The 56,658-nt window shown below is 44.5% G+C and carries 63 protein-coding genes (1 of these 63 only partly in view); 53 read left to right on the forward strand and 10 right to left on the reverse strand.

The genetic code is table 11. The annotated features are described in order from the left end of the window. From QNI24_RS08570 to QNI24_RS08715, 30 genes are all read left to right on the forward strand, one after another. On the forward strand, nt 1–459 hold a 459-nt coding region (locus QNI24_RS08570; protein WP_283708626.1), incomplete at its 5' end, for an EF-Tu C-terminal domain-related protein. Between the two features lie 67 nt (nt 460–526). Then, on the forward strand, nt 527–838 hold the full coding sequence (gene rpsJ / locus QNI24_RS08575; RefSeq protein ID WP_099020310.1) for a 30S ribosomal protein S10: 312 nt from the start codon (nt 527–529) through the stop codon (nt 836–838). Nucleotides 839–848: 10 nt separating this feature from the next. Next, nucleotides 849–1,469 carry a 50S ribosomal protein L3 gene (gene rplC, locus QNI24_RS08580; protein WP_267177561.1) on the forward strand — a complete coding sequence of 207 codons (621 nt, stop codon included), beginning with the start codon at nt 849–851 and terminating at the stop codon, nt 1,467–1,469. Nucleotides 1,470–1,489: 20 nt separating this feature from the next. After that, a complete protein-coding gene (rplD, locus tag QNI24_RS08585) occupies nt 1,490–2,095 on the forward strand; it encodes a 50S ribosomal protein L4 (protein ID WP_267177562.1) in 606 nt (201 codons plus the stop codon). After that, the gene (rplW, locus tag QNI24_RS08590) at nt 2,092–2,391 is read left to right on the forward strand and encodes a 50S ribosomal protein L23 (protein ID WP_267177563.1); all 300 of its coding nucleotides are present in this window, start codon (nt 2,092–2,094) and stop codon (nt 2,389–2,391) included. Before rplD ends, rplW begins: the two co-directional genes overlap by 4 nt. Nucleotides 2,392–2,405: 14 nt before the next feature. Further along, nucleotides 2,406–3,233, forward strand: a complete 828-nt coding sequence (rplB, locus tag QNI24_RS08595; protein ID WP_267177564.1) for a 50S ribosomal protein L2 — start codon at nt 2,406–2,408, stop codon at nt 3,231–3,233. 11 nt (nt 3,234–3,244) lie between these two features. After that, nucleotides 3,245–3,517: a 30S ribosomal protein S19 gene (rpsS, locus tag QNI24_RS08600; RefSeq protein WP_267177565.1), complete on the forward strand. Its 273-nt coding sequence runs from the start codon at nt 3,245–3,247 to the stop codon at nt 3,515–3,517. A 2-nt stretch (nt 3,518–3,519) separates the two neighbouring features. Then, on the forward strand, nt 3,520–3,855 hold the full coding sequence (gene rplV / locus QNI24_RS08605) for a 50S ribosomal protein L22 (RefSeq protein WP_267177566.1): 336 nt from the start codon (nt 3,520–3,522) through the stop codon (nt 3,853–3,855). 10 nt (nt 3,856–3,865) lie between these two features. Further along, nucleotides 3,866–4,555, forward strand: coding sequence for a 30S ribosomal protein S3 (gene rpsC / locus QNI24_RS08610; protein ID WP_267177567.1), 690 nt, complete (start codon nt 3,866–3,868; stop codon nt 4,553–4,555). Continuing rightward, nucleotides 4,555–4,968 carry a 50S ribosomal protein L16 gene (rplP, locus tag QNI24_RS08615; RefSeq protein WP_267177568.1) on the forward strand — a complete coding sequence of 138 codons (414 nt, stop codon included), beginning with the start codon at nt 4,555–4,557 and terminating at the stop codon, nt 4,966–4,968. Before rpsC ends, rplP begins: the two co-directional genes overlap by 1 nt. Next, complete coding sequence (rpmC, locus tag QNI24_RS08620; RefSeq protein WP_267177569.1) at nt 4,968–5,156, forward strand: 50S ribosomal protein L29; 189 nt, start codon at nt 4,968–4,970, stop codon at nt 5,154–5,156. The genes rplP and rpmC overlap by 1 nt, the downstream gene beginning before the upstream one ends. A gap of 4 nt (nt 5,157–5,160) precedes the next feature. Further along, nucleotides 5,161–5,421 carry a 30S ribosomal protein S17 gene (gene rpsQ / locus QNI24_RS08625; protein WP_267177570.1) on the forward strand — a complete coding sequence of 87 codons (261 nt, stop codon included), beginning with the start codon at nt 5,161–5,163 and terminating at the stop codon, nt 5,419–5,421. A gap of 12 nt (nt 5,422–5,433) precedes the next feature. Continuing rightward, the gene (gene rplN / locus QNI24_RS08630; RefSeq protein WP_267177571.1) at nt 5,434–5,802 is read left to right on the forward strand and encodes a 50S ribosomal protein L14; all 369 of its coding nucleotides are present in this window, start codon (nt 5,434–5,436) and stop codon (nt 5,800–5,802) included. Nucleotides 5,803–5,812: 10 nt separating this feature from the next. After that, nucleotides 5,813–6,127 carry a 50S ribosomal protein L24 gene (rplX, locus tag QNI24_RS08635; RefSeq protein ID WP_267177572.1) on the forward strand — a complete coding sequence of 105 codons (315 nt, stop codon included), beginning with the start codon at nt 5,813–5,815 and terminating at the stop codon, nt 6,125–6,127. 7 nt (nt 6,128–6,134) lie between these two features. Next, nucleotides 6,135–6,680 carry a 50S ribosomal protein L5 gene (gene rplE, locus QNI24_RS08640; protein ID WP_458368012.1) on the forward strand — a complete coding sequence of 182 codons (546 nt, stop codon included), beginning with the start codon at nt 6,135–6,137 and terminating at the stop codon, nt 6,678–6,680. Between the two features lie 5 nt (nt 6,681–6,685). After that, nucleotides 6,686–6,991, forward strand: a complete 306-nt coding sequence (gene rpsN, locus QNI24_RS08645; protein WP_267177574.1) for a 30S ribosomal protein S14 — start codon at nt 6,686–6,688, stop codon at nt 6,989–6,991. A 14-nt stretch (nt 6,992–7,005) separates the two neighbouring features. Next, nucleotides 7,006–7,401 carry a 30S ribosomal protein S8 gene (rpsH, locus tag QNI24_RS08650; protein ID WP_267177575.1) on the forward strand — a complete coding sequence of 132 codons (396 nt, stop codon included), beginning with the start codon at nt 7,006–7,008 and terminating at the stop codon, nt 7,399–7,401. A gap of 13 nt (nt 7,402–7,414) precedes the next feature. Beyond that, nucleotides 7,415–7,939, forward strand: coding sequence for a 50S ribosomal protein L6 (gene rplF, locus QNI24_RS08655; RefSeq protein WP_267177576.1), 525 nt, complete (start codon nt 7,415–7,417; stop codon nt 7,937–7,939). 18 nt (nt 7,940–7,957) lie between these two features. After that, on the forward strand, nt 7,958–8,314 hold the full coding sequence (gene rplR / locus QNI24_RS08660) for a 50S ribosomal protein L18 (protein WP_267177577.1): 357 nt from the start codon (nt 7,958–7,960) through the stop codon (nt 8,312–8,314). Between the two features lie 2 nt (nt 8,315–8,316). Next, complete coding sequence (gene rpsE / locus QNI24_RS08665; RefSeq protein ID WP_267177578.1) at nt 8,317–8,841, forward strand: 30S ribosomal protein S5; 525 nt, start codon at nt 8,317–8,319, stop codon at nt 8,839–8,841. Beyond that, complete coding sequence (gene rpmD / locus QNI24_RS08670; RefSeq protein WP_077413071.1) at nt 8,834–9,034, forward strand: 50S ribosomal protein L30; 201 nt, start codon at nt 8,834–8,836, stop codon at nt 9,032–9,034. Before rpsE ends, rpmD begins: the two co-directional genes overlap by 8 nt. A 15-nt stretch (nt 9,035–9,049) precedes the next feature. Beyond that, the gene (gene rplO, locus QNI24_RS08675; protein ID WP_267177579.1) at nt 9,050–9,481 is read left to right on the forward strand and encodes a 50S ribosomal protein L15; all 432 of its coding nucleotides are present in this window, start codon (nt 9,050–9,052) and stop codon (nt 9,479–9,481) included. A gap of 1 nt (nt 9,482) precedes the next feature. Next, nucleotides 9,483–10,841 carry a preprotein translocase subunit SecY gene (gene secY, locus QNI24_RS08680; protein WP_267177580.1) on the forward strand — a complete coding sequence of 453 codons (1,359 nt, stop codon included), beginning with the start codon at nt 9,483–9,485 and terminating at the stop codon, nt 10,839–10,841. 230 nt (nt 10,842–11,071) lie between these two features. Next, on the forward strand, nt 11,072–11,428 hold the full coding sequence (rpsM, locus tag QNI24_RS08685) for a 30S ribosomal protein S13 (protein ID WP_267177581.1): 357 nt from the start codon (nt 11,072–11,074) through the stop codon (nt 11,426–11,428). Nucleotides 11,429–11,473: 45 nt separating this feature from the next. After that, nucleotides 11,474–11,860 (forward strand): 30S ribosomal protein S11, encoded by a 387-nt coding sequence (gene rpsK / locus QNI24_RS08690; protein WP_267177582.1) that lies wholly within the window; start codon nt 11,474–11,476, stop codon nt 11,858–11,860. An 11-nt stretch (nt 11,861–11,871) separates the two neighbouring features. Next, complete coding sequence (gene rpsD / locus QNI24_RS08695; RefSeq protein WP_267177583.1) at nt 11,872–12,501, forward strand: 30S ribosomal protein S4; 630 nt, start codon at nt 11,872–11,874, stop codon at nt 12,499–12,501. Between the two features lie 25 nt (nt 12,502–12,526). After that, entirely contained in the window at nt 12,527–13,522 is a 996-nt protein-coding gene (locus QNI24_RS08700) for a DNA-directed RNA polymerase subunit alpha (protein ID WP_267177584.1), read from the forward strand. Nucleotides 13,523–13,533: 11 nt separating this feature from the next. Further along, nucleotides 13,534–13,932: a 50S ribosomal protein L17 gene (gene rplQ, locus QNI24_RS08705; RefSeq protein ID WP_267177585.1), complete on the forward strand. Its 399-nt coding sequence runs from the start codon at nt 13,534–13,536 to the stop codon at nt 13,930–13,932. A gap of 144 nt (nt 13,933–14,076) precedes the next feature. After that, the gene (locus QNI24_RS08710; protein WP_267177586.1) at nt 14,077–14,772 is read left to right on the forward strand and encodes a disulfide bond formation protein B; all 696 of its coding nucleotides are present in this window, start codon (nt 14,077–14,079) and stop codon (nt 14,770–14,772) included. A 13-nt stretch (nt 14,773–14,785) separates the two neighbouring features. Continuing rightward, nucleotides 14,786–16,147, forward strand: a complete 1,362-nt coding sequence (locus QNI24_RS08715) for a class II 3-deoxy-7-phosphoheptulonate synthase (protein WP_267177587.1) — start codon at nt 14,786–14,788, stop codon at nt 16,145–16,147. A 197-nt stretch (nt 16,148–16,344) separates the two neighbouring features. Here the strand turns inward: QNI24_RS08715 and QNI24_RS08720 are convergent, their stop codons facing one another. Next, nucleotides 16,345–16,656: a DUF1244 domain-containing protein gene (locus tag QNI24_RS08720; RefSeq protein ID WP_267177588.1), complete on the reverse strand. Its 312-nt coding sequence runs from the start codon at nt 16,654–16,656 to the stop codon at nt 16,345–16,347. A 136-nt stretch (nt 16,657–16,792) separates the two neighbouring features. Between QNI24_RS08720 and QNI24_RS08725 the strand changes: the two genes are divergently transcribed. The 7 genes from QNI24_RS08725 (at nt 16,793) to QNI24_RS08755 (ending at nt 25,391) form a co-directional block, all read left to right on the forward strand. After that, nucleotides 16,793–17,467: a glutathione S-transferase gene (locus QNI24_RS08725; RefSeq protein WP_267177589.1), complete on the forward strand. Its 675-nt coding sequence runs from the start codon at nt 16,793–16,795 to the stop codon at nt 17,465–17,467. Between the two features lie 66 nt (nt 17,468–17,533). Then, nucleotides 17,534–19,018, forward strand: a complete 1,485-nt coding sequence (gene trpE / locus QNI24_RS08730; protein ID WP_267177590.1) for an anthranilate synthase component I — start codon at nt 17,534–17,536, stop codon at nt 19,016–19,018. 282 nt (nt 19,019–19,300) lie between these two features. Beyond that, the gene (locus tag QNI24_RS08735; protein ID WP_267177591.1) at nt 19,301–22,171 is read left to right on the forward strand and encodes a TonB-dependent receptor domain-containing protein; all 2,871 of its coding nucleotides are present in this window, start codon (nt 19,301–19,303) and stop codon (nt 22,169–22,171) included. 112 nt (nt 22,172–22,283) lie between these two features. Next, the gene (locus QNI24_RS08740) at nt 22,284–22,865 is read left to right on the forward strand and encodes an anthranilate synthase component II (RefSeq protein WP_267177592.1); all 582 of its coding nucleotides are present in this window, start codon (nt 22,284–22,286) and stop codon (nt 22,863–22,865) included. 2 nt (nt 22,866–22,867) lie between these two features. Continuing rightward, on the forward strand, nt 22,868–23,902 hold the full coding sequence (trpD, locus tag QNI24_RS08745) for an anthranilate phosphoribosyltransferase (RefSeq protein ID WP_267177593.1): 1,035 nt from the start codon (nt 22,868–22,870) through the stop codon (nt 23,900–23,902). Continuing rightward, nucleotides 23,899–24,702: an indole-3-glycerol phosphate synthase TrpC gene (gene trpC / locus QNI24_RS08750; RefSeq protein ID WP_267177594.1), complete on the forward strand. Its 804-nt coding sequence runs from the start codon at nt 23,899–23,901 to the stop codon at nt 24,700–24,702. The genes trpD and trpC overlap by 4 nt, the downstream gene beginning before the upstream one ends. Next, nucleotides 24,699–25,391 carry a 5'-methylthioadenosine/adenosylhomocysteine nucleosidase gene (locus QNI24_RS08755; protein ID WP_267177595.1) on the forward strand — a complete coding sequence of 231 codons (693 nt, stop codon included), beginning with the start codon at nt 24,699–24,701 and terminating at the stop codon, nt 25,389–25,391. Before trpC ends, QNI24_RS08755 begins: the two co-directional genes overlap by 4 nt. On the opposite strand, the gene QNI24_RS08760 is transcribed toward QNI24_RS08755, so the two are convergent. Continuing rightward, nucleotides 25,384–25,779, reverse strand: coding sequence for a hypothetical protein (locus QNI24_RS08760; protein ID WP_267177596.1), 396 nt, complete (start codon nt 25,777–25,779; stop codon nt 25,384–25,386). The genes QNI24_RS08755 and QNI24_RS08760 overlap by 8 nt on opposite strands. 195 nt (nt 25,780–25,974) lie before the next feature. Between QNI24_RS08760 and QNI24_RS08765 the strand changes: the two genes are divergently transcribed. The 5 genes from QNI24_RS08765 to QNI24_RS08785 all read left to right on the forward strand — a co-directional run bounded on the left by QNI24_RS08765 (nt 25,975) and on the right by QNI24_RS08785 (nt 30,441). Next, nucleotides 25,975–27,198: a YihY family inner membrane protein gene (locus tag QNI24_RS08765; protein ID WP_267177597.1), complete on the forward strand. Its 1,224-nt coding sequence runs from the start codon at nt 25,975–25,977 to the stop codon at nt 27,196–27,198. Continuing rightward, nucleotides 27,188–27,763, forward strand: a complete 576-nt coding sequence (locus QNI24_RS08770; RefSeq protein WP_283708630.1) for a TlpA family protein disulfide reductase — start codon at nt 27,188–27,190, stop codon at nt 27,761–27,763. Before QNI24_RS08765 ends, QNI24_RS08770 begins: the two co-directional genes overlap by 11 nt. Before the next feature lie 75 nt (nt 27,764–27,838). Further along, nucleotides 27,839–28,741: a prenyltransferase gene (locus QNI24_RS08775; protein ID WP_267177599.1), complete on the forward strand. Its 903-nt coding sequence runs from the start codon at nt 27,839–27,841 to the stop codon at nt 28,739–28,741. Nucleotides 28,742–28,781: 40 nt separating this feature from the next. Continuing rightward, nucleotides 28,782–29,132 (forward strand): DUF6122 family protein, encoded by a 351-nt coding sequence (locus QNI24_RS08780; protein ID WP_267177600.1) that lies wholly within the window; start codon nt 28,782–28,784, stop codon nt 29,130–29,132. A gap of 73 nt (nt 29,133–29,205) precedes the next feature. Then, nucleotides 29,206–30,441, forward strand: coding sequence for a DUF418 domain-containing protein (locus QNI24_RS08785; protein ID WP_267177601.1), 1,236 nt, complete (start codon nt 29,206–29,208; stop codon nt 30,439–30,441). A gap of 268 nt (nt 30,442–30,709) precedes the next feature. Here the strand turns inward: QNI24_RS08785 and queG are convergent, their stop codons facing one another. Then, complete coding sequence (gene queG / locus QNI24_RS08790; RefSeq protein ID WP_267177602.1) at nt 30,710–31,768, reverse strand: tRNA epoxyqueuosine(34) reductase QueG; 1,059 nt, start codon at nt 31,766–31,768, stop codon at nt 30,710–30,712. A 66-nt stretch (nt 31,769–31,834) separates the two neighbouring features. On the opposite strand from queG, the gene QNI24_RS08795 reads away from it, so the two are divergent. The 3 genes from QNI24_RS08795 (at nt 31,835) to QNI24_RS08805 (ending at nt 35,090) form a co-directional block, all read left to right on the forward strand. Then, nucleotides 31,835–33,298: an NAD(P)H-hydrate dehydratase gene (locus tag QNI24_RS08795; protein WP_267177603.1), complete on the forward strand. Its 1,464-nt coding sequence runs from the start codon at nt 31,835–31,837 to the stop codon at nt 33,296–33,298. Beyond that, nucleotides 33,295–33,723, forward strand: a complete 429-nt coding sequence (gene tsaE / locus QNI24_RS08800) for a tRNA (adenosine(37)-N6)-threonylcarbamoyltransferase complex ATPase subunit type 1 TsaE (protein WP_267177604.1) — start codon at nt 33,295–33,297, stop codon at nt 33,721–33,723. Before QNI24_RS08795 ends, tsaE begins: the two co-directional genes overlap by 4 nt. A gap of 83 nt (nt 33,724–33,806) precedes the next feature. After that, nucleotides 33,807–35,090 carry an N-acetylmuramoyl-L-alanine amidase gene (locus QNI24_RS08805; protein WP_267177605.1) on the forward strand — a complete coding sequence of 428 codons (1,284 nt, stop codon included), beginning with the start codon at nt 33,807–33,809 and terminating at the stop codon, nt 35,088–35,090. A gap of 16 nt (nt 35,091–35,106) precedes the next feature. Here the strand turns inward: QNI24_RS08805 and QNI24_RS08810 are convergent, their stop codons facing one another. Beyond that, nucleotides 35,107–35,583, reverse strand: coding sequence for a YciI family protein (locus QNI24_RS08810; RefSeq protein ID WP_267177606.1), 477 nt, complete (start codon nt 35,581–35,583; stop codon nt 35,107–35,109). A 250-nt stretch (nt 35,584–35,833) separates the two neighbouring features. Between QNI24_RS08810 and QNI24_RS08815 the strand changes: the two genes are divergently transcribed. Then, nucleotides 35,834–38,581, forward strand: a complete 2,748-nt coding sequence (locus QNI24_RS08815) for a M16 family metallopeptidase (protein ID WP_267177607.1) — start codon at nt 35,834–35,836, stop codon at nt 38,579–38,581. 101 nt (nt 38,582–38,682) lie between these two features. Further along, entirely contained in the window at nt 38,683–40,089 is a 1,407-nt protein-coding gene (locus QNI24_RS08820; RefSeq protein WP_267177608.1) for a M28 family peptidase, read from the forward strand. A gap of 56 nt (nt 40,090–40,145) precedes the next feature. Here QNI24_RS08820 and QNI24_RS08825 read toward each other — a convergent pair whose 3' ends face one another. Then, entirely contained in the window at nt 40,146–45,143 is a 4,998-nt protein-coding gene (locus tag QNI24_RS08825; RefSeq protein ID WP_283708632.1) for a beta strand repeat-containing protein, read from the reverse strand. Between the two features lie 241 nt (nt 45,144–45,384). On the opposite strand from QNI24_RS08825, the gene QNI24_RS08830 reads away from it, so the two are divergent. Genes QNI24_RS08830 through QNI24_RS08840 form a run of 3 tightly spaced genes read left to right on the forward strand, consistent with a single transcriptional unit; the run spans nt 45,385 to nt 48,301 of the window. Further along, nucleotides 45,385–46,275 carry a prohibitin family protein gene (locus QNI24_RS08830; protein WP_267176332.1) on the forward strand — a complete coding sequence of 297 codons (891 nt, stop codon included), beginning with the start codon at nt 45,385–45,387 and terminating at the stop codon, nt 46,273–46,275. 56 nt (nt 46,276–46,331) lie between these two features. Continuing rightward, nucleotides 46,332–46,811: a PH domain-containing protein gene (locus QNI24_RS08835; RefSeq protein ID WP_267176333.1), complete on the forward strand. Its 480-nt coding sequence runs from the start codon at nt 46,332–46,334 to the stop codon at nt 46,809–46,811. Nucleotides 46,812–46,813: 2 nt separating this feature from the next. Further along, complete coding sequence (locus QNI24_RS08840) at nt 46,814–48,301, forward strand: PH domain-containing protein (RefSeq protein WP_267176334.1); 1,488 nt, start codon at nt 46,814–46,816, stop codon at nt 48,299–48,301. 99 nt (nt 48,302–48,400) lie between these two features. On the opposite strand, the gene QNI24_RS15415 is transcribed toward QNI24_RS08840, so the two are convergent. After that, on the reverse strand, nt 48,401–50,809 hold the full coding sequence (locus QNI24_RS15415) for a phosphomannomutase/phosphoglucomutase (RefSeq protein WP_323373318.1): 2,409 nt from the start codon (nt 50,807–50,809) through the stop codon (nt 48,401–48,403). Beyond that, nucleotides 50,809–51,264, reverse strand: coding sequence for a dUTP diphosphatase (gene dut / locus QNI24_RS08850; protein WP_267176335.1), 456 nt, complete (start codon nt 51,262–51,264; stop codon nt 50,809–50,811). Before dut ends, QNI24_RS15415 begins: the two co-directional genes overlap by 1 nt. Nucleotides 51,265–51,411: 147 nt before the next feature. Here dut and radC point away from each other — a divergent pair, with 147 nt between their 5' ends. Then, on the forward strand, nt 51,412–52,083 hold the full coding sequence (gene radC / locus QNI24_RS08855; protein ID WP_267176336.1) for a RadC family protein: 672 nt from the start codon (nt 51,412–51,414) through the stop codon (nt 52,081–52,083). A gap of 127 nt (nt 52,084–52,210) precedes the next feature. Then, nucleotides 52,211–52,678, forward strand: a complete 468-nt coding sequence (locus QNI24_RS08860; protein WP_283708634.1) for a hypothetical protein — start codon at nt 52,211–52,213, stop codon at nt 52,676–52,678. 132 nt (nt 52,679–52,810) lie between these two features. Here the strand turns inward: QNI24_RS08860 and dxs are convergent, their stop codons facing one another. Together dxs and gpmA are read right to left on the reverse strand one after the other, a co-directional pair. Continuing rightward, nucleotides 52,811–54,697 carry a 1-deoxy-D-xylulose-5-phosphate synthase gene (gene dxs / locus QNI24_RS08865; protein WP_267176338.1) on the reverse strand — a complete coding sequence of 629 codons (1,887 nt, stop codon included), beginning with the start codon at nt 54,695–54,697 and terminating at the stop codon, nt 52,811–52,813. A gap of 21 nt (nt 54,698–54,718) precedes the next feature. Then, nucleotides 54,719–55,465 carry a 2,3-diphosphoglycerate-dependent phosphoglycerate mutase gene (gpmA, locus tag QNI24_RS08870; RefSeq protein ID WP_267176339.1) on the reverse strand — a complete coding sequence of 249 codons (747 nt, stop codon included), beginning with the start codon at nt 55,463–55,465 and terminating at the stop codon, nt 54,719–54,721. A gap of 141 nt (nt 55,466–55,606) precedes the next feature. On the opposite strand from gpmA, the gene QNI24_RS08875 reads away from it, so the two are divergent. Then, on the forward strand, nt 55,607–55,777 hold the full coding sequence (locus tag QNI24_RS08875; RefSeq protein ID WP_267176340.1) for a hypothetical protein: 171 nt from the start codon (nt 55,607–55,609) through the stop codon (nt 55,775–55,777). Here the strand turns inward: QNI24_RS08875 and QNI24_RS08880 are convergent. Next, nucleotides 55,761–56,658 carry the final stretch of an SLC13 family permease gene (locus QNI24_RS08880; RefSeq protein ID WP_267176341.1) on the reverse strand. Its footprint extends 935 nt past the window's final position, so only the last 898 of its 1,833 coding nucleotides appear in the window; its start codon lies off the right edge, out of view; the stop codon is at nt 55,761–55,763. The genes QNI24_RS08875 and QNI24_RS08880 overlap by 17 nt on opposite strands.

Consider the following 56,658-nt stretch of genomic DNA (forward strand, 5'->3'; position numbering starts at 1 on the left):
ATTGAGATCGTTGGTATTCGTGACACCACCACCACTACTTGTACTGGTGTAGAGATGTTCCGTAAGTTGTTGGATTCAGGTGAAGCCGGCGATAATGTGGGTGTTTTGTTGCGTGGAACGAAAAGAGATGAAGTTGAGCGTGGACAAGTACTAGCAAAACCGGGTACAATCACGCCCCACACAAAATTCGAAGCTGAAGTTTATGTGTTGAGTAAAGATGAAGGTGGTCGTCATACACCATTCTTCAAAGGTTACCGTCCACAGTTTTACTTCAGAACAACAGACGTGACTGGAGCTTGTGAGTTACCTGAAGGTGTAGAAATGGTTATGCCTGGTGACAACATCAAGATGGTTGTTGAGTTGATTGCACCGATTGCGATGGATGAAGGTTTACGCTTCGCTATTCGTGAAGGTGGCCGTACAGTAGGTGCGGGTGTAGTAGCAAAAATTATTGAATAATTAAGTAGTAGTTAAATTTTTTGGGCAGTGGCGAAAAGCCACTGCTTTTAATTAGAGGCAAATTAACATGGCTGGTCAAAAAATCAGAATAAGACTTAAAGCGTTCGATCATAAATTAATTGATCAATCAGCTGGCAGAATCGTCGATACGGCAAAAAGAACTGGCGCACAAGTGCGCGGTCCCATTCCTTTACCAACTAAGAAGGAGCGTTACACTGTATTGATTTCTCCACACGTAAACAAAGACGCAAGGGATCAATATGAGATTCGTACTCATAAACGATTGGTAGATATTGTAGACCCCAACGATAAAACAGTTGATGCATTGATGAAACTGGACTTATCAGCGGGCGTAGATGTTCAAATTCAATTGAACTAAGGAGTTGAAGATGTCATTAGGTATTATTGGAAAAAAAGTAGGCATGACACGCGTTTTCAACGACAAAGGCGAGTCAGTACCAGTCACTGTTATCAACGTTGAGCCGAATGTCGTGGCTCAAGTCAAAACAGCAGCAACCGACGGTTACAATGCCATTCAGGTCACCACTGGAAATCGCAAGGCTTCAAAAGTCAATGCGCCAGCAGCTGGTCACTATAAGAAAGCAGGCGTTGAAGCCGGTTCAATCACTCGTGAATTCAGAACAGATCAAGAATTCAAAGCAGGTGATACTTTAGAAATCAACATGTTTGAAGACGGTCAAAAAGTCCGTGTTACAGGTACTTCTAAAGGTAAAGGTTTTCAAGGCGTTATCAAACGTTATAACTTCCACATGCAAGACGCCACACACGGTAACTCACTGTCACACAGGGCCCCTGGTTCGATTGGACAGTGTCAAACACCGGGTCGCGTTTTCAAAGGTAAGAAAATGTCAGGTCACATGGGTGATGAGCGCGTAACTACCAAAAATTTGGAAGTAGTAAGGGTTGATCAAGAAAATAATTTGATATTGGTCAAAGGTGCAGTACCTGGTGCTAAAACCAGTACAGTCATCGTTAGGCCTTTGGCTTAATCAGATAGCGGAGAAATATTGTGGAATTGACAGTATCAGGAAAAAAACAAAAAGTCGAAGTTTCAGACGCAGTGTTTGATAGAGACTACTCTGAAGCCTTGGTTCACCAAGTTGTGACTTCATACATGGCCACTGGTCGTGCTGGCACAAAAGCGCAGAAGAATCGCTCGGCAGTGAGTGGTGGTGGCGCCAAACCTTGGAAACAGAAAGGAACAGGTCGTGCCAGAGCAGGTACTTCACGCAGCCCGATTTGGGTTGGCGGTGGTAAAACTTTTGCAGCACAGCCAAGAGACTTTACTAAAAAGGTCAACACCAAAATGTATCGTGCTGCGATGCAAACCATTCTGTCTGAGCTGAACCGCACAGACCGTTTAGTAGTGGTTGCTGATTTGGATACCAAAAACGGCAAAACCAAAGAAGCCATTGAGATGTTGAATAAGCATGGTGTAACCAAAGGATGTTTGGTTGCTGCAGAGCCTTCAGAAAATTTAATGCGTTCAACCAGTAACTTACCTTACGTGTTCGTCACCAATGCACACGGCTTAGACCCTGTTTCATTGGTATACGCTGACAAAGTGGTAATGACAGTTGATGCAGTGAAACAAGTAGAGGAGTGGTTGTCATGAGTTTAAACAATCTATACACAACTATTTTGGCCCCGGTGATTTCAGAGAAATCTAACCGCGTTGGTGAATTGGCCAATCAATATGTTTTTAAAGTTGCCAAAACGGCGAACAAAGCAGAAATTAAAACAGCCATTGAAAAGCTTTTCAAAGTAAATGTCGAAAATGTTTCTGTGATGAATGTGAAAGGTAAAACCAAAAGCTTCAGAATGAAACCAGGCAAAAGACCAGATTGGAAAAAAGCATACGTGCGCATCCAGGCTGACCAAATGATTGATTTCGGTACCAAAGCTGAGTAACTAGGAGAATTATCATGGCATTAACAGTACATAAACCAACTTCTCCAGGTCAACGCGGTAAAGTCACAGTTAAAAGAACTGGTCTTTACAAAGGCAGACCTGAGGCCAGCTTGACTGAAAAGAAATCAAAAACTGGCGGTAGAAATAATTACGGTCGCATCACCACTCGTCACAGAGGCGGTGGGCACAAACAGAAATACAGAATCATTGACTTTAAACGCAACAAAGATGATATCGAAGCAACTGTAGATCGTATTGAATACGATCCTAACAGAAGCGCGTACATTGCTTTGTTGAAATATGTCGATGGTGAAAAAAGATATATCATTGCACCAAAAGACTTAGAGCCAGGCATGAAAGTCATGTCAGGTACTTCGGTTGCGATCAAAGTGGGTAACACTTTACCGTTGGATAATATTCCAGTCGGTACTGTTGTTCACAATGTTGAGATGAAACCTGGTAAAGGCGGGCAGATTGCTCGCGCTGCTGGTACATCAGCTCGACTGGTTGCGAAAGAAGGCGTATACGCTACTTTGCGTTTACGTTCTGGTGAAATGAGAAAAATACCAGCCAAATGTCGTGCGACATTAGGCACGGTATCAAAAAGTGAGCATAACCTTGAGAAAATCGGTAAAGCCGGTGCCACTCGTTGGAGAGGCATCAGACCAACGGTTCGAGGTGTTGCCATGAATCCAGTTGACCACCCGCATGGCGGTGGTGAAGGAAGGACCTCTGGTGGTCGTCACCCTGTAACTCCATGGGGTGTGCCTACCAAAGGACATAAAACGCGTAAGAACAAACGTACTGATAAGTTCATTGTTCGTCGCAGAAACAAAAAATAAGGTAGTTATATATGCCAAGATCACTCAAAAAAGGCCCCTTTGTTGACATCTCATTGATGAAAGCAGTTGATAAGGCCGTAAAAGAGAACAGCAAGCGACCAATCAAAACATGGTCAAGAAGATCTATGATTCTTCCTGATATGGTTGGTTTAACGTTGGCTGTTCATAATGGTAAACAACACATCCCAGTATTGATTTCTGAAGAAATGGTTGGTCACAAGTTAGGTGAGTTTTCACCGACCAGAACTTTCAGATCTCACGTTGCTGACAAGAAGGCGAGGTAATTATGGAAATTGTAGCTAAATTAAAAAGAGCCAACATTTCTGCCCAAAAAGTTCGTCTGGTCGCTGATCAAATCAGAGGCATGAATGTTGAGCAAGCTGAACAGTTGTTGACTTTTAGTCCTAAGAAAGCCGCGCACATCGTTAAGAAAGCGTTGATGTCAGCCGTGGCCAATGCCGAGCACAACAATGGCATGGATGTTGATGAGTTATTCGTCAGCACCATCTATGTTGATGAAGGCCCGACTCTGAAAAGAGGACGCGCCAGAGCCAAAGGCAGAGGCACACGTATTTTAAAAAGAACCAGCCACATCACTGTGAAAGTGGCTGAAGCATCGTAAAGGCAGAATTATGGGTCAAAAAGTACATCCAATAGGTATCAGATTAGGCATTTCAAAACAGCATAATTCAAAATGGTACGCAGAAAAAGATCAATTTGCTGATCAATTGGTTAAAGACATTAAAGTCAGAGAATATTTGCACAAGCACTTAAAGCATGCATCTATCAGCAAAATTGAAATTGAAAGACCGGCAAAAAATGCCCGCATCACCATTCACACTGCCAGACCTGGTATTGTGATTGGTAAAAAAGGTGAAGACATTGAAAAGTTGAAGAACACTTTATCTAAGATGATGGGTTTGCCAACACACGTCAGTGTCAATGAAATCAGAAAGCCTGAATTAGACGCGCGTTTGGTGGCCGAAGGTATCGCTTCACAATTGGAGCGAAGAATCATGTTCAGACGTGCCATGAAACGTGCAGTTTCAAGTGCCATGAGATTAGGCGCATTGGGTATTCGTGTGGCTGTTGCCGGACGTTTAAACGGTGCAGAGATTGCTCGCACAGAATGGTATCGCGAAGGACAAGTTCCGTTGCATACATTGCGTGCTGACATTGATTATTCAACTGCGAAAGCCTACACCACATATGGTGTGATTGGCATCAAGGTTTGGATTTATAAAGGTGAAGTATTCGATTTAGAAAACTACACTGCTGAATCTGATAAGAAAACCAGCAAAAAAGGTCGGGGTAAAAAATAATGTTACAGCCGAAAAGAACTAAATACAGAAAACAACAGAAAGGCCGCAACCGCGGGTTAGCACATGGTGGTAACAAAGTGAGTTTCGGTGATTTTGGATTGAAAGCAACCACTCGTGGTTTGTTGACTGCGCGTCAAATTGAAGCAGGTCGTCGAGCTATTACCAGGCACGTAAAACGTGGCGGTAAATTGTGGATTCGCGTGTTCCCTGATAAGCCTATCACAGCCAAGCCAATTGAGGTAAGGATGGGTAAAGGTAAAGGTAACATCGATCATTGGGCAGCTGCCATTAAACCAGGTCGTGTGATCTATGAAATCCAAGGGGTTTCTGAAGAAATGGCCAGAGCAGCTTTTGAAAAGGCAGGTGCAAAATTTCCTGTACAAACAACATTCGTTAAACGCGTGGTGATGTGATGCAAGCTAAAGAATTAAGAAACAAAGACCTTGCTGAGTTGCAGGAAGAGTTAAATAAATTATTACAACAGCAATTTGATTTGCGAATGGCTCGTGGTAATGGTCAATTAACTAAATTACATTTGATGCGTGATGTTCGCAGAAACATTGCTCGTGTCAGAACTGTTATGAACCAAGTGAAAGGATAATGTCATGACTACAGAAACTAAAGTACAAAGAACCAAAAGCGGTGTGGTCACCAGTGACAAAATGAATCAGACTGTGACTGTGATGATTGAAAGAAAAATCAAACATCCGTTGTATGGTAAATACATCAAAAAGTCTACCAAGATTCATGCACATGATCCTGATAACAAGTGTCAACAAGGCGACGTGGTAAAAATCGTCGAATGTCGACCCATTTCTAAGACCAAGTCTTGGAAAGTGGTCGAGATTGTTGAAACCAACAAATAAGAGGTACTGACAATGATACAAATGCAAAGTAGATTAGCAGCAGCCGATAACTCAGGAGCCAAAGAAGTCCAGTGTATTAAAGTACTGGGTGGTTCCAAGCGTCGTTATGCTGGTATCGGAGACATCATTAAAGTCTCTGTCAAACAAGCCATACCTCGTGGCAAGGTTAAAAAAGGCGAAGTATACAACGCTGTTATTGTAAGAACGAGAAAAGGTGTCAGAAGATCTGATGGTTCTTTGATTCGTTTTGATGGTAATGCAGTGGTTATGCTGAATTCAAAACTGGAACCTATCGGAACCCGTATTTTTGGCCCTGTGACTCGTGAATTAAGAGCTGGTAAGTTCATGAAGATTATTTCATTGGCTCCAGAAGTATTATAAGGAAACGACTATGCAAAGAATTAAACAAGGTGACGAAGTAATCGTTATTGCTGGACGCTCAAAAGGTCAACGCGGCAATGTACTGAAAGTAATGCAGGACGGTCGTTTGTTGGTCAACAACGTGAATACAGTTAAGAAACATGTTAAGCCCAACCCTCAGATTGAGGAAAAAGGCGGCATCAAGACACAAGAAGCACCGATTGATGCTTCCAATGTCATGCTGTATAACCCTGCCTCTGGTAAAGGTGAACGAGTTGGTTTTAAAGTAGAAAACGGTCGCAAGATTCGTGTCTTTAAATCCAATGGCGAAGCAGTAGACGCTTGAGAGAATTATTATGGCTAGATTAGAAAAATATTATAAAGACGAAGTGGTTCCAAAGCTGATGGAAACTGGAAAGTTTGCCAACGTTATGGACGTGCCGAAAATCACAAAAATTACCTTAAACATGGGTGTTGGTGAAGCAGTTGGAAACAAGAAAATCCTTCAACATGCTACCTCAGACATGGCGCAAATTGCTGGTCAAAAACCAGTGATTACCAAAGCCAAGAAATCTGTTGCGGGTTTTAAAATCCGTGAAGAATGGCCGATTGGTTGTAAGGTAACTCTCAGACGCAAGAAAATGTATGAGTTTTTAGACCGTTTGGTGAATGTTTCATTACCACGTGTAAGAGATTTCCGCGGTTTGAATCCTAAATCATTTGATGGCCGTGGTAATTACTCCATGGGTGTTAAAGAACAAATCATTTTCCCTGAAATTGAATACGATAAAATCGACGAATTGCGTGGTTTGGATATTTGTATCACAACCACAGCTAAAAGTGACGAGGAAGCTCGCATGTTGTTGGATCAATTCGATTTCCCATTCAAAGGTAGGTAATAGATATGGCTAAAGAATCAATGGTCCAAAGAGACCTGAAAAGAAAAAGAATTGTAGAAAAATACGCCGAAAAGCGTGCTGCTATCAAAAAAATCATTGCCGATCCAAATACTACATTTGAAGAGATGATGGAAGCTCAAGAAGCCTTGCAGAAGTTGCCGAGAAATGCCTCGCCTTCAAGAATGCGCAAACGTTGTCAGATTTCGGGTAGACCTCGAGGTTATTACAATAAGTTTGGTTTGAGTAAAACAAAATTCCGTGAAGCTGCCATGCGTGGTGACATTCCTGGCTTGAAAAAAGCCAGCTGGTAAAGAGAGTAAAGATTATGAGTTTAAGTGATCCAATTTCAGACATGATTTGTAGCATTAAAAATGCACAAGCGGTCAACAAAGAAAGTACTGTCACACCTGCTTCTAAAGTTAAGAAAGGTATTTTGTCAGTATTACAACAGGAAGGTTACATCCGATCTTTTGAAGTGATTGAAAAGGATTCACATCCTTTTATTAAAATCAACATCAAGTATTACAGGAATCAACCTGTGATTGAGATGATCAAAAGAGTCAGTAAACCTGGTTTAAGACAATACCGTGGTAAAGATGATTTACCGCGTGTTGATGCCGGTTTCGGTACAGCCATTGTCTCAACATCTCAAGGCATCATGACCGATAAGTCAGCTCGCGCTGCACAAATCGGTGGCGAATTGCTTTGCGTCGTTAAGTAATCGGGAGAGCAACATGTCAAGAATTGCAAAACAACCCATCGCTTTAGATTCAAAGGTTAAATTTGAAGTTAAAGACAATGTGGTAACAGTAAAAGGCCCTAAAGGTGAGTTATCTATGAACTTACATGAGTCTGTTACTGTAGAACAAAATGACGGTGAATTAAACGTGTCAGCCAGTGATGAAATGATTTACATGGCAGGTACCATGCGTTCATTAATCAATAACATGGTTGAAGGTGTTACCAATGGCTTTAATAAAAAGCTGCAATTGGTCGGCGTTGGTTACCGTGTGGCTATGAAAGGTAAAGACTTGGATTTAAACTTAGGTTTTTCCCATCCTGTCATCTATCCAGCACGTGAAGGCATCACTTTTGAAACCCCTACACAAACTGAGATTGTTGTTAATGGTGTGGACAAACAAGTTGTTGGACAAGTTGCAGCTGAAATCAGAGCAATCAGACCACCTGAGCCTTACAAAGGTAAAGGTGTTAAGTATGCTGATGAAAGGTTGTACAGAAAAGAGGCTAAGAAAGCGTAACGCTTCTTTGAGAATACTATGCATAAGAAAAATACACAAAGAATTAAGAAAGCAACCAGAACCAGAGCAAAATTGCGTGAATTGGGTGTACCTGCTTTGTCAGTACATAAAACCAGTCAGCATTTATATGCACAAATTTTTTCAGGTGACGGTAAATCAACTTTGGCTGCAGTTTCAACCAAAGAAAAAGGTTTGATTGCTGACGGTGCCTCTCGCACCAACATCGACGCTGCAAAAGCCGTTGGTAAAGCAATTGCTGAAAAAGCCAAAAAAGCAGGTATAGAATCTGTTGGGTTTGATAGATCAGGTTATATCTATCATGGAAAAATCAAAGCTTTGGCTGACGCTGCGCGTGAAGCTGGTTTGAAATTCTGATAATGAATAAGAGAAGTAATATGGCAGATAAAGATCAAGGCGATAACTTATTAGAGCGTTTAGTTACAGTTAATCGTGTGGCTAAAGTAGTCAAAGGTGGTAGACAATTCGGTTTTGCAGCACTGACTGTGGTTGGTGACGGTAAAGGCAAAATTGGATTCGGATACGGCAAAGCAAAAGAAGTTCCTGTGGCAATTCAAAAAGCCATGGATCAAGCGCGTCGTAACACCACTGATGTTAACCTGAAAGGCAACACTTTGTGGCATGCGACCAAAGCAAAACACTCTGGTTCACGCGTTTACATGCAACCTGCATCTGAAGGTACTGGCGTAATTGCTGGTGGTGCGATGCGTGCGGTATTCGATGTGGTCGGTGTGGAGAACGTTTTGGCGAAATCACAAGGTTCTAACAACCCAATTAATTTGGTCAGAGCAACCATCAAAGGTTTGCAACAAATGACTTCACCTGAAAGTATTGCTGCTAAGCGTGGCAAGACTCCTGAAGAGGTAATGGAAAATCATGGCTAAAGCAAAGAAAGTTGGTCAAGTTAAAGTGACACAAATCAAAAGTACCAACAAATCATTGGCCAATCATAAGGCCTGTGTCAGAGGTTTAGGTATCAGAAAGATGCACCAATCACGTGTGGTTGATGCAACTCCTGAAAACCTGGGAATGATTAATGCAGCTATTCACTTGTTAAAAGTGGAAGAAGTTAAATAAGCATAGGTGAATACTATGAAATTAAATTCAATTAAACCTGCAGATGGCGCCACCAAAGCCGGCAAAAGAGTTGGCCGTGGTATCGGATCTGGTTCAGGAAAGACATGTGGTCGTGGCCACAAAGGTCAAAAATCACGTTCAGGTGGTTTTCATAAAGTGGGATTTGAAGGTGGACAATTGCCTATCTTTAAAAGATTGCCTAAATTCGGTTTTACATCACAAATTGCTGACTCGCGTGCAGAGTTGTGTTTGTACCACTTGAACGCAATCAATGCCACTGACATTGATGTGGCCTACCTGATTGAAAACGGTCTGGTTAAAAGAGGTGTTACCAAAGTTAAAGTGATAAACACAGGCAGCATCGAAAAAGCTGTTAACTTGAAAGGATTACACGTGACTAAGGGTGCTCAAGCAGCCATTGAAAAAGCAGGCGGAAAAGTAGAATAATATGTCAAGCAGGCAAGAACAAGTAGAGAAACTACTCGGAAATAAGAAGGGCTTAAGCGAACTTAAAAGCCGAATTTTATTTGTCATTGGTGCTTTGATTATTTACCGAATGGGTACATTTCTACCTGTTCCTGGGGTCAACCCACAAGCAATGACTGCTTTGTTGGATCAAAACTCAGGCGGCTTACTTGACATGTTTAACATGTTCTCAGGTGGTGCTTTGGGTCGTTACTCTATATTTGCATTGGGTGTGATGCCGTACATCACAGCATCCATCATCATGCAAATCTTGGGTCACACTGTTCCAGCGCTTCGTGAATTGAAGAAAGAAGGTGAAACGGGTCGTCGCAAGACCACTCAGTACACCCGCTACTTCACCATTATCTTAGCTGTGGTTCAGTCATTCAGTATCACTTCAGCCTTACAAGGCTTTAATGCTGCTGGTGGTGTACCAGTTGTGCCAAATCCAGGTTTCGGCTTCTTATTCACTGCGACAGTTTCGTTAACTGGCGGTACCATGTTTCTGATGTGGTTGGGTGAACAAATCACTGAGCGTGGTATTGGTAATGGTATTTCATTGATTATTTTCGCTGGTATTGTGGTGGGTTTGCCCAGTGCAATTGTATCGGTTTTCCAACTGGTAGGTGAAGGACAACTCAATGCCATGTGGGCGCTGTTGTTATTGGTATTGGCTTTGGCCTTGACCGCATTCATTGTATTTGTTGAGCGTGGTCAAAGACGCATCACCATGCAGTTTGCACGTCGAGGCGGCAGACAAGCTACTCAAGCACAAACTTCATACTTACCATTGAAAGTTAATATGTCTGGTGTGATTCCAGTTATTTTCGCCTCATCACTGGTTCTTTTTCCTGGCACCATAGCCAGTTTCTTAGGACAAAGTGAAGGTTTTGAATGGTTGACTGATTTGTCACAACAACTGCAGCCTGGAAATACCTTGTACATGATTTTCTTTGGTGTGTTGATTGTGGGGTTCGCATTCTTCTATACGGCATTAACATTCAATGCCGATGAAACAGCGGATAACCTCAAGCGTCAAAGTGCTGTGATTCCAGGAATCAGACCAGGTAAACAAACTTCAGCTTATTTAGATGGGGTATTAACTCGTGTAACATTCTGGGGTGCTTTGTACCTGTTGGGTGTGAGTTTATTGCCTGATTTCATCAGAACATTTGTTGAAGTGCCATTCGCTATCGGTGGAACAGGTTTGCTGATTGTAGTTGTTGTTGCTATGGATTTCATGGCGCAATTACAAAACCACTTGGTATCACAACAGTACGATTCAGTGCTGAAGAAAAGTAATATTAAGAATTACCGTCGATCGAATAAGATTCGTCGGTAAAAATACACATCAATACAAGCGTGCCATTGTTTGAAAAAATGATGGCATTGCTGTTTTTATTGATATATAATTTGCGCCCTTTCGTTGGGATACCCTGATAAATATACATTTGTTAGGCATCTCTGAGGGGCAAAGATGAAAGGTGATTCACCTTTTTTTTGTAATATAAAAAGTAAATGTTCAATCGCATTGATTGAGCGGCTGCTTTTTTGAGGATTCAGGAGTAAAAAATGGCTCGTATTGCGGGTGTAAATATACCAGTGCATAAGCATGCTTGGATTGGCCTGACCAGTATTTATGGTATTGGCCGTACCAGAGCATATGAAATATGCGAAAGTGCAGGCGTTGATCCAGCTCACAAAGTTGGGCAGTTGGATGAAGACGCATTAGATAAGCTTCGTGCAGAAGTGGCAAAATTTGATGTTGAAGGTGATCTCCGCAGAGAAATCGCTATGGACATCAAAAGATTAATGGATTTGGGCTGTTATCGCGGTTTGAGACACAGAAGAGGTTTACCTGTTCGTGGCCAAAAGACTAAAAATAACGCACGTACCAGAAAAGGTCCGAAAAAACCAATTAAACGTTAATTGATCCATTGAATATCATTAGCGATATCAGATTAGAGAATTGTAATGGCAAGACCACAAAAAACTAAAAAGAAAAATAAAAGAACTGTTGTTGACGGCATCGCACACGTACATGCGTCTTTCAACAATACCATCATCACGATCACTGACAGACAAGGTAATGGTTTGTCGTGGGCAACGGCTGGTGGGTCTGGATTTAGAGGTTCAAGAAAAAGTACCCCATTTGCTGCACAGGTAGCTGCTGATAGAGCAGGCCAGGTAGCTAAGGAATACGGTATGAAAAACATTGAAGTTCGAATTAAAGGTCCAGGTCCAGGCAGAGAATCATCTGTTAGAGCATTAAACGCCTTAGGTTTTCGTGTAACTAACATCATTGATATTACACCAATTCCTCACAATGGTTGTAGACCACCGAAAAAACGTAGGGTGTAAGGAGATATAAAATGGCAAGATATTTAGGTCCAAAATGTAAATTAGCACGTCGTGAAGGCGTCGATTTAATGACTAAAAGTCCAGCTCGTGCAATGGAGACCAAGTGTAAACTTGATGTGGCTCCTGGTCAGCACGGTTTAGCTGGCAAAAGAAACAAACCTTCTGATTACGCTTTGCAGTTGCGCGAAAAACAAAAAGTTCGCAGAACTTATGGTGTTTTAGAGAAGCAGTTCGTTAACTACTACAAAAAAGCAGCCAAGCAAAAGGGCGCTACAGGTGAAAACTTGTTGAAATTGCTGGAATCACGTTTAGATAACGTGGTTTACCGCATGGGTTTTGCAGTAACCAGAAATGAAGCACGTCAATTGGTGAGTCACAAATCTATTTTGGTTAATGGTTCTGTTTGTAACATTCCTTCATACCAAGTTAAAGCAGGTGACGAAGTTGAAGTGCGTGAAAAGTCTAAAAAACAATTACGTATCAAACAGGCATTAGAGTTATGGGGCGAGATGAATTTATTCGCTGATTGGGTTACAGTCGATGCAGGTAAAATGGCAGGTCAGTTCAAAGCTGTTCCAAGCCGTGAAGATTTACCAGCAGACATCAACGAAAATCTGATTGTAGAGCTTTACTCTAAATAATAAACCCTAACCAGAGAGATATAACATGTCTGATATATTAGCTAAATTACTTCGCCCACGTGTGGTTGAAGTAGATGAACGCTCTGATTACAGCGCTAAAATAATCATTGAACCTCTTGAAAGGGGTTTTGGACATACACTGGGTAATGCATTCCGTCGAATCTTGTTGTCTTCAATTCCTGGCTGTGCCGTGACTGAAGTCAATATTGATGATGTACAACACGAATTTTCAACCCTTGAAGGGGTGCGAGAAGACGTGGTTGAAATTCTTTTGAATTTGAAAACATTGTCATTCATGATGCCAGATCGTGATGAAGCTGAGTTGTCAATCAGTGCCAAAGGTGGCACAGTAACAGCTGCCGATATTCAATTACCTGATGGTGTTGAAGTGGCCAATCCAGAGCAAGTCATTTGTAATTTGGATAAAACGGCTTCAATCAACATGCGCATGACGGTTGAGAAAGGTGTTGGTTATGAACCTTCTACCAATCGCATGAATCCAGAAGAGTCACGTCCCATTGGACAATTGGTACTCGATGCCAGTTTTTGTCCGGTTAAACGTGTGGCTTATGATGTTGAAAACGCTCGTTTGAACCAAAAAACTAATTTGGATAAACTGATTTTGGACATCGAAACCGATGGTTCAATATCAGCTGAAGATGCGGTACGTACTGCAGCCAGAATTTTGGTTGAGCAAATGGCTATATTCATTGACTTCAAGATTGAAACCACTGTTGAAGAAACTGAAGAAGTCGAAAAATTAAATCCTATTTTATTGAAACCGATTGACGAATTAGAATTAACCGTTCGTTCAGCAAACTGCTTGAAAGCAGAGAATATTCAATACATAGGTGATTTGATTCAAAGAACTGAAGTTGAGCTGTTGAAGACGCCTAACTTAGGTAAAAAATCATTGAATGAAATCAAAGGTGTACTTTCAGAGATGGGATTGACTCTGGGTGTGCGTTTAGAAAATTGGCCTCCAGCAGCGATTCGTACTGCTGAGCGTCTTATCGGATAAGGGGCAATATCATGCGTCATAGAAAATCAGGTAGAAAACTAAATAGAACTTCATCACACAGAAAAGCGATGTTTAAAAACATGTCGGTATCTCTGTTTGACCATGAATTGATCAAAACAACTGTTCCAAAAGCAAAAGAATTGCGTAAAGTGGCTGAAAAATTAATCACTTTGGCTAAAGTTGATTCTGTAGCGAACAGACGTTTGGCCTTTTCTCGTCTCAGAGACAAAGAAATCGTTAATAAATTATTCACCGAGTTAGGCCCTCGTTATGTAGAGCGTCCAGGTGGGTACTTACGAATCTTAAAGTGTGGTTTCCGAACTGGAGACAACGCGCCTATGGCTTACGTTGAATTGGTTGATCGTCCAATCAAGTCAGCTGCTGTAGAGGTTACTGAAGATTCAGAATAAAAACTTTTATAAAGTTTCTAAAACCCGGCTATATGCCGGGTTTTTTTTTGTTAAAAAACAAATTATTTTACGAATAAATGGTGTATTGCATGGTCTATATTTGTTAATCTATCCATTTTTATCAACTAAAATAGCAGATGTTCGATGAATAAATACCAGCAAAAAGCCCAAATCGCTTATATGATTGTTTTGGCATTGATGTTGATCCCACTCTTTGGGTCTTTATTGCCTGATCCAATCGGTTCTCATGCTGCGATATATATGCCACCGTTTAGCTTGACTGGATTCATTTTGGTGGTCATAGTCTATGTCATATTACTGAGTGTTATTGCTTTTGGTCAGCCATACAGATTCTTCACTCTGATGCCTGCTATCGGCTGTGCTTCTTTACTCATCTATGCGTTACATGTCGAATATGTGGATTTCCTCATGCCGTGTAACTTGTGCATCTTGCAACGTGTGGTATTCGTAGTGATTGGTGTCTTATATTTATTGGCCAGCTTAAAACCGGCAAAACACATTGGTAGGTTGATATCGGGTGTATTGATTTTGCTGGCCAGTGGGGTTGGAATCGGGATCGCAGGTCGACACGTTTGGTTACAAAATTTACCGCCTGAATTGGTGCCTGACTGTGGCCCAAGTTTACAAATGATGCTCGAGGATTCAAGCATCTGGCATGCTGTCTCATCTGTGCTGTCAGCCTCTGGTAGTTGTGCTGAAATAAAATGGGAGCATTGGGGCTTGAGTATGCCTACATGGACTTTGATTTGTTTCATTATCATTTTTATATACACAGTACTTTGGATGATTGTTAAAGTACAACCTACACAACAACAATAAATACCCACTAATTATGAAAACTTTAAACAGAACAGAACAACATCAGCCTTGGAATTTAGAAAGCTGGAAAAATAAAGCGATCAGACAACAAGCCACTTACCCTGATCAACAACACTTGAATCAGACCTTAGATAAGTTGGCATCTTTGCCGCCCTTAGTCACTTCATGGGAAATCAAACGATTAAAGAAATACCTGGCTGAAGTTTCACGCGGTGAACGCTTTTTGGTTCAAGGCGGTGATTGTGCTGAGAGTTTTGCTGATTGTAATTCATCGATTATCTCAAATCGCCTCAAAGTATTGATACAAATGAGCCTGGTGTTAATCCATGGTTGTCAAATCCCTGTGGTTAGGGTGGGGCGCTTTGCTGGCCAATACGCCAAGCCCAGGTCGGCCGATTTAGAAACCCGTGATGGAGTGAGTTTACCTTCTTTTCGTGGTGATATAGTCAACCAGAATGAATTCACTGAAGCAGCCCGCATTCCTAATCCTGATAAAATGCTAGAGGCTTATCATCACTCTGCCATGACCATGAATTTTATTCGTGCATTGGTTGCAGGTGGTTTTGCTGACATCAGACACCCTGAGTACTGGAACATTGATTGGGTCAAGCATTCAAAGAGTGCTGAAAAATTCAGTAATTTAGTGGCTCAAATTAAAGAATCGGTTAACTTTGCTGAGGTATTGGTTGGCACCAAGGTGCATAACCTTTCCAGTGTCGAATTCTTTTCAGCACATGAAGCGCTGCACTTGCACTTTGAACAAGCGATGACACGCACTGTGCCCAGAGCAGAGGGTTACTTTAACTTAGGCGCGCATTTTCCTTGGATTGGCCTCAGAACCAATCAAATTGACAGCGCCCATGTAGAATTGATGCGTGGCATCGAAAATCCAGTAGGGGTAAAAATTGGTACCGAAACCGATGACGATCATTTGATTGATTTGTGTCGCACTTTGAACCCAGATAATGAGCCTGGCAAAGTCACCCTGATACACCGTTTTGGTGCTAAGAACATTGAGGATAACCTGCCTCGTTTGATTGCAACGGCCAAAAAAGCTGATTTGGATGTGATTTGGTGTGCTGATCCGATGCATGGTAACACCGAAGCCACTTCTAATGGCTACAAAACCCGCCGTTTTGAAAACATCAGCAAAGAAATCGAGCTGTCATTTAAAGTTCATAAAGAAAACGGTTCACACCTTGGCGGTGTTCATTTAGAACTGACCGGTGAGAATGTCACTGAATGTCTGGGTGGTGCACGTTCACTACAAGAAGCCGATTTGAGTAAAGCCTATACCACACAGGTGGATCCAAGGTTGAACTACGAACAAGCCTTAGAACTGGCTTTTTCTATCAAGGATTTTTATCACCAATAACAATTTCGTAAAAAGCGTATCATGATGAAGCCATACTTTTGTATGGCTTTTTCTTTGAAAAAATACAATGAAAAATTATTATTGTTGGAAATATAAATAACAGATGCTTTTTCAGATGAAAGTGAGTGGTATCGGACTTAGCGCGGGCTGTTGGAGATACGTTCGACGCATCTGAGGCGCCCTCAGAATGTCGTTTTTTACTTCAAAGCATTGAAAGCATCTAACTGTTCTTGAGTGGCCGCTTTTTGGTATTTCTCTTTCCACTCTTTGGGGTCCATTTTGTAGACCACTTTCTTAGCTGCATCAAGGTCTAAGTCTTCGCCCAATTCTTGGGCTTCAGCCGCCATCCATTTGGATAAGCAGTTGCGGCAAAACTTAGCGAGGATCATCAAGTCGATGTTCTGTACTTCTTTGTGGTTATCTAAATGGTCAATCAGGCGGTCTAAGACGCGGGCTTTGATGAGGGTTTCATTGTCGAATGTTTTATCACCTTGGTTGTCTTTATTCATGGTTTGAATCATTGTCTTGTGTTGTGAGGCCATATAGTAACATCAGTTTGATTATTCTGTTATCTGATTTAATGACTTCACTGAGATGATGCTGAGAAGGTGTTAAACTGTCATTTTTGAAATTCAATTGATTGATATGATTACAGTTCATCACTTAAATAACTCCCGCTCACAACGCATCCTTTGGTTACTCGAAGAATTGGGTGTGGATTATGAAATCAAGCGCTATGAGCGAGATGCTGAAACTCAATTGGCACCGAAAGAATTACAAGACGTACACCCTTTGGGCAAATCGCCAGTGGTTACTGACGGTGATCAGGTTTTGGCTGAGTCAGGTGCTATCATTGATTATTTGGGATACAAATACGGCGATGGCAAGTGGGTGCCGCGGCGCAACAGCAAAAAGTATCAACCTTATGTCTATTGGTCACATTATGCCGAGGGCTCTTTGATGTCACCACTGCTACTTAAATTGGTGTTTGATAAGGTCAAAGAAAGTCCTATGCCATTTTTTGTCAAACCGATCGCCAAAGCCATTGCCAATAAAGTGATGTCTTCGTTCGTCACGCCGAATATCATCAGGCATTTCAAATACGTGGAAGCGCACTTGGCTGAAAATACTTATTTTGCGGGCAAGGACATCACGGGTGCAGACATACAAATGTCATTTCCCTTGGAAGCCAGTGTAGCCAAAGGCGCCATCACTGAACAGTCGCACCCAAACATTTATCGATATGTGCGGGCGTTTCAAGACCGTCCGGCCTACCAACGCGCTTTGGAGCAGGGTGGTGAATATGATTATGTCGACTGATGGTGGTTTGCTTCTTGGCTTTCTTGTAAACTAGTCAACCTTTAAGCGTCATCAGGTTAAACAATCATGACTCAATGTCTCTCGAAACAAGCTTTTGAGCAGTTAGCTGCGGAAAAACACAACCGCATTCCACTGTATCGTTGTATCTCTGCAGATTTAGACACGCCGCTCAGTGCTTGGCTTAAACTGGCTAATGGTGAGCACACCTTTTTACTTGAGTCAGTTGAGGGTGGTGCACGTTGGGGGCGTTATTCAATCATTGGACTTTCAGCAGATTTTAGGTTTCAAGTACACGGCAATCGATTTCAAGAGTTTTCATTCGATACTTTGGTTGATGAATATGAAGTTGATGATGTGTTACAACAGATTGAGGACATCAAAGCCCGTTACAGTGTGCCTGAGATAGATGAACTGCCAGGCTTCAATGGTGGCCTGGTTGGTTATTTGGGTTATGAGATTATTGAACAAATTGAACACAAGCTCAAAGGACTGGCACCAGAGGATCGGCTACACATTCCAGATGTCAACATGATGCTGGCCGAGGAGTTGGCGGTGTTTGATAATTTGGCTGGTAAAGTGTGGTTGATTGTGCATGTCGATCCGAATGAAGAGCTGGCTTATGAGAAGGGCAAAAAGCGTCTTGATAATCTAACCCATCGTTTGCGTTCAGGCAGTACTGGTTATGCCGAGATGATTAATCAGAACAGCATTGATTCCACGGATTTCAAAACTGGCTTCACACGGGATGAGTTCGATGTGGCCATAGCCAAATGTAAAGACTATATTGAGTCGGGTGACATCATGCAGGTGGTGTTATCACAGCGCATTTCAACTCAGTTCAATGCCAGGCCACTGGACGTGTATCGCGCATTGCGGGCATCCAACCCATCACCCTATATGTACTTTATGGATTTTGGTGACTATCAAGTGGTTGGTTCATCGCCTGAAGTATTGGTCAGACGGGTGGGTGAGGAAGTCACCTTAAGGCCCATTGCTGGTACCCGCCCTCGCGGCAAAACGCCAGCAGAGGATAGGGCCTATGAAGTTGATTTGTTGAATGATCCAAAAGAGATTGCTGAGCATTTGATGTTGATCGATTTGGGCCGCAATGATGTCGGTCGCATTGCTGAAATTGGCACAGTTGAGCTGAAGGATAAGATGATCATCGAGCACTATTCTCACGTGATGCACATTGTTTCAGAAATCAGAGGCCAACTACAAGCCGGTAAATCCAATGCCGATATCATCAAAGCTGTATTCCCAGCGGGCACTTTATCAGGTGCTGCCAAGGTCCGAGCTATGGAAGTGATTGCTGAACTGGAGAAGGTCAAACGCAATGTATACGCCGGTGCCGTAGGTTATTGGGGCTGGCACGGTGACATGGACATGGCGATTGCCATCAGAACAGCAGTGATTAAAGACCAACAATTGCATGTCCAGGCCGGCGCCGGTATTGTGGCTGACAGCACCGCTGAAAATGAATGGCAAGAAATTATGAATAAATCCAAAGCCGTTTTTCGTGCGGTTGAGCAAGCAGCCAAAGGATTTTGACCTAAGCAAATAAAACATCCGCTTTTTTTGGCATTATTTATGGCCGCATATCGCCATGTATTTGCTGTTCAACTGTGGTTTTACTGGTCTTGTTCATCCGGTCACTTGATTCATGTACGAAACAGGCTCAATATATTTGTTCATTATTGAATTGTATTTATCCTCGTTTTAACCTATATTTACAACCGTCTCTGACTCAGATGGCCATTCAAATGGCCAAATATCTATTGTCTACTGAGATTAAAAAAACTATTAAAAATCAATATATTTAGAGGGTAAATTATGAAAAAACCATCCATTCGGAACGGGTTATACTCGGCGCTGTGCCTGAGTTTAGCCGGTGTTGTAACTACACCAACTGCCTTGGCCCAAGATGACTCTGTGGAAGAGTTGGGAAAAGTGCAGGTCACGGGTTCCAGAATCAGACAGTCACAGATTGAAGGCATTGAAGCCACCCAAACACTCAGTCGTGAAGACATTGATCGAGCAGGCTTAACCTCAGTGGGTGACATCCTTCAACAGCTGACCCAATCAGGCTCAGCCTTGAACACCCGTTTCAACTCCAGCGGTAACTTCGGCTTTCCTGCCAATGGTGGCGGTGTGGGTGCAGGTGCCACCCAAGTTGATATGCGTCATCTGGATCCAGGTCGGGTCTTGGTACTGGTTGATGGCTTGCGTTGGGTCGCGGGCAGTTCAGGTTCAGGTGTCAGTAATGCCGTTGATTTGAACACCATTCCTGTGGGCATCATTGAACGCGTTGAAATCCTTAAAGATGGTGCTTCAGCCATTTATGGTGCTGATGCCATTGCCGGTGTGGTGAACATCATAACCAAGAAAAGCCAACAAGGTGTCGAGCTGCGTGCTTATGCCGGTGCTTTTGATGAGGGTGATGGAGAAACAGGTAGTTTTGAGGCCACTTTTGGTGCTGATACCGACAAAATAAGCATGTTGGTGAATGTCGGTTACACCGATCAAAAAGAAGTCTCTGCTGCTGATCGTTTTTTGTCACGCTTTCCGGTGCCTTTCACAGGTGTTACGCGTGGTAGTTCGGGTACACCGCAAGGCCGATTCTTGTTGAATGACATCAATGGTACTACAATTGATTGTACGCTGAATGCGGGTGTGGTCGGTCCAATCAACTATGACCCCAACTCACCTTGTAATGGTGATGATTACAACACTTGGGATGATGGTGACCGTTTTAACTTTTCACCGTTTAATTATTATGTCACGCCATCTAAACGGGCCAACATATTCGCTCAAGTCAATGTCGAGTTAACCCCGGATGTGACTTGGAACGTTAAAGGTGCTTATAACAACCGCAAATCAACCAATCAAGCCGCACCCGAGCCAATATTTATTGGACCGTTTGCAGAGGCTGGCGCCATTGCTGATAACATTGTCATATCTTCCACCAACCCATACAACCCATTTGGTGTTGATGTGTTTGGTGATGGTTTTGGTTTCATTGGTCGCCGACCTCTTGAGGCTGGGCCGCGGGTGTTCAATCAAAATGTGGATACCACTTATTTGTCTTCTACTTTGGAGGGCTCATTCACAGCCGCTGATCGCAATTGGTTTTGGGATGTCAGTGGGGTATATGGCAAAAATGAAGCCTCTCAACGCAAAACCGGCGCATTGAATATTGCACGGATTGCTACGGCTTTGGGCCCTGTCGATGTGTGTAACAACACCCCAGGCTGTGTGCCATTGAATATATTTGGTGGACAAGGCAATGGAGAAGGTACCATTACATCCGATATGCTCAACTACATATCTTTCATTCAATCAGATAACTCAGAACAAGAGCTGACAGATTTTTCTGCAAATATCAGTGGTGACTTGTTTGAGTTGCCAGCAGGTCCTTTGTCGGTGGCAGTGGGTTATGAGTATCGCAAAAAGTCAGGCTTCTTCCAACCTGATCCGATTGTGGTTGCGGGTGAAAGTAATGGCGTGCCAGCCAGCCCAACGGCCGGTGAATTCAGTGTTGATGAATTTTATGCTGAATTTTTGGTTCCCGTTTTGGCTGACCGCCAATTCGCTGAAAAACTGGATTTTTCATTGGCTTTTAGAAGCTCTGATTACAGCACTTCAGGCTCTGATACCACCGGTAAGTTTGGTTTTCAATACATGCCAACTTCGAGTTTGTTGATTCGTGGTACTTTTGCGGAAGGTTTACGTGCCCCCTCAATTGGTGAGTTGTTTGGCAGCCAAGCCAGGTTTGATGCACAACTCAATGACCCGTGTAACTCAGTTGAGAGACCAGACCCTAACAACCCAGGCCAAACTATACTGGTCGCACCGGATTCGCCGGGCTGTGCTGGTGTTCCTGATGGTTATCGACAACTCAACCCACAAATCTCAACCATAACTGGTGGTAACCCAAACTTAAAACCAGAAGAGGCTGAGACCTTCACTTTGGGTTTTGTTTACTCGCCCCAATGGGCAGAAGATACTGCTTGGGCTAACTCACTTGATTTTGAAGTGACCTATTATGACATTGAAATCGAGGGCGCGATTCAAGCTGTTGATGCTCAATTCATTTTGGATCAATGTGCCGCCGATGCTGGTAGTCCACTGTGTGATAATTTCAGCCGTGATTCATTTGGTAATGTTCAGGACTTCAGTAACCAATTGACCAACATTGGTTTGATTGAAACCTCTGGTGTTGATTTCAATGTTGATTGGACTTCGCCACAATATAACTGGGGTTTTATTCAAGCTCAATGGAACAATTCATTTGTTAATGAGTTTACCGAGGATGGCAGGGACTTAGATGGTATAGAGTTCAGTGATTCAGGTATCCCTGACTGGAATTCTAACCTATTTACCACTGTGAACTATGGTGATTGGAAATTCATCTGGGGTACTCGTTACATCAACAGGTTGACAGAAACTTGTGCTGGTTTCTTGATTGGTCAAGGTCTGTGTTCAGATGAAGCAGCTGGAACCAATAAGTTAGGTGGCACCACCTACCATGACTTGCAGGTGATTTTCCCTGAGTGGAATAACATCCAATTTGAAGCAGGTGTCAATAACATAACTGACAAACGACCACCGACCTGTTTCAGCTGTTCACTGAACGGTTACGACCCTTCTAATTACGATGGTGAAGGGCAATTTGGCTATGTCAGGGCCACGGTTGATTTCTGAATCAATTAACTGTCCCACAATGGTATGAAAATAAACGGTCTCTTGGAGGCCGTTTTTCATTTAATCGCATACAAAAGTTATGTACAATGCCTGATTTGACCGGATTCAGCCGATGTTGTTGATGTTAGATAACTATGATTCTTTTACCTATAATTTGGTCCAGTATTTTGGTGAATTGGATTGTGAAGTAAAAGTTTTTCGCAACGATGAAATCACTGTAGCTGAAGCATTGGCGCTGAAGCCGAAACATGTGGTTATTTCACCTGGACCAAGAAACCCAGACAAAGCCGGTATCTCAATGCAACTGATTGAAGCTTGTGCGGGGAAAATTCCTTTACTTGGCGTGTGTCTGGGTCACCAATCCATCGGACAAATATTTGGTGGAGAAGTGATTCGGGCCAAAACCATCATGCACGGTAAAATCTCTGCCGTACACCATAACAACAACGATGTATTCACGGGTTTGGATAACCCTTTCAATGCCACCCGATACCATTCACTGGTGGTTGCTAAGGACAGTTTACCTGATTGTTTAGAAATCACTGCCTGGACTGAAACAGAGGGTGGTGAATTTGATGAAATCATGGGTTTCAGACACAAAGAATACGCCATCAGTGGTGTGCAATTCCATCCTGAGAGCATTTTGACCGAATTCGGACATCAGATGCTGCAAAACTTTTTAGACCAAAAATAATCATGAATAAAACACCCATACAAAATGCGCTGGACCTGTTAGGCGAGCGTCAAGAATTACCCGCTGGAACTATGCATGCTGTGATGAATCAAATCATGGATGGCGAAGCCACACCAGCCCAAATTGGCGGACTACTGATGGCATTGAAACTCAATGGCGAAACCACAGCACAAATCACTGAAGCAGCAACCGTGATGCGCCAAAGGGCGATCAAAGTTGAAGTCGATAAAACCCACTTGATAGATACCTGTGGCACCGGTGGTGATGGCGTTGGTATATTTAATGTCTCAACGGCAGTTGCTTTCATAGCGGCCAGTGCCGGCTGTCGCGTGGCCAAACATGGTAACCGCTCGGTCTCTTCATCTACTGGCTCTGCGGATGTGCTGGAGGCAGCTGGCTTTAACTTGAGTTTGAATGCGCAGCAAGTGGCTGAATGCATCAATCAATTCAATATTGGCTTTTTGTTTGCGCCGGCACACCACGGTGCCACCAAATATGCAGTGGGTCCTCGAAAGGAACTGGCTGTGCGCACCATGTTTAATTTGTTGGGACCATTGACTAACCCGGCTGATACACCCTTTCAGGTGATGGGTATTTTTGACAAAAGGTGGGTGACTACCGCCGCAGAAGTGCTCAAAGAACTGGGTTCAAAACATGTGATGGTGGTGCATTCAGCCGATGGCATGGATGAAATTTCGTTGGCGGCGCCTACCCATGTAGCAGAATTAAAAGATGGACAAATCACTGAATATGACATCAATCCAGAGCAGTTTGGTCTCAAACTACAACCGGTCGATTCACTGGTGGTGGCTGAGGCCAATGAAAGTTTGGCTTTGATCAAACAAGCCTTAACCGGTCATCCAGGCCCTGCAGCTGATATTTTGGCTTTGAATGCCGGTGCTGCCATTTATGTCGCTGGTCAAGCAGAGGATATGATCCGTGGCGTGAAAAAAGCACAACAAATCATGCAGGCTGGAACGGCTTGGCAATTACTGCAGGATTTATCTACTTACACCCAAAAGCAGGTCCTGGCATGAGTAACATCCTTGATCAAATCATCGCCACCAAACACGACGAGGTGGCAGCGGGGAAGACGCAACAAAGTATCAGCGATTTTCGCAAAGCCATAGAGAAGCAAACATCATGCAGGGGCTTTTACCATGCGATAGAGAATCAATTGATCAAAGGTGAAACTGCGGTAATTGCAGAGGTGAAAAAAGCCTCGCCTTCCAAAGGCATCATCAGGGCTGATTTTGATCCTGTGGCCATCGCACAATCCTATTTAAAAGGTGGCGCCACCTGTTTATCGGTGTTGACAGACCAACAATACTTCAAAGGCTCCAATGACTATTTACTTGCTGTTAGGCAGGAAGTGGGCTTGCCGGTGTTGCGCAAGGATTTTATGGTTGACGCTTGGCAAATTTATCAGTCCCGCGCTTTGGGTGCAGATTGTGTGCTGTTGATAGTTGCTTGTTTGGATGATGAGAAACTGCATGAGTTGCATGACTTGGCCATTGATCTTGGCATGGATGTGCTTGTCGAGGTGCACGATGAGGTTGAAATGCAGCGTGCTTTGAACACGCCAGCCAGGCTGATTGGTATCAACAACAGAAACTTAAAAACATTTGAAACCAGTTTAACCACCAGTGAAGCTTTGGTCCAGATGGTTGATGAGGACCGCATCGTGGTCAGTGAGAGTGGTATCCATTTTAGCCCCGACATCGAATTCCTTCAGCAGCATGATATAAACACTTATTTAATCGGCGAATCGTTCATGCGACATGCCGATCCAGGTATCCAATTAAAGCGCTTGATGAATGGTGAAGTTAGTCCATGAAAATTGGCATCATCGCTGCCATGCACCAAGAGTGTGAGTTTTTCAGGCAGCTGATACAAGCGCCCGTTCACAGCCGTTATTTAGATATCAAGATAACCCATGGTCAATATGCTGGTCACCCAGTGTGTTTGTTAGAATCAGGCATTGGTAAAGTCAATGCCACGATAGCAGCTGAATGGGTCATCAGGGAATTTGCCGCTGATTTAATCATTAATACCGGTTCAGCTGGCGGCATCAAAGCCGGTGTGGCTGTGGGTGACTTTGTTTTTGCTGAAAAGGTGTGCCACCATGATGTGGATGTCAGCCCGATAGGTTTTAAATTTGGTGAGTTGCCTCGATTACCGGTTTATTACCCGATTAAAAAGAAATGGCTTGAACGCTTGGATCAATTGGCCAACCTATTAGGCGACAAGCACCACATTGGAACCATCGCCACAGGCGAGTCTTTCATTTATCAAAACCCACAAGTTGATCTGATCAAACAGCGTTTTCCTGAAGTGTTGGCTTGTGAAATGGAAGCAGCAGCCGTGGCTCAAGTGTGTCACTTGCATGAAATCGATTACATGGTCATTCGCAATTTATCTGATATCGCTGGTCAAGACGCTCAAATAAATTTCAATCAATACATCCAGCAAGCCGGGCAAAAGTCCACAGAACTGGTTTTAGCCTTAATCGATTCAATCAGTTAAGGTTAGCTTTCTCGTACAACTCTTTGTAACGTTCTACGTAGTAGATGTCCAACTGAGAAACGGCACCTTGGGTGCGTTGTTGACAGTAGCCATTCTTAGTGCAGCGCCACCGTTCTGAGCCAGCAGCCGTGGTGATATCGAACAAGTAATCGAAACTCAAATCAGCCAAGGCATCATCGGCCTCTGTGCGTTCGAAGAACATGGCCGAAAATTCTTTCAGTTCATCTGGGTTTTTGGTATCAATCACCGTGGTAAACCGTTCATCAAAAGCTTTGAAATGGGTCAGTTTTGGATAATCTGAGCCACAAGCACTGAGTAATGAAATGATTAGCAGCAAGGCGGCAATTTTGAATGGTTTTCTTTTTGAGGGTTTTTTTTCTTTGGACATAACACACCTAAATTATAATTATGATTTAAGCTGACGGGTCAAGTCATGACACCCAAAGTTCAGAATGTGACATGTGGCCCCCCAGCAAACACGCATAACTAATATAACATATTCATTACAGCTGCACAATTCTGTACTCTTTCTCTGTGAAAATACTGGCTTGTAGTTTGAATTCAATTAAATCACAATAGAGGCATGAATAAAGTGACAAGATTTGCCACCAATTTGAAAAATTTCTGTTTTGAGGTGATGCGGCGTTATCGCGACGATGAGACATCCCTGGCTGCCAGTTCGCTGGCATACACGGCATTGCTCTCAATGGTGCCATTCATGTCGGTATTGGTGACGGTGTTCTCAGCGATGCCACTATTTGAAGACGCTTCACAACAACTGCAAGATTTTATTTTTGAAAACTTTGTACCGACCACCGGTGCCACCATCCAACAATATATTCTGGGCTTTGTGGATAAAGCCCGTGGTTTAACGGTGACCATGTTTCTGGCGGTGTTTGTGACCTCCATTCTGATGATGAATACCATGGAGAAGGCTTTGAATCGTATTTTTGATTCCACATCAACCAGACGAATCAGAACCAAGCTGACCATGTATTGGGCTGTTCTGACCATGGGTCCACTGCTTGTGGGTGGCGGCATTGCCTTGTCATCGGTGCTGTTTGAGAACTCAGCCTTTGCGCCAGTAAAAAACTTCATCGTAAGTGCATTACCAGTGATGGCTTCTATGTTGGCGTTTTTCTTGATTTATTTGATAGTGCCTAACCGCAAAGTGAAATGGAAGCATGCATTGATGGGTGCCATATTTGCCGCGGTTTGTTTTGAGCTGGCCAAGAAAGGCTTTGCTTTGTATGTGACATCAATCCCAAGTTACCAAAAAGTTTATGGTGCTTTGGCCACCATTCCTTTGTTTTTGATATGGATGTTTTTATCTTGGAACATCATCCTTTTAGGTGGCACCATCACATCCACATTGGAAACCTCGCGCTGGCGTTTACACGTACAAAAATACAACAGCAACCAGCGCCTGTTGGTGGTGATGGAAATACTTAATATATTGCGTCGGGCTAATTTTGCAGGGAAAACTGTCAGCTATGCCGAGTTAAGCGGTCTGTTGTATTTCGTACCAGATAATGAATTGAACCAACAGCTTGAATGGTTGACTGAACGTCACTATATCACCACCAGTAACTCAGGTGATTACTTGTTGCGGCATGATTTAAACACTTTGGACTTTAAAACCCTGTACCGCAATGGCCATTTTAAAATCCCAGTGAAAGCCGCTACTAACTTCAGTCAGTATCAGCCTTTGTTGGACCAATACTGGCAACCCGTGGAGTCAATGTTGAAGCATTCCATTGACGAAGTATTTGAATTAATTGATAACAACACAGATGATGATAAATAAAAGCCTCACTTTGACCCTAATGAGTTTGCTGTTGGTGGCATGTTCTGACCAAGCTACTGACAACTCTCCAGTAGAACCAGTCAAACCCAGCGAACAAACCACAGCCACTGTAGCACCCGAAACGGCTGCTGTGGCAGAGCAAGCTGAAAATGATAACGGTATTGTTGCGCCGCTTGAATTCAACCTCACCGACTTAGATGGCAACACAATCAAAGCTTCAGACTATCGCGGCAAGTGGTTGGTGATTAATTACTGGGCGACTTGGTGTGCGCCTTGTCGTGATGAGATGCCTGAGTTGGTACAATTCCAAAAGGAAAATGCCGACACCGTGCAAGTGGTGGGCATTGCGTTTGAAGATGCCACCATTGACAAGTTAAAAAGTTTCGCCAAAGACTTTAATATCAATTATCCGCTGTTAACCATCGATGTCTACAACCCGCCTGAATTTGCTCAAGAGGGCGGCTTGGGTTTGCCCACTACGATCGTTTATAACGCGACTGGCATGCGTCATAAAAAACACATGGGGCCGATTGATGCCGAAGGGCTGTTAGAAATGGTGCAATAACAGCATTCACTGCTTCTCAACCAAGTGGCATCGCTTGGGATTGTGGTTCAGGAGTTTGAATCAACTGATGACAAGATGAATAAAACTCAAGCTGTCGTAAAATCAATCAGATTGCCTTTTCTTATTCTGACACCTGTTTGTGTTTTTCTGGGCTCAAGCTTGGCATTCGCTGAACAAGCGAACTTAGATTCATGGCGGTTGTTTTTTGTTCTGCTTGGGGCCATGTCTGCTCACATCAGTGTGAACACCTTGAATGAATACTTTGATTTCAGATCCGGGCTGGATCTGCAAACTCATCGAACTCCATTCAGTGGCGGCAGTGGAGGCATCCCAAGCAACCCCAAATCCCATAAGATGGTTTTGTTAGTGGGTGTGTTTGCTTTAATGGTCAGTGCCTTTGTCGGCGTGTTTTTTGTCTGGCAGATCGGTGCAAAGATGCTATTTATTGGTCTGCCAGGGCTGATCTTAATAGTTGCATACACAGAGTGGATTAACCGGCGGCCTTGGTTGTGTTTGATTGCGCCTGGTTTGGGTTTTGGCTTACTCATGGTCTCAGGTACCTATGTGGTTTTGGCTGAAAATTTTATCAGCATTCCTTGGTTGGCGGCTTTGGTACCGTTTTTTCTGATTAATAATTTATTGTTACTCAATCAATACCCTGACATCGAGGCTGATGCCGCCATAGGGCGAAAAAACTTGCCCATCTGGTTTGGCATTGCTTTCAGTAATTGGATCTATGCCTTATACATTTTGTTAACAGCCGCTGTTATCTTGATTGGCGTTCATACTGAACAATTCTCCAGCTTGGCTTGGTTGGTGCTGCTGCCCTTGTTGCTGGCTATTTATGCCTGGTTTGGTGCTCGCAAACACAGAGAACAGATTGGTAAACATCCCCAGTATTTAGCGGCCAACACCTTATGCGCCATCACTGCCCCTTTGTTATTAGGTGTTTCATTCATTGGGTTTGCTGGGCAATGACTTGAATGAGGTACATGGTTAATAACAGGATGCGGTGCTGATGGAGGGCGAAATTGCGTATTTAAGGCCATTCGTTCATTATTCGTCGCATTTCTTGCTGCCGTTTTTATTGGCACGTTTGCTGTGGCCTAAACATTGGCTGAAAGCCGGCTTAATCATGCTGGCGACCCTGTTGATTGATGTTGATCACCTACTGGCTGACCCGATTTTCGACCCCAATCGATGCAGTATAGGTTTTCATCCACTGCACACCCATTGGGCAGGACTTTTTTATTTGAGCTTACTGGCCATACCCTCATGGCGATGGCGAGCCGTGGGTTTGGGCTGTTTGTGGCATTTGATCACAGATTTCAACGATTGTTTGTTGGGTGGTATGTGGCTGTGGCCTTAAGGCAAGGCTGTTTCGCCCAGTAAGAAGCGGTGTGATAGAATCAATATCAATGATAATAAAATAAGGGGGTTTTATGTCTTCAACTGATATTTCAGATGCTCAGTTAATGCCAACTGTAAAGCAACGTTTTGATATTCTTGATGCACTGAGGGGCTTTGCGCTGTTTGGTATTTGTTTGGCCAATATTGCTGTGTTCAGCGGCTGGGTTACGGTTCCCGCTGCAGTGAAAGAAAACATCGCTTATGCTGATTATTATGATTTTTTTATTGCCATGGCGATAGATGGGCGTTTTTACACCATCTTCAGTTTCCTCTTTGGTATGGGTTTTGCCCTACAGCTGGAACGATTGACCCAAGCCACTGGCAAAACCAGCATTTATCTGCGCCGCTTATTTTTCCTGTTACTGATTGGTCTGGGCCATATCTTTTTGCTTTGGTCGGGTGATATTTTGGCCTTGTATGCCGTGATGGGTTTTTGTTTGTTTTTGTTGCGGGGTTTGAAGGACAGAGCTGTTTTGGTGCTTGCTATGTTGTTGTTGCTGTTGCCGATGCTGGGTTATGCGCTGTTTTGGCAGTTAGGACTTGATCCTGATGCAGGTTTTTATGAACGCAGCAGCAGGGCGTTGGGAGGCGATGGCTCATTACCCTATTTCTTTCAAGGTTTTGCATTGAACCAAAGCACCACTACATGGAGCGTTTTTTATGACACCCAAATGGGGCTGTCTCATTTCCGCGTGGGCTACCTGATAGAAAGTTGGCGCATTCCAAAAGTCTTGGGCATCATGCTGATAGGCATGTGGGCCGGACGACAGCTTATGCAAGGACAGTTGGTTGAAAACACTGGGCTACAGAAACGCACGCTCATTATAGGCATGATTGTTGGTATTCCAGCAAGTATCTGGTTATGGAGCCTCGGTGGTTTAAGTATTTTTAGTGCGCACAGCATGACTGGCTTTTTGTCTGTGTTGGCTTATACCTTGGGAGTTTTCCCAATGGCATTTGCTTACGTGGCTGCTTTTGCCTTACTGTGGCACAAAGCACCGCAAGTTCTTAGCGTGTTTGCTGCCCCGGGCCGCATGGCCTTAACTAACTATCTGAGCCAAACCATCATTTGTATTGTCATCTTCTATGGTCTTGGTTTTGGGTTGGGAATTAAATATGCACCATTTATATTGATTGCTATCACATTGACCATCATTGCTTTGCAAACAGTCTTTTCAAAATGGTGGCTGAATCGATTCAAGTTTGGCCCAGCCGAATGGGTTTGGCGGTGTTTAACCTATGGTAAAAGGTTGCCGATCAGTCGATAATTATTTGAATTGATTTAAATTTGTAGGGTGGGCTCTGCCCACCAAAAAGATGTCTGATGATTGTGATGGCTGAAATTATTTCAATTTAAGATCTAAGCAGATTTAATAGTCATGTAGGATGGGTTCTGCCCATCATCGAATAGCCTATCAAGCTATAAATGAGCAAGTTGAGCATCCTTTTATTGAGAAACTGAAAACTCCAACTCTGTTTAAAGTTCATCGTCATGATGGGCGGAGCCCATCCTACAATACTTCTTTCATGTAGGTGTTAATCAACCAGCCGATCCAAAGCCCACTCAATATGCTCTTTAACCAGATCACTGGCTGAATCTAATTTATCCTCCAATGCCTGAATGATTTCATCTGTCGCTTCTGCATTGCCCAGTCCCACGGCCAGGTTCCTTTGCCAGGCTTCATATCCAATTCTTCTAATGGGTGAGCCTTCGGTTTTAGATAAAAACTCGGTTTCGCTCCAGTTGAACAGTTCCAATAACTCGATGTCATCCAATTGGTGTCTGGGTTGGAAATCTTGTTCTTTGGTGTTGTGGGTGAACTTGTTCCATGGGCAGACCACTTGGCAGTCATCACAGCCATAAATGCGGTTACCCATGGCAGCACGAAACTCAAGCGGTATGGGGCCTTTGTTTTCGATGGTGAGGTAGGAAATGCAACGCTTGGCATCGACTTGAAAAGGTGCCACGATGGCATCAGTGGGGCAGTCTTGGATGCACTGGGTGCATGAGCCGCAGTGGAAACTTTGTTTGCTATCTGGTTCCAATGGTAAATCGGTGTAAATTTCTCCGAGGAAAAAATAAGAGCCGGTTTTTGAGTTGAGTAAGTTGCTGTGTTTACCAATCCAGCCCAAACCGGCTTTTTCAGCTATGGCCTTTTCCATCACCGGCGCCGAATCGGTGAACACCCGGTGACCAAACTCACCAATTTCAGCAGTGATTTTTTGCGCCAGTTTTTTTAATTTGTTGCGGATGACTTTGTGGTAATCACGACCCAGGGCATAGCGTGAGATGGCGGCTTTGTTGTGTTGTTCAGTCAGCTTTTCATAGGGTTTTAGGCCAGCTGGCATGTAATCCAGGCGCACTGAAATGATGCTTAAGGTGTCAGGCACCAGCGCTTCAGGGCGGTATCGTTTTTCACCGTGCCGCGCCATGTAGGACATGTCGCCGTGGTATTGTTTTTTCAGCCAATCATTCAAATGTTGGCCGGCTTCAGATAAGTTGATGTCACTGATGCCTGCTTGTTGAAACCCCAGTTTAATGGCCCAATTTTTTATTTGTTTTTTGAGCTTCGAGTAATCAAGGTTCTGTTGCATGCCACCAGCTGTTAAAATGATTCTATGAAGTGAACATTATAGACCACAATGCGGGTATCGAAGACCATGATTAAACTATACAGAAACGACAAAACCAAACAAATTGATCAACTGGCAGCAGATTATTTGGGCGTTAACTCCTTTGAGTTGATGCAACTGGCTGGCGCTGCGGTGTATGCACACCTCAAAGACGACCCGCATGTGCTGGTTATCACTGGCCCGGGGAATAACGGCGGTGATGGTTTTGTGGTGGCGGAACTGGCGCGGCAGCAAGGCCAAGTGGTTCACGTGTTGGCGCTGCATCCACCTGAGAAACTCACCGGTGATGCGCGTCAAGCGGCCAAACTCTACCAAGGTGAGGTGTTGACTATGGCCGATGCAGAGCGCATCAAGCAGCTGAGTTTTGATGTGATTGTTGATGCCATTTTTGGAACTGGTTTAACTCGAACTGTGGGCGGTACTTATGCCGATGTGATTCAATGGGTTAACCAGCAGTCCTGTTCCAAGCTTGCGATTGATATACCCAGTGGTTTGAATGGCAGCAGTGGTCAAATCGAAGGGGTGGCGGTGCGGGCTGACAAGACCGTTGCCATTCTGGCCAATAACACCGGTCTTTACACCCAGGATGGCAGCGACTGTTGTGGTGAGGTTTGTTTCGAGTCGTTGCATGTGCCTGAGGCGGCGTATCAAACAGTGCTTCACAGTGGCGAGTTGTTGCATGAAAATGCATTGAAAGCATTGACTAACAGGGCCAACAACAGCCACAAAGGCGACTTTGGACATGTTTTGACGGCGGGCGGGCAAGCCGGCATGTTAGGGGCAGTTTTATTGGCCGGTCGCGCGGTGTTAAAAGCAGGTGCTGGTTCTACCACGGTCATCACTGATGCATCACACGCCCATATGCTGCCCCTGCATGCACCTGAATTGATGAGTGTGGCTTATGACAGCGTCGCTTGTGTTGGTGGTCTGGCGCCAGAGCAAATCAATCGAGCATCGGTGCTGTTGTGTGGCATGGGTTTGGGTCAGTCTCAATGGTCAAAACAACTGTTCAAAAGCTGTTTGCAGTCCAAGTTAGCTTTGGTGTTGGATGCCGATGGCTTGAACTTGTTGGCCCAAGCTGCCAGTGTGCCAAAACAATTGGCTGTGATAACACCGCATCCTGGCGAGGCAGCGAACTTGTTGCAATGTTCAACCCAAGACATCCAAAACAACCGCTGGCAAGCAGTGCAGGACTTGGCCAAAAAATACCAGTGTGTGGCGGTGCTGAAAGGTTCAGGCACCTTGATTGCAGATGGTGAAGCCACTTGGTGTTGTCCTTATGGCAATGCCAATCTGGCCACAGCTGGATCGGGTGACGTGCTGGCGGGTATGGTGGCCGGGTTGATGGCCCAGGGCTACGAGGCCAAGCAAGCAGCACGACTGGCGGTGTTGTGGCATGCCATTGGTGGCGGGCGCAGTGTTTATGGCATGACTTTAACCGCTTCTGAACTGTTGAATTCTTTGCACTTGGTCATAAATAGTGAAACATGAAAAATACCACTGTTCATGAAGTCAAGAACCTGTCGCAGTTACGAGATGTGGCCACAGCATTCAAGTCATCCCTAAAGCCAGGCGCTGTGATTTATTTAGCCGGTGATTTGGGTGCTGGTAAAACCACATTCACACAAAACCTGTTAGCCGCTTGTGGTGTTAAGGAGCACGTAAAAAGCCCCACTTATAATTTGTATGAAACATACCAAGGCAGTGATTTGGGCTTTGTTCATATGGACTTGTATCGTTTAACCGACCCGGAAGAGCTTTATTTTTTGGGCATTGAGGACTTGATTGATGGTCAGCAAGTGTTACTGGTTGAGTGGCCTGATAAAGGTGCAGGCGTGATGCCAAAGGCAGATTGGATGCTGTTGTTTGAAGCACAAAATCTTAACCGAACCTTAACAATAACATCAGAAAAATAGCCTATCTTGTTGATTTTGTGTAAAAAAGCTTGATAAGACTGGCGCTTTTCAATAAAATTCAAGGGAATCTTGTTTTGAGTGTCATGAAAAAATCTATCCTAACAGCCTTAGTTTTATTGTTTTGTAGCCAAGTTTTGGCCACAAACATCGAGGGCATGCGGGTGTGGACCGGCCCAGATCACACCCGAGCTGTGTTTGATTTGAGTGAGCAGGCTGACTATAAATTATTTGAATTACAAAATCCGCCCAGGGTGGTGATTGATTTGGATGATTCTAAATTGACCTCGTCATTGGCCATAAAAAACAATAAGGACATTAAAAAGGTCAGATTCAGCACCGATAAAAATCGCGTGCGCATTGTGCTGGATTTACAGGATGATTTGAAATCCAAAAGTTTTTTGCTGAAACCCACGGGTAAATACGGTCATCGCTTGGTGGTGGATTTACGCAATGAGGTGAAGGCACCGATTAAAACGCTGGCAGAAGTGACCAAGCCCAATCGCGATGTGATTGTGGCGATTGATGCTGGGCACGGTGGCGAAGATCCAGGAGCCATTGGTCCTTCTGGGGTGTATGAAAAGCATGTGGTGTTGAATATTGCCAATGAATTGGCGAAGAAAATTGATGCGCAAAAAGGCATGCAAGCCTTCGTGGTGCGCACCGGAGATTATTACCTCAAGCACCGCAAGCGCTTTGAAAAAGCCCGCCAGAAAGGTGCCGATTTGTTTGTTTCGATTCACGCCGATGCCTTCCACAGTCCAAAAGTGAATGGTGCCAGTGTCTATATCTTGAACCAACGTGGCGCATCCTCTGAGGCAGCCAAGTGGTTGGCTGCCTCTGAAAACAAATCTGACCAAATCGGCGGCGTGGTGATTGAAGACAAGAAAGATGTGTTGTCACAGGTTTTGTACGACCTCTCTCAAAACGCGGCGCTGGAAGAAAGCCACAAAGCTGCCAAGGCGGTCAAAGCTTCATTGAAACATGAAATAAAGCTACACGGCCAAGGTTTTGGTCAAGCCAACTTTCTGGTGTTGAAGTCGCCTGATGTGCCTTCTATGTTGGTAGAAACCGGATACATCAGTAACCCCGGTGATGAACGCAAACTACAAGACCCGAAACATGTCGATAAGTTGACCCGTCAAATCACCCAAGGGATTCGCAACTATTTTTACCAAAGTCCACCGCCCAATACCTGGATAGCAGCACAGGCCGGTAACAGAAAGGCGCAAAAGCACATCGTTCAAACCGGCGATACTTTAAGTGAAATTGCTACCAGAAACGGTATTTCCATGTCTGAATTGAAATCCATCAACAACAAATCAAGTAACCGATTGATGGTTGGTGAAGTGCTTTACTTACCCAACTGATATTCATGCCACTGTTTCACATGCCTTGTTTGGCCAGTGTCTGGTGGATTTGATTGATTTGCATCACAGCTGCTGAACCATACCAAGGGATTAACTCCATTTTCAGTCGGCCGGCCTTGATGGCTGGGTCTGTTTTTGTTAACTCTGCTGCTTCCTCAACTGTCGTGACATTAAAAATATAAATGCCTTGCATGCCTTGCTCATTGGCGGCAAAAGGACCGGCCAAGACCAAATCACCATTTTCAGCCATGCGACCGATGTTCGCCATGTGGGCTTTTTGTAATTCAGCGGCCTCCTGCTTTGATTGATTACGATTTGGGCCGGCTTTTAAAAATGCCATGACATACATTTTCATGCCGTATTCATCGGCACCTAACTCAGTGGCTAATTGTTCATTGAATGCGGGTGAAGAATTGGTGTTTTTTTCTGCAGCGACGTTGGTAGTTAGACCCAATAAAGCCATGCTGCTGATGATCAATGCTCGATGTATCATGATGTTTCCTGGTGTAAATAAAAGCATACATTATCACAGACTGTTGCTTTGTTTAACTCACGAAGCGTCTTTTACTTTGTCACTGGGTTTCAAGTGCCATCTTATCAACCATAAACCATGACTTTTGTGGCATGTAATTGCATGCACATTGGTATAAATTACGCTATCCCATGACAACCTCAGAATGATTCACATTGTTTTGATAAGTTTTGTGGTGGAATGTTTATTATTTTTGATAAGAGGAAAACCTATGCGATTTAAGAACGCGGTTCGATGCTTGACGGCTATGCTGGTCATGTCATTGTCATTCAATGCTTTGGCAAAATTACCCAAGGGCATTGAGAAAGTCACTGAAGTTGAGGGTATCACAGAATACCGCATGGACAACGGTTTACAAATTTTGTTGTTTCCAGATCAATCTCAAGAAACCCAAACAGTGAACATCACCTATCATGTCGGTTCAAAACATGAAAACTACGGTGAAACTGGGATGGCTCACTTGTTGGAGCACTTGGTATTCAAGGGCACACCAACCCATCCAAATATCACCAAAGAACTGACTGACCGTGGCGCTGAGCCAAATGGCACCACTTGGACCGATCGAACCAATTACTTTGAAACCTTGGCCGCCTCGGATGATAATTTAGAATGGGCCATCGGTTTAGAAGCAGATCGCATGATCAACTCTTTCATTTCGAAAGAAGACTTGGATTCTGAAATGACTGTGGTACGGAACGAACTTGAGAATGGCGACAACAACCCCATCAGGGTGTTGTTACAACGCATGGGTTCGATTGCATATGATTGGCATAATTATGGTAAAAGTACCATTGGTGCCCGTGCTGATTTGGAAAATGTAGACATTTCTAACCTGCAAGCTTTTTACCGCAAGTATTACCAACCAGACAACGCCACTTTGATTGTGGCCGGTAAAATTGATGTGGATAAAACCCTCGCTTTAATTGATAAACACTTTGGTCCGATTCCAAAGCCAGAGCGGGTCTTGCCTGAATTATATACTGAAGAGCCGATTCAAGACGGCGAGCGTTCAGTAACGGTGCGCCGCGCTGGTGATGTTCAAGTGGTCGGTGTGATGTACAAAGCACCTGCTGGCTCGGATGAAATGTTTCCAGCGGTAAATGTGTTGTCGCAAGTCATGGCACACCCAACCACAGGTCGTTTGAATGAAAAGGTGGTTAAGAAAGGTTTGGCAGCCGGTTCATTCGGTTTCAATTTCCAATGGGCAGAGCCAGGCGTGATGAATTACATGATACAAGTGGCCAAAGACAAAGACCTTATGGCAGCAAAAGACGCCTTCTTAGAAACTTTAGAAAATGTCGATGAGAATCCAGTGACAGAAGCTGAGGTAAAAGCAGCAAAAGCCAACTTGATTAAACAGTTTGAACTGTCATTCAACTCATCAGAAGGTATTGCTCTGGCACTCAGTGAATGGGTTGGAATGGGTGACTGGCGTTTGATGTTCCGAAACCGCGATTTAACCGAAGCTGTGACAGTTGAACAAGTTCAACAAGCAGCCGAAGAATACATGGTCAATGATAACCGCACTTTGGGTCTGTTCATTCCTGAAACTGATTTTGATCGTGCTGATTCGATTAAAAGGTATTCAGTGGCTGAAGTCAAAGCCAAAGTGGCCGACTACCAAGGCCGCGAAGCAGTGGCACAAGGTGAAGATTTTGATCCTTCCTTTGAAAACATCGATGCCCGCACAAAGCGCGTTGAGTTACCTAATAACGCTGAATTGGTTCATGTTAACAAGGAAACCCGTGGTGATTCTGTGGTGATGAATATGCGCCTTGATTTAGGTAATGAAGAGGCTTTATATAACAAATCAACATTGGGTTTATTGGCGGCTCGGATGTTGGACCGCGGTACTGAGAATTTGAATCGCAATGAGTTGAAAGCAAAATTCGATGAACTCAAAGCCAATGTCGGTGTTTCAGGTTCTGCAACAGGTGCTAACATCAGTGTCAGAACCACTCGTGAGAACTTGCCGGCGGTGATTGAGTTGCTTGATGAAGTATTGAAAAAGCCAGCTTTTGATGCCGAAGAACTAGAGGTATTGAAGCAAGAGATTATTGTCGGTCTGGAGCAACAAAAACAACAGCCTACCACTCAAGTTTTCAGAACTTTGGGTCAACATTTGGACCCTTATGAGCCAGGTCACCCAAGGTACCAAATGGACATCGATGATCAAATAGCCGAAATCAAGGCAGCCAAATTGAAAGACATCAAAGCGTTCCATAAAAAGTTCTATGGTGGTCAAGATGCCGACATCAGTATTGTTGGCGATTTTGACGAAGATGTGGTTACAGCTGAAGTTGAGTCGGTATTGAAAGGCTGGGAAAGTGATGTTGAATACCAGCGTGTGCCAGCGTCTTATGCGGTGGTAGACAGCATCAACCGTTTCATCGACACGCCGGATAAATCTGGCGCTGCTTTCGGTGCCATGATGCGCATGCCAATCAGTGATGACCACCCTGATTATCCTGCCTTGTTTATGGCCAACCAAATGTTTGGTGGTGGTTTCATCAGCAGCCGTTTGGCCAATCGTTTGCGTCAGCAAGATGGTTTAAGTTACGGTGCTGGATCTTTCTTTAATGCTTCATCACAAGACGAAGTGGCTACTTTTGGTGCTTATGCCATATGTGCACCAGAGAACTTAGTCAGGGTTGAGCAAGGCTTTAAAGAAGAATTGCAGAAAGTATTGGATGAGGGTTTCACTCAGCAAGAGTTGGACGATGCGCGCAACGGTGTGTTACAAAATAACCGCATAGATCGCGCCAAAGACAACCGTTTGGCGAGTCAATTGGCCAGTTATATTGATTTGGACCGCACCCAAGAGTGGAACAAGAATTATGAACAAGCCATCCAAGACTTGACCATTTTACAGGTCAATATGGCGTTCAATAAATACGTCGATATGGACAGTTTTTCTATCATCACCGCCGGTGATGCTGCGAAAGCCAAAGGCGAATAATTCTATTTACATAAAATGACTCAGGCCGAACATAGAGTTCGGCCTTTTTTGTGCCCGTGAGTTTTTTGTTACAATCGCTTGTTTTAATAAGAGGGATTGGTATGCATTCAAGCAAAATAATGTGGCTGTTGTTGTTAGTGAGTCATTTTACGCAGGCTCACCAAGCAGATGGTTCGTTGTACAGTGACGATTTTTTAAAGCAAACAAAAGCATTGCGTGATAGGGCGCTGGATGATGATTTGGCTTACCGCATCACTGAATCGTTAACCACCGAGGTGGGGGCCAGGTTGGCTGGTAGCCCAGGCGATGCCAAAGCTGTGGCTTGGGCGCAAGAAAAGTTCAAAGAATTAGGCTTCGATCGAGTGGTTATTGAACCGGTGAAGTTGACGCGCTGGACTCGTGGCGAGGAAACTGCCGCAGTCATTGCGCCTTACCCACATCAATTGGCGGTTACTGCACTGGGTCGCACATTGCCGACGCCTGAATCAGGTCTGACCGGAGAACTCATCCATTTCAATACATTGGCAGAATTAGAAGCTGCAGAGCCCTCTGAGGTAAAAGGCAAGATCACCTTTATCAGTAACCGCATGGAGCGTCATCAAGACGGTTCTGGGTATGGTAAGGCGGTGGGTGCCAGAAGCAAAACGGCTCAGGTCACAGCTGCCAAGGGCGGCATCGCTGCCATCATTCGCTCCATAGGTACAGATGATAACCGCACACCGCACACTGGTGCTGCTCAATATGATGAGGCCATAGCTTCGGTGCCAGCAGGTGCGGTATCAAATCCAGATGCCGATTTGTTGGTTAACATGCTCAAGCGTGACCAGCCGGTGGTTCTTAACTTAAAATTAACCTCACATTGGGACGGTGAATACACCTCGCATAATGTGATTGGTGACATGCTTGGCACTTCACAAAAAGAACAGTTCATAGTGATCGGTTGTCATTTAGATTCTTGGGATTTAGGTACTGGGGCCATCGATGATGCATCAGGCTGTGGTATCACTATGGCTGCGGCTAAGTTGATCAATGAGCACATCGGGCCATTGAAAAAGACCATCAGGGTGGTATTATGGGCCAATGAAGAATATGGTTTGTCAGGCGCTAAGGCTTATCATCAGGCTCAAAAAAACAATTTAACCAATCATATTTTGGGTGGAGAGTCAGATTTTGGTGCCGGTGAAATCTATGCGCTGGGAACCCGCGTGGCGGCAGAGTCGATGCCTATAATCAATCAAATGATGACATTGCTCAGGCCTTTAGGTATTAAATACAGCAACAACCAAAGCAGCTCAGGTGCTGACCTGATTCCTCTGCGTCAAGCCGGTATGGCTGTTTTCAGTTTGCGTCAAGACGGGACGGATTATTTTGATTACCATCACACTGCCAATGACACCCTAGATAAAATTGATCCAAAGGCACTGGCACAAAACGTGGCAGCTTGGGTTGTGGTCACTGCTATGGCAGCTAACACCGAACATGATTTTGGTTTTGGCTTAAAAGAATAAATAAAAAAAGCCTGGGATTAACCAGGCTTTTTTGCTTTACTTCAGGCCCTTTGGCTTCAGGCCTGTTGCCTCCTCAATGCTTTGAGCCCAACGGTACCCAGTAACAGGGTCAACATCAGCATGAACCAAAAGCCCAAGGTTGGAACCCTTGCGACCATGCCAAATACTTGGGTCACTTCAACATCGGTATCAAAATCAGGTCCAGTTTCATCAGACACTGCTTGACCAGTATTGTTGATCACTTGATTGTTGACATCTTGTTGAGTAACGACATAAGTACCCACCAATGTACAGTCTTCTCCAACCAGTAACACGGCACAAGTGGTAGAACTTGGTGTGATTATGTTGTCCTGCACAAGCACATTGTTCAAGGTTACGTTACCTGTATTAGTGGCCACAACAGTGTAAGTCAATGTATCGCCCAGTGTTACATCACCAGAAGCGTCTTCGTCGGCATTGCTACTGAGTGTTTTATCGATGGTTAAAGCGGGAGCTGGGTTTAAATCGACTGTGATGTCATCATCAACCGGTGGTGTTTCATCAGAATCAGCACTGCCTGTGTTATTGATTTCACCATTGTCTAAATCAGACTGCTGCACCACATATGTCCCCATTAAGACACAGGTTTGACCTGGGTTCAGAGTAGGGCAGGTATTGCTGTTAGGTGTGATAAGACTGTCTGTAACCACCACATTATTCAGTACAGAATTACCCGTATTGGTGGCTGTAATGGTAAAAGTCAGGGTGTCATTTAAACTGATGGTACCCGATGCATCTTCATCCGCATTGGCGGTGAATGATTTACTGACTGTTAAATCTGGCTCTGCGATGACTGGAGTAACTACAGTATCTGAATCAGGACCGGTTTCATCAGAGTCGCCTGTACCAATGTTAGTAACACTGCCGGTCAAAACATCAGCAGCAGTCACTTGGTAAGTACCTATCAGAGTACATGTGGCTCCCAGCGCAACATTGGCACAAGGTGTTGTACCGCCAGTTGGGGTAATCAGGTTGTCAGTCACAACCACATTAGACAGTGGAATGTTACCGGTGTTGGTGACGGTGATGGTATACGTTAAAGTATCGCCTTCGGTGACGGTGGTGCTGGTATCTTCATCGACATTGCTGGTCAAGGCTTTGTCAGTAGACAAGGCAGGTGAGCCAACAATCGGCGTGATCAAGGTGTCATCATCAGGTCCGGTTTCATCAGAATCCCCTGTACCCACATTGGTGATGGTGCCAGTGGTGACATCACCCGCAGTGACTTGGTACGTGCCCACCAGAGTACAAGTGGCACCGACCGCAACGCTGGCACAAGGAGTGGTGCCGCCGGTTGGGGTAATCAGGTTATCAGTCACTACCACATTGCTTAAAGGTATGTTGCCTGAGTTGGTTACCGTGATGGTATAGGTCAGGGTATCACCTTCTGTGATGGTGGTGCTGGCATCCTCATCGGCATTACTGGTTAAGGCTTTGCTGGTGGTGAGACCAGGGGTGCCGACCACTGGTGTGATTTCAGTGTCATCAACAGGGCCGGTTTCATCAGAATCCCCTGTACCCACATTGGTGATGGTGCCGGTGGTGACATCACCCGCCGTGACTTGATAGGTACCCACTAAGCTACAAGTGCCACCGACTGCCACACTGGCACAAGGTGTTGTACCGCCAGTTGGGGTAATCAGGTTGTCAGTCACAACCACATTAGACAGTGGAATGTTACCGGTGTTGGTGACGGTGATGGTATACGTTAAAGTATCGCCTTCGGTGACGGTGGTGCTGGTATCTTCATCGGCATTGCTGGTCAAGGCTTTGTCAGTAGACAAGGCAGGTGAGCCAACAATCGGCGTGATCAAGGTGTCATCATCAGGTCCGGTTTCATCAGAATCCCCTGTACCCACATTAGTAATGGTGCCAGTGGTAACATCGCCCGCAGTGACTTGGTACGTGCCCACCAGAGTACAAGTGGCGCCGACCGCAACGCTGGCACAAGGAGTGGTGCCGCCGGTTGGGGTGATCAGGTTATCAGTCACTACCACATTGCTTAAAGGTATGTTACCTGAGTTGGTTACCGTGATGGTATAGGTCAGGGTATCACCTTCTGTGATGGTGGTGCTGGTATCCTCATCGGCATTACTGGTTAAGGCTTTGCTGGTGGTGAGACCTGGAGTCCCCACTACTGTGACTATTTCGGTATCATCAACCGGAGGAGTTTCATCAGAATCGCCGGTGCCGGTGTTGGTGATGCTGCCTGTGGTGACATCGCCAGCAGTAACCACGTAGGTTCCTGTTAACACACAAGTGGCACCCACAGCTACGGTGGGGCAGGTGTTGCTGTTGGGAGTGATCAGGCTGTCGGTGACCACCACATTGGTCAATGGGATATTACCCGTATTGGTCACGGTGACGGTGTATGTCAGGGTATCACCTTCAGTGACGGTGGTGCTGGTATCTTCATCGGCATTACCAGTCAAGGCTTTGACTGTGTTCAGTGCCGGTGAACCATTCACCGGAGTGATGACGGTGTCATCATCTGGCGGTGTTTCATTGGAGTTACCGGTGCCGGTGTTGGTGATGCTGCCAGTGGTAACATCGCCTGCAGTGACCACATAGGTTCCTGTTAACACACAAGTGGCACCCACGGCTACGGTTGGGCAGGTGTTGCTGTTGGGCGTGATCAGGCTGTCGGTGACCACCACATTGGTCAGTGGTACGTTACCGGTGTTGGTGACGGTGACAGTGTATGTCAGGGTGTCACCTTCGGTTACTGTGGTGCTGCCGTCTTCATCGGCATTACCAGTCAAGGCTTTGACTGTACTCAGCGCAGGTGAACCAACCACTGGAGTGATTTCTACATCATCAACCGGTGGTGTTTCATTGGAGTTACCGGTGCCGGTGTTGGTGATGCTGCCAGTGGTAACATCGCCAGCAGTAACCACGTAGGTTCCTGTTAACACACAAGTGGCACCCACGGCTACGGTTGGGCAGGTGTTGCTGTTGGGCGTGATCAAGCTGTCAGTGACCACCACATTGGTCAGTGGTACGTTACCGGTGTTGGTGACGGTGACGGTGTATGTCAGGGTATCACCTTCAGTTACTGTGGTGCTGCCGTCTTCATCGGCATTACCAGTCAAGGCTTTGACTGTACTCAGTGCAGGTGAACCAACCACTGGAGTGATTTCCACATCATCAACCGGTGGTGTTTCATTGGAGTTACCGGTGCCGGTGTTGGTGATGCTACCGGTAGTGACGTCACCTGCGGTGACCACATAGGTACCAGTCAACACACAAGTGGCGCCGACGGCTACGGTGGGGCAGGTGTTGCTGTTGGGTGTTATCAAGTTGTCAGTAACCACCACATTGGTCAAAGGAAAATCACCTGTGTTAGTGACGGTGACAGTAAAGGTCAGGGTATCGCCTTCGGTGACGCTGCTGCTGCCATCTTCATCGGCATTACCAGTCAAGGCTTTGACCGTGCTTAATGAATTAATGGCTCGACATACAGGCAAATTCGTTACAGCAGTAGTGATTTCATTGGGCTGCCCTGAACCACCGATAGTGGCACCGTTGGCAAGAAACTCTGTGACTGCACTGGACTGACTGATGCCGTTGGCCCCGCCCAGGGCGGTTCTGCTGGGAGTGCCGGTAGTGATAGAAATGACACCGCCGCCACCGCCGCCGCCAGGGCCTTCATTTTCATTGCCAATCGGTAACTGATCGCCGCCTTTACCGCCGTTGGCTTGCAGCGTTAAGCTGGCTGCAACCGAGTTGGCTGAAACCAAGATGGTACCGCCGGCACCACCGCCACCAGGAGCGTCGTTGTTACCGCCGCCGGCTGTATTTAAACCGGCTTGGCCGTTACTACGGATGCTGCCATTGCCGCTTAAAGTGTCAGTGATGATATATACCAAGCCGCCACCGATACCGCCGGCACCAGCTTGGCTGTTGTTACCGTCACCGGCACCACCGCCGCCACCAAAAAACAGACGTCCAACGCCGTCAAATGGGACTGGACGACCACCAAGTCCGCCTCTCTCGCGGCGACTGTTGCCGCCCCAGGCAGCATTGCCTGGTGGTACTGTTAATGCGTTCTGATTGGAGCTGCCATATGTGTAACCACCTCTGCCACCGCCTGATGAAGTTGTTGAGGCATTTAAATTAGGGTTGGGATCTAAGTCCCAAGCTGTGCTCCATCCAGCTGGTGTTGTGTCAGGATTACCTTGGCCAAACCAAGCCAAGCCGTTGTTGCCGTTGGCACCGCCACCACCGCCACCGTTATGGGCATTACCGCCACCACCACCATTGGCTGGTGCGCCGCGACCAAATCTGCCGCCATTGGCATTGTAAACTGCTTGGAAGCCTAAAATACTCTCACCTTTTTCAGCACCATTTTCGGGTGCGGCCCCTCTGAACAAGGGCACATCAGTGCCAGCTCCGGTGGTCTGATTCTCAATCACACCACCTCTGAAGCCGCGAGATGAAGCATTAATCACACCGTTCAAAGCAAGTGTGCTGTTGACATCAATGGCGACCACACCACCGTTGGTGCCATTCCAAGCATTGGTGACGATTGAGCCAGCTGCTGTGACGGTCAAATTTTCAAACTGTGGTACTCGTATGACTTGAGTTAAACCAATGTCATAGCTATAAATCAAACTGTTGCCATTACATAACAGCCCATTGTCGGCAACCACGATGTCGTTGCCACTGACTGAAATGACTTCATAAAGTTCATAACGACCTGAGTTACCCAAATTAAATGCGCCATATGTGGCGGTATTAGAATTGTCGCTGTAAGTGGCTCCTTGGGCTTGATACAACATAATCAAATCGCCAGGTGACAAATTGGTGTCGGTATAGATTGTGCCACTGACATCATTCAGATTATTGATGTTGTTGACAGATAAGGTAACGCCACCAGCCGTATTTACTGCCGTTAAATTGGCAAAATAATTGACTGTGGTTGGGACTGATGCGGTGAAATCACCGTCTTTCCCTTTGATCGCCAAAACATTGAAGGCTGTTAACAACAGCAAAAACGCACACACTTTTTTCATTTTTAATTCTCTCAGGTTTAGTTTTATTTTTTGTTATGAGCTTCCCCGCAGATATTATAAATAATTAATTTGTGATTTGTGGGGATCTTTGTCACTTTTGGCGCTTAAGTTGACACTGTTTTACAAAAAAACAGGTGTTTAATCTGTGTTGTTGAAAAGTGCTGCAGAGTGACTTTTGCCATGCGACATTTTGTGACACATTTGATACAATCTTGTGTATTATTTTTTGAGGAGAAAGCGTATGTCAGAGAAGATATCTATGACTAAATTCATACCATTGATATTTATCATTGTGCTGTTGTTAATAGGTTCCAGGTTTTGGGTCAGCGTACCTGCTGGTCATGTGGCCGTGGCGACTTTGTTTGGAGAAGTTCAGACGGTCACTTATAAGGAAGGTTTGAACATTCCTGTGAATCCTTTGTTGAAGTTTCACCTGTTCGATGTGCGGGAAAAAACCCACAAAGAAACCGCTCAGGTGCCTTCACAAGATCAGTTACAAACCAAAATCGATGTTTCAGTTCAGTACCGTTTGAATGGTGATATGGCCAATAACATATTGAAAGACACCGGTAACATCGACAGTATGATTACCGTGCAGTTGGTGCCCAAGTTGCGTTCCTTGTTGCGTGAACAAGGTAAGTCAATCAAACGTGCTGAAGACTTTTTTCTAGAAGAAACCCAAGAACAACTGCAAACTGGCTTGACTGTCGGACTGTCTGAATATTTGGAGCCTAAGGGTATTAATGTTTCGGCTGTTTTGATTCGCGATATATCCTTGCCACCATTCATTACCCGCGCGATTGAGGCGAAGAAAGAGCGTGAACAAGAAGTTGAAAAACAAAAAGCTGAATTAGAGCGCTACAAGACCGAACAACAACAGCTCATTGCCCAAGCAGAAGCACAAAAGCAAGCAGCGGCTCAACAAGCAGAAAAACGCCGTTTATTGGCTGACGCTCAGGCTTATGAAATTGAGAAGATCAATGAAGCCATTGGTAGTAACCCCAACTATGTCAAACTACAAGCACTGGAAGCTTTGAAGAGTATTTCAAAGGATCCGGCTTCAAAAATCTATTTCATTGACAGTGATTCGCCACAACCCTTGCCACTGATGCACATGTCAGAGGATAAATAAAAACCACTCCATCAGCGGGCAATGACCTTGCCCGCTGCTTATACAGAATACATGCCATGCAAACATTTGAATCCAAAGCTTTGGAACAGGATTACCTTAAGATTGTTCGTTTCAGCTGGTTATTGACCACGCTATTGATGGCCTCTGGTCCAACCATTTTATTCAGTGCCATCTTCGAGTTGAAATGGTACTTCAGTGTTATAACTTATCTGGCCAGTTATTTACTGCTGTATGGATTGATTCATTGGTACACCATTCACTGGTTCAAGGCATATCGTTATAGTTTGAATGAGGCGGGATTAAAAATTCATAAAGGGGTGTTTTGGCAACAGCAAAACATGGTGCCACGCAACCGCGTACAACATGTTGACATCACCACTGGACCGCTTGAACGGCGCTATGATTTGGGTAAATTAGTGGTACACACAGCTGGCACCCGCAATGCCACCATAACCCTTCCTGGCTTAATGCATCAGCATGCCGCAGACCTGCGCCAAGAGTTAATCAACACCAACTCTTCAGAAGATACGGTTTGAGCATGGACCTGAAAACTGCAGGGTATCGGTTACATAATGTATCACCTTTGTTCTTATTCATAGAGGCGATTAAGAAAAGTGTGCTACCTTTGTTGATTGGCATCGTTGGTACCAGTGGTGATAAACAAGATTTTATCATCATAGCCATAGCGGCTTTTGCTTCGGTTGTTACCATTATTCAGTTTTGGTTTTATCACTATTGGTTAGAAGATGATCGCTTGGTGGTGAAAGAGGGTATTTTATTCAAATCCCTGAGACAAGTGCCTTACGAGCGCATCCAAAACGTCAATGTTGAGAAGAATGTGTTACACCGGTTGTTGAACGTAGCAACCTTACAAATAGAGTCTGCCTCAGGAGTCAAGCCAGAAGCGGTCATCAGGGTTATTTCAAATGACCAGGTCTCCTATATCCAACGCATCATTAAGCAGCGTGGCCAGGTGCCAGTTGAAGGTGTTGAGGATGAATCAGCACTGGAAGAAGAACTTGATTCTGACCCATCTGTTTTGTACCAAATGAACAACCAAGATGTGACCACTTATGGCTTTATATCGCACAAAGCCTTGGTGCCGATTGGGATTGTGGGTTCTATTTTGTCGCAGAATGACTTCTATCGCGCAAAATTCATTAATTTCATGCAAAAATTTGTTGGTGACTTGCACGTTGAGCGGTGGGAGTTGGCCCAATGGGTGATATACAGTTTGGGTTTTTCATTGTTGATGTTGGTGACCATTTGGCTGTCCTCGATTGCATTGGCCTTTTTAAAACTTTACCAATTCAAATTATCACATGTTGATAAAAACTTGAATGCAGAGATGGGTTTGTTAACCAAAATCACGGCCAACATTCCAGTTAAACGCATCCAGCTGATAAAAATCAAGCATTCCCCTTTGCATCGGTATTTCAAACGCGTCAGCATCAAAATGGAAACGGCAGGCGGCGTCACGGAACAAAGTGGCATTCTGATGAACTGGATTGCTCCGTTGATTTCACGATCCAAAGCACAAAACTTGGTCAGTCAAATTCAACCAGAAGTTGATTGGAATGACATTAATTGGCAACCATTAGAGGCGCGCGCTTGGAAGCGGGTGTTCAAAAGGGTGATGTTTTTTCTGTTACTGGCCACCACACCCTTGATTTATTTTTATCACCAATGGGGGTTGTTATTGTTGCTGTTAACCCCGTTGGTTTATATTTATGCCAAAGCCTATGTGAATAAAGCAGGCTATGCCATCAATGCGGAAATCATTGCTTATCGCCATGGCGTCATGTTCCATACGCTGAGTGTGGTTAAAACCGCTAAGATTCAAAACATATCATACATGCAAACACCTTTTGATCGCCGCAATGGCATGGCCAGGTTCACTGTGGATACGGCAGGTTCAAACCCTGTGGTACAAGACATCAACGTACACTACCTTGATACAGCGAAAGTTAAGGCTTTGATGGGCGAGTTATCAGAACGTGTCAGTCGGGCTAAATTTGTCTGGTAGCCATTGAGAACCCAATCGACTGGGCTTGATTGAGTTCTTGGTATCCAGCAGAGGTTATATTCTGCTGGATGTGGAATTTATCGGTGATTGAGGATGGTTTTAAAAAGGTAAATCTAAATTTTCATCGACCGCCAGTAACTGGGTTCTGAATTCTTCTTGGATGCGCTCCAATGTCTCTTCATTATCAGCATCAAACCTGATGACCAAACAGGGTGTGGTGTTAGAACATCGAACCAAGCCCCAGCCTTGTGCAAAATCAGCACGAATACCATCTATGGTAGTGATTTTGGCATCAGGAAAGGTCGCTTTATCGACAAAATCTTCCATGAACTTATAATGCTCACCTTCTTTCATGTGAACTTTGAGTTCTGGTGTGTTGACACTGTTGGGCAGGGTTAAGAATACTTCTTCTGGTGTATCTTCCTCTTGATCAAGTATCTCTAATAATCTGGCAGCGGCATAGATGCCATCATCAAAACCAAACCAACGTTCATTGAAGAAAAAGTGACCGCTCATTTCACCGGCCAAAGCGGCATTGGTCTCTTTTAACTTGGCTTTCATGAACGAGTGTCCTGTTTTCCACATGATGGGCATACCGCCATGTTTGACGATAGACTTAGGTAGGTGGCCAGTACACTTAACATCAAAAATAATGCTGGAGCCGGGTTGGCGACTCAATACATCTTTGGCAAACAACATCAACAACCTGTCGGGGTTGATGATTTCACCAGTTTTAGTAACCACACCCAGCCGATCACCGTCACCATCAAAAGCGATACCGATATCAGCATCTACCGATTTCAGTGTGCTGATTAAATCCTGTAGGTTTTCTGGTACACTTGGGTCTGGGTGATGATTAGGAAAGGTGCCATCCACTTCACAATGCAATGGAATGACATTACAGCCGATTTCTTCTAATACTTCTGGACCAATTATGCCGGGTATGCCGTTGCCACAATCAACCACCACAGTGGGTTCATTCTCTAGTTGAATCTCAGAGCTGATGTAGTCAATGTAATCATCGGCGATATCCAGCTCTTGCACTGTGCCTTCACCATTGATGAGGTCTCCGCTAGCAATCATGTCGTATAAATTGGTGATGAGCTTACCCGCTAAAGTTTCACCATCAAGCATGATCTTTAAGCCGTTGTAATTGGCTGGGTTGTGGCTGCCAGTCAACATCACCCCTGAACCAGTTTCCAGGTGATGGGTAGAAAAGTAGAGTACCCCAGTAGGTACGGCACCGATATTGATCACATCACAACCACTTTTACTGATGCCTTTGATCAGCGCTTCCAATAAGCTTGGCCCCGAAATGCGACCATCTCTGGCTACCACAATGGACTTCCTGCCTCTGTTGAGGTTTTCAGAACCAATGGCATGACCGATTTTCTCAACTGCATCGGTGGTTAAAGTCTCGTCAACTATGCCCCTTATATCATAGGCTTTGAAGATTGATTTATCAGGTAAGGCATCTTTGTCTACCAGTTGTGAAGCTTTTTTACCGCCAGTCTCTGCAGACTGATTATCAGTGATTTGTGGTGCTTTGTCTGATTTTTGTACATTGGATGAATGCACATAAACATGCTCTTCTTCTTTTAAGCTCTTGGCATGTTTCAATTCTTCAATTCTTTGTTGTCTTTTGATGTAAGTCAGTACAGTCAAAATCAAACCTGCCAGAAAGGCCACCGCACTGCTAAAGAAACTTAACTTGAACAACCCTGAATAAGAATTCTCTACGGCATAATTGACATAGAAGTTTGAATTAGGTACACGAGTTTGTTGGTTGCTTTTGGTCGAGTTGGGATCTAATGTGCCCCACTTTTGTAAGACCACATTGCTCCATGTGCCTGATTTTTGCACCAATGTTAATTCACTGTTGTCAAACTCTAAATACTGTGGTTTAACAATCACATCAACGGGGTAACTGACCACCACGTAAGCGGTCTCGGGTTTTTGTATGTAAACGTAATTAAGGTATTGGTCATCTTGACCATAAAGGTGAATTTCAGGTAATTGCTCTTGTTGTGTTTCACTGGTGAGTTTGAGCATGTCAAGGGTGGCGAAATTGATGCCGGGAAATGCTGTTTCTGGAACTATTTTATCGACTGGCTCAGTGACACGAACCACGCGAAGGGTGTTGGGAACCTGACTCTCGATTAACTCAACAATGTTGTTTGCATCTGGGTTAGCGGCAACTATTTCACCCGCCAGTGCACCGACTTCTTGAGTCCGCTGTTCGACCGACCGAGCCAACTCCTCGCTTTGCTGTTTCAAGTCAGACAACGCATAAGATTCCATGATGTTGTTTTTCAGAATATAACCGAACAGCAAAGTGGCGAGCGTTGAAAACACAAAAAGTGGCGTCCACAACATTTCATCACCCAGTTTGAACTGGTCTTTTTTGGCTTTTTCAGCCGCCTCTTTTTGATTATTTTCCTCAGATGGCTTTTCATCTTTGGAAGTTTTCTTGTTATTTATTTTGTTTAATAATTCTTTAAAATCCATTATTTAATTCCGGTGTGTCCAAAACCACCTTCGCCGCGATCTGAAACATTAAAATCCTCCACCAAATTATAAGACACTTGAGTCACTGGAACAAAAACCAGTTGTGCCAATCTGGCACCACGTTCCATGGTGAAGGGATGCGGTGAGCGATTCCAACACGAAACATAAAGTTGTCCTTGGTAATCTGAGTCAATTAGACCCACTAAATTACCCAATACTATACCATGTTTATGCCCCATCCCGGAACGCGGTAGAATCACAGCTGCCAACTGAGGGTCTTTGATGTGTATGGCAATGCCTGTTGGAATCAGTTCCGTAGCGCCTGATTGAATCACTGAATCTGAACTCAGGTTGGCCCTTAGGTCCATGCCAGCAGCACCACCAGTGCCGTACTCAGGCAAACCAAACTCAGCCACAAAAGCAGCATCCATAATTTTTAAGTCAATTGATTTCATCTGGCCCCAATCTTTTTTAATGGTAAATTTTAAACCAGCTTAATTAAAATCTCCAATGTTATGCTTTCCTACATCAAAGTAGGAATTATTTGATGGTCTCAGTGCGAATGAATTATCTAGAATAACCATTATTTGTCACATATATTAATGAATTTTTTAGTTGATAAACACACCATGCCAAGAGAGAAACTCGTAGAACTGGGTGCTGAGGCCCTATCAGATGCGGAATTGTTGGCTATTTTTCTGCGGGTTGGTGTTCGCGGTAAAAGCGCTATTGAGTTAGCAGCTGAGATGCTGACTCACTTTGGCAGTGTGTCAGAAATTCTTAAAGCTGAGTTACATGATTTTTCTGAACTCAAAGGATTGGGCTTGGCCAAATATGCACAATTACAAGCTGCCAGTGAGTTGGTCAAACGCACCATCAACCAGGGCTTCGATGGCCAAACATGTTTCAGTGAACCTGAGGTGGTAGATCGGTTTTTAAGGGCTAACTTTGTTTGTAAAGGGCACGAGAGTTTTGCTGCATTGTTCCTTAACAGTAAAAATCATTTGTTAAAATTCGAGTTTTTATTCAATGGCAGCATCAACTCAGCCCAAGTATATCCCAGAACAGTGGCTCAGTATTGTTTGCGTTACAACGCAGCAGCCGTTATTTTTGCTCACAACCACCCTTCAGGTGATACCACACCCAGCGCTTCAGACATTAATTTAACCCAACAACTTAAAACAACCTTGGCACTGATAGATGTCAAAGTTTTGGATCATTTCGTGGTCGGTCACAACCAAACCTTTTCGATGGCAGTCAATCAAATGATATGAATTAAGGTGATTATTTGATATGCTATGAGTCAATGAATCATTAACACGATGGATGTTTTTTCAAAATAGATTAAATCCAGTTGCCCGGGCTGAAAAATACATAGAAAAAGGTAATTATAAAAAAGCCATGAAGATTTTGGCTTCTACCTTTAAAAAATACCCCAATAGCCTTGATTTAGCTCGGTTGCGTTTCGAGTACGGGAAATACATCCCCTTCGACGACTACCACCATCAAGCAGCCATAGATTATTTCACGTTACAGATGCAATTTGATGTTTCCGGTGAGAAAATTCACAGTGATTTCGTCAAATACATGACGACTACCCAAGGGCGTATTCAACTAGATGATGAAACTTTGGTCAAACTTTCTGTGGTTTTTGCGGCCAATGGCTTTGAAAACAATGCCGTTTACATCATCAATTCAATGATCAGAAAAGAATGTGAATTACCTGGGTTTGTCGATGCTTTGGTGGCCATCATAAATTACCTTGAAGAGAAGGGCGCTGATAAGAAAACTGCCAGCTATAAAAATTACCTAAAATGGCACTACCCCGACCATGAAATGACCGAGTACATTTTAAGTAAAAAAAGTTAAACCCATCTCATCCTATAGCACTGTCAATAAGCCTTAATTCAAGGCTGTTTCAATCTATTCTGATCAAGCAACATCAACCCATTGGTTAACAAACTGCTAGCAATCAAGACACAGAATTGTTCGGTTGGTTATTTAGATTGAATACACTTTGCTGTTGGTTTTTTGGCCAATGAATGACTTGATTCGTTTTAGCATCTGCTCAACATCCAGCCCAGCTTCTTGTAACAACTCCTCACGCGTGCCGTGATCCTGGAAGCTGTCAGGCAGGCCCAGGTTAAGCACTGAAGCTGTGATATTCATTTCATGCAAAGCTTCATTCACAGCGCTGCCTGCGCCACCCTGAATGACATTGTCCTCGATGGTCACAATGTGATTATGGGTACGTGCTAATTTTTCAATCATTGATTTGTCAAGCGGTTTGATAAAACGCATATTGACCAAACTGGCATCTAATTCTTGTGCCACGGCCCGTGCTTCAGTTAACAAGGCACCAAAACTCAGTATTGCAACATTTTTATCGCCCTTTCTGACTTGGTCCGCCTTGCCAATCGGTAAGGTTTGCATTTTTGGTAGGATTGCAGCACCTGGCCCTTTGCCTCTCGGATATCGAACAGCTGCGGGCCCATTGTGTTGGTGGCCAGTATAGAGCATTTGGCGACATTCATTTTCGTCAGAAGGAGCCATCAATACCATGTTTGGCACGCAGCGCAAGTATGAAATGTCTAAGTTACCGGCGTGGGTGGCACCATCAGGGCCCACAACACCACTGCGGTCAATGGCAAAAAGTACGTTTAAATTTTGTATGGCTACATCGTGAACCAGTTGGTCATAGGCGCGTTGTAAAAATGTTGAGTAAATAGCAACCACCGGTTTAATGCCTTCACATGCCATGCCGGCAGCCAGGGTCACCGCATGCTGTTCAGCAATGCCCACATCAAAATACCTTTTGGGGAACAGTTGTGAAAATTCAACCAAACCAGAACCTTCGCGCATGGCTGGGGTGATGGCTACCAGTTGATTATCGATGCGAGCCATGTCACACAGCCATTGACCGAAAACTTCAGTGTAGGTTGGTGTGGAGGGTTTGGCTTTGTTTTGGATGCCTTCGGCAGGATTAAATTTTCCGACTGCATGGTACTTAATCGGATCTTCTTCTGCGGGCTTGTAGCCTTTGCCTTTCTTAGTGATGATATGTAAAAGTTTGGGGCCTTTGATTTCTTTGGCCACTTCGAGTTTCTCTACCAGCTGGCCTACATCGTGACCATCTATCGGTCCCAAATGATGAAAGCCCAATTCTTCAAACAGGGTATTAGGTACAAACATGCCTTTGGTGTGCTCCTCCCATCTGGACATGAACTTCCATAACCAGGAGCCACGACGCATGATGCGTTTGGATTTTTCACGCATGCGGTTGTAGGTTCTGCCGCTGACTATTTTTATCAGCATCCTGGATAATGCGCCTACATTGGGTGAAATTGACATTTCGTTTTCATTCAAAACCACCAACATATTGGTGTCCAATTCACCGCCGTGATTCAATGCTTCGTATGCCATTCCAGCAGTCATGGCGCCATCGCCAATCACCGCCACCACATCACGTTCTGTGCCTGCAATTTGGCTGCCTAAAGACATCCCCAGAGCGGCACCGATAGAAGTCGATGAATGTCCTACGCCAAAGGTGTCATATTCGCTCTCAGTGCGTTTGGGGAAGGGGGCCAAACCGGCTTTTTGTTTGATGGTTGTGAGTTGTTCTTTGCGGCCCGTCAATATTTTATGGGGATAGGCTTGGTGGCCAACGTCCCAAACTATCCTGTCGTGGGGTGTATTAAAAACGTAGTGCAATGCCACGGTCAGCTCTACAGTACCCAAGCCAGAACCAAAATGGCCGCCGCATTTAGCAATTTCATCGATCAGAAACTCACGCACTTCATCGGCGGCTTGAGGTAATTGATTCTTGTTCAATTTTCTTAAATCAGCCGGGATGTTTATGTTATCGAGTAATGGGTATTGTTTATTCATGGTTTCAACCGTTTGGGCTTTTCAGTGTGCTTTGCCTTGTTTGGCGACAGCCTCCATGGCTGCGTTCAAAGCATCTTGGTCACCCAAGTAGTAGCTTTTGATTGGTTTTAAATCATCATCTAATTCATACACCAATGGCACACCTGTTGGGATATTAAGTTTTAATATTTCTTCTTCAGATACATCATCCAAATATTGTACCAATGAACGCAGCGAATTGCCGTGAGCAGCAATGATTAATCGCTTACCGGCTTTTAGGTCAGGCACAATGTGTTCATGCCAATAGGGCAACACGCGTTCGACAGTGTCTTTTAGGCACTCACCCAGTGGGATTTGACTTTTGTCCAAGTCTTTATAGCGTCTGTCAGATGCAATGTTGCGCTCGTCATTCCAGTCTAGTTTTGGCGGCGGGGTGGCATAGCTGCGGCGCCAAATGTGTACCTGCTCATCCCCGTATTTAGCTGCGGTTTCGGCTTTGTTCAGGCCTTGGAGGGCACCATAATGGCGTTCATTCAAACGCCAGCTGCGTTTAACCGGCAACCAACTCTGGTCCATCACATCAGCAGCGATGTTATATGTCTTGATGGCTCGCTTCAGCACAGATGTATAGGCTTGGTCAAACTCAAAGCCAGCATCCATCAATAAACGGCCAGCTGATTCTGCTTGGGCAATGCCATTTTCAGTTAAATCAACATCTTTCCAACCAGTAAAACGGTTGGCAAGGTTCCATTCACTCTCGCCGTGTCTGAGCAACACCAATTTAATCATAAGCTTATCAGGTAATAAATACTGTCAATTATACCATGCTTGTCTATATTTTCTTACCAGCAAGTCAGAATTATGCGACTGAAAAGCGGTTGTATTGAACCTAGAATGTTATTTTAATTATTCAGTGACAGGGCTTTGAATATGAATCAAATTGAATTAAAAAAAGTGATGAAGGAAATCGAGTTAATCATCAATCAACTCGCCGAATGCCAATATTGTAAACAAGGCATTGATTATGAGAGTAAAAAACTGTTGAGTGATTTGTTTAAACTAAAAATAGAGCAGGCTTGTCGGATCAAAAAAGCCAGTTAATCATCGGTAAAGACACGGCCAAAAAAATCAAAGTCATGAGACTACCCACTTTAATGAAATCACCCACACTGTAGCCGCCTGGTCCCATAATCAGGGCAGATACTTGGTGGGTTGGTAAGATGAAGGCATTAGAAGTTGAAATCGCCACTATCAAGGCATAAACCACTGGATTGCCGCCGGTTTCCAGCGCAATATTAATGGCCAAAGGCACCAACAACACAGTGGCACCTACATTTGACATAACCAGTGAGAATAAGGTTGCCAGTACAGCAATCGCCAGTTGGTAGATGATTTGTGGTACGTTACCCAAATGGTAAATCACATTTTGAGCAATCCACGCAGCGGCTCCAGTATGCTCCATGGCATAGCCCAAGGGAATCAAACAAGCCAACAGAAAAACTGTTTTCCAGCTCACAGCACGATAAGCCTCATCCATATTGAGCACACCAAATACCACCATGCCTATGGCGCCAGTGAGTAATGACAATGAGAGCTTTAAGTCGGTAAATATGACTAAGAAAATACTGAGAGAGAAAAACAGCAAGGCAAAAGGAATTTTTTGTGGCCTTTGTGGTTCCGCAGGCACATCACTGACCAGCGCCACATTTCTTGAGCGCCCCAAGCCCATTTGATCGGTCCAGCGTCCATGGATGATAAACGTGTCACCCAACTGCAGTTCTAGGTCATACATGGCCTCGCCGGTGTAAATTCGATTGTTTCTGGAAACAGCTAAGATGGTGATGGCATATTCTTTTCTGAAATGAAATTCAGATAACTTAACACCCAAGTAGCGAGAGCCAGGTACCACCACTGCCTCAGATGTGCCCGAGATTGATGGGTTGAAGTCCAGCTTGAAGTGCTTCAGTTTAGGCAGCGTAGTT

It is taken from the genome of Marinicella marina, from assembly GCF_030065545.1.
GTDB lineage: Bacteria > Pseudomonadota > Gammaproteobacteria > Xanthomonadales > Marinicellaceae > Marinicella > Marinicella marina.

Coding starts and splice junctions, on each gene's coding strand:
- QNI24_RS08835 (WP_267176333.1), top strand. CDS start 46,332: ATGCAAACATTTGAATCCAAAGCTTTGGAACAGGATTACCTTAAGATT.
- QNI24_RS08785 (WP_267177601.1), top strand. CDS start 29,206: ATGTCTTCAACTGATATTTCAGATGCTCAGTTAATGCCAACTGTAAAG.
- rplF (WP_267177576.1), top strand. CDS start 7,415: ATGTCAAGAATTGCAAAACAACCCATCGCTTTAGATTCAAAGGTTAAA.
- QNI24_RS08815 (WP_267177607.1), top strand. CDS start 35,834: ATGCGATTTAAGAACGCGGTTCGATGCTTGACGGCTATGCTGGTCATG.
- trpC (WP_267177594.1), top strand. CDS start 23,899: ATGAGTAACATCCTTGATCAAATCATCGCCACCAAACACGACGAGGTG.
- QNI24_RS08715 (WP_267177587.1), top strand. CDS start 14,786: ATGAAAACTTTAAACAGAACAGAACAACATCAGCCTTGGAATTTAGAA.
- rplO (WP_267177579.1), top strand. CDS start 9,050: ATGAAATTAAATTCAATTAAACCTGCAGATGGCGCCACCAAAGCCGGC.
- QNI24_RS08725 (WP_267177589.1), top strand. CDS start 16,793: ATGATTACAGTTCATCACTTAAATAACTCCCGCTCACAACGCATCCTT.
- QNI24_RS08795 (WP_267177603.1), top strand. CDS start 31,835: ATGATTAAACTATACAGAAACGACAAAACCAAACAAATTGATCAACTG.
- QNI24_RS08720 (WP_267177588.1), bottom strand. CDS start 16,656: ATGAATAAAGACAACCAAGGTGATAAAACATTCGACAATGAAACCCTC.
- QNI24_RS08830 (WP_267176332.1), top strand. CDS start 45,385: ATGTCAGAGAAGATATCTATGACTAAATTCATACCATTGATATTTATC.
- rplP (WP_267177568.1), top strand. CDS start 4,555: ATGTTACAGCCGAAAAGAACTAAATACAGAAAACAACAGAAAGGCCGC.
- QNI24_RS08755 (WP_267177595.1), top strand. CDS start 24,699: ATGAAAATTGGCATCATCGCTGCCATGCACCAAGAGTGTGAGTTTTTC.
- QNI24_RS08710 (WP_267177586.1), top strand. CDS start 14,077: ATGAATAAATACCAGCAAAAAGCCCAAATCGCTTATATGATTGTTTTG.
- QNI24_RS08860 (WP_283708634.1), top strand. CDS start 52,211: ATGAAGATTTTGGCTTCTACCTTTAAAAAATACCCCAATAGCCTTGAT.
- dut (WP_267176335.1), bottom strand. CDS start 51,264: ATGAAATCAATTGACTTAAAAATTATGGATGCTGCTTTTGTGGCTGAG.
- rpmD (WP_077413071.1), top strand. CDS start 8,834: ATGGCTAAAGCAAAGAAAGTTGGTCAAGTTAAAGTGACACAAATCAAA.
- secY (WP_267177580.1), top strand. CDS start 9,483: ATGTCAAGCAGGCAAGAACAAGTAGAGAAACTACTCGGAAATAAGAAG.
- dxs (WP_267176338.1), bottom strand. CDS start 54,697: ATGAATAAACAATACCCATTACTCGATAACATAAACATCCCGGCTGAT.
- rplV (WP_267177566.1), top strand. CDS start 3,520: ATGGAAATTGTAGCTAAATTAAAAAGAGCCAACATTTCTGCCCAAAAA.
- rpsD (WP_267177583.1), top strand. CDS start 11,872: ATGGCAAGATATTTAGGTCCAAAATGTAAATTAGCACGTCGTGAAGGC.
- QNI24_RS08760 (WP_267177596.1), bottom strand. CDS start 25,779: ATGTCCAAAGAAAAAAAACCCTCAAAAAGAAAACCATTCAAAATTGCC.
- rplX (WP_267177572.1), top strand. CDS start 5,813: ATGCAAAGAATTAAACAAGGTGACGAAGTAATCGTTATTGCTGGACGC.
- QNI24_RS08770 (WP_283708630.1), top strand. CDS start 27,188: ATGATAAATAAAAGCCTCACTTTGACCCTAATGAGTTTGCTGTTGGTG.
- rplC (WP_267177561.1), top strand. CDS start 849: ATGTCATTAGGTATTATTGGAAAAAAAGTAGGCATGACACGCGTTTTC.
- rplR (WP_267177577.1), top strand. CDS start 7,958: ATGCATAAGAAAAATACACAAAGAATTAAGAAAGCAACCAGAACCAGA.
- QNI24_RS08700 (WP_267177584.1), top strand. CDS start 12,527: ATGTCTGATATATTAGCTAAATTACTTCGCCCACGTGTGGTTGAAGTA.
- QNI24_RS08775 (WP_267177599.1), top strand. CDS start 27,839: ATGAATAAAACTCAAGCTGTCGTAAAATCAATCAGATTGCCTTTTCTT.
- rpsS (WP_267177565.1), top strand. CDS start 3,245: ATGCCAAGATCACTCAAAAAAGGCCCCTTTGTTGACATCTCATTGATG.
- QNI24_RS08735 (WP_267177591.1), top strand. CDS start 19,301: ATGAAAAAACCATCCATTCGGAACGGGTTATACTCGGCGCTGTGCCTG.
- rplB (WP_267177564.1), top strand. CDS start 2,406: ATGGCATTAACAGTACATAAACCAACTTCTCCAGGTCAACGCGGTAAA.
- QNI24_RS08840 (WP_267176334.1), top strand. CDS start 46,814: ATGGACCTGAAAACTGCAGGGTATCGGTTACATAATGTATCACCTTTG.
- rplW (WP_267177563.1), top strand. CDS start 2,092: ATGAGTTTAAACAATCTATACACAACTATTTTGGCCCCGGTGATTTCA.
- tsaE (WP_267177604.1), top strand. CDS start 33,295: ATGAAAAATACCACTGTTCATGAAGTCAAGAACCTGTCGCAGTTACGA.
- QNI24_RS08765 (WP_267177597.1), top strand. CDS start 25,975: ATGAATAAAGTGACAAGATTTGCCACCAATTTGAAAAATTTCTGTTTT.
- QNI24_RS08825 (WP_283708632.1), bottom strand. CDS start 45,143: ATGAAAAAAGTGTGTGCGTTTTTGCTGTTGTTAACAGCCTTCAATGTT.
- rplQ (WP_267177585.1), top strand. CDS start 13,534: ATGCGTCATAGAAAATCAGGTAGAAAACTAAATAGAACTTCATCACAC.
- rpsN (WP_267177574.1), top strand. CDS start 6,686: ATGGCTAAAGAATCAATGGTCCAAAGAGACCTGAAAAGAAAAAGAATT.
- rpsQ (WP_267177570.1), top strand. CDS start 5,161: ATGACTACAGAAACTAAAGTACAAAGAACCAAAAGCGGTGTGGTCACC.
- rpsM (WP_267177581.1), top strand. CDS start 11,072: ATGGCTCGTATTGCGGGTGTAAATATACCAGTGCATAAGCATGCTTGG.
- rplN (WP_267177571.1), top strand. CDS start 5,434: ATGATACAAATGCAAAGTAGATTAGCAGCAGCCGATAACTCAGGAGCC.
- QNI24_RS15415 (WP_323373318.1), bottom strand. CDS start 50,809: ATGGATTTTAAAGAATTATTAAACAAAATAAATAACAAGAAAACTTCC.
- rpsC (WP_267177567.1), top strand. CDS start 3,866: ATGGGTCAAAAAGTACATCCAATAGGTATCAGATTAGGCATTTCAAAA.
- rpsH (WP_267177575.1), top strand. CDS start 7,006: ATGAGTTTAAGTGATCCAATTTCAGACATGATTTGTAGCATTAAAAAT.
- rpsK (WP_267177582.1), top strand. CDS start 11,474: ATGGCAAGACCACAAAAAACTAAAAAGAAAAATAAAAGAACTGTTGTT.
- QNI24_RS08740 (WP_267177592.1), top strand. CDS start 22,284: ATGTTGTTGATGTTAGATAACTATGATTCTTTTACCTATAATTTGGTC.
- rpsJ (WP_099020310.1), top strand. CDS start 527: ATGGCTGGTCAAAAAATCAGAATAAGACTTAAAGCGTTCGATCATAAA.
- QNI24_RS08820 (WP_267177608.1), top strand. CDS start 38,683: ATGCATTCAAGCAAAATAATGTGGCTGTTGTTGTTAGTGAGTCATTTT.
- QNI24_RS08875 (WP_267176340.1), top strand. CDS start 55,607: ATGAATCAAATTGAATTAAAAAAAGTGATGAAGGAAATCGAGTTAATC.
- QNI24_RS08810 (WP_267177606.1), bottom strand. CDS start 35,583: ATGATACATCGAGCATTGATCATCAGCAGCATGGCTTTATTGGGTCTA.
- rpsE (WP_267177578.1), top strand. CDS start 8,317: ATGAATAAGAGAAGTAATATGGCAGATAAAGATCAAGGCGATAACTTA.
- gpmA (WP_267176339.1), bottom strand. CDS start 55,465: ATGATTAAATTGGTGTTGCTCAGACACGGCGAGAGTGAATGGAACCTT.
- QNI24_RS08805 (WP_267177605.1), top strand. CDS start 33,807: ATGAAAAAATCTATCCTAACAGCCTTAGTTTTATTGTTTTGTAGCCAA.
- rpmC (WP_267177569.1), top strand. CDS start 4,968: ATGCAAGCTAAAGAATTAAGAAACAAAGACCTTGCTGAGTTGCAGGAA.
- trpE (WP_267177590.1), top strand. CDS start 17,534: ATGACTCAATGTCTCTCGAAACAAGCTTTTGAGCAGTTAGCTGCGGAA.
- queG (WP_267177602.1), bottom strand. CDS start 31,768: ATGCAACAGAACCTTGATTACTCGAAGCTCAAAAAACAAATAAAAAAT.
- trpD (WP_267177593.1), top strand. CDS start 22,868: ATGAATAAAACACCCATACAAAATGCGCTGGACCTGTTAGGCGAGCGT.
- QNI24_RS08780 (WP_267177600.1), top strand. CDS start 28,782: ATGGAGGGCGAAATTGCGTATTTAAGGCCATTCGTTCATTATTCGTCG.
- radC (WP_267176336.1), top strand. CDS start 51,412: ATGAATTTTTTAGTTGATAAACACACCATGCCAAGAGAGAAACTCGTA.